This is a genomic window from Halorussus litoreus (assembly GCF_003382685.1).
GTDB lineage: Archaea > Halobacteriota > Halobacteria > Halobacteriales > Haladaptataceae > Halorussus > Halorussus litoreus.
The window spans coordinates 1-44395 of record NZ_QLVG01000050.1 but is presented as its reverse complement, the minus strand read 5'-3'; the positions used below and the strand labels follow the sequence as shown (position 1 = coordinate 44395).

The following is a 44395-nucleotide window of genomic DNA, read 5'->3' as shown; positions in this document are numbered from 1 at the left end:
GAGCGAACCGCCGCGGTCGACCGCGGCGGTTCGCTCGACGCCGTGGCTCTCCCGCTCCGGAGGTGCGGCCTCGCGCGTGCGCTCGGCGAGGTCCGGGTCGCCCGCGAGTCGTTCGGCCGCCATGCCCGGCGGCACGCGGCGGTCGGGGTGGGCGATTGCGTCGAGATCACCGTCGGCCGGGAGTTCGCGCAGTTCCACGTCGTACGGACCGGGCGCGGCGAGGTCCGCCAGCGCGTCGGGGCCGCCCGCACCGGTGGCTGCGTGGTAGGCGAACCGGGGGACGCCGTCCTCGAACGCGATCACGCTCGCGCCGTCGTCGTCGAGCAGGAGCGCGTCCTGGGACTCCAGCACGGCGTAGCCCGTGAGTTCGCGGTCGAGCGCGGCCGACAGCGGGGCGGCGGGGTCAGAGGTGACTCGCGAGCGCACGAGGGTTCCGTCGGGGAGGTCGGAATCGGGATTGGAACCGGATGCGCGTTCGCGGGTCATGGCGAGTCGGGGACCACCGCGCTCCGGAACCGGTCGGCGACCTCCTCGGAGTCGCCCGGCCGCACGTCGAGCGCGCCGGCGGCCTCGCGGTAGGCGCGCGCGGCATCGCTGTCGGGCGCGTGAGCGAGCAGTGGTTCGCCGGCGCGGCGGGCGGCGCGCGCGGCGTCCGAGTCGGGCACCGTCGCGAGCGTCGGGCCGTCGAAGTAGCGCTCGGTCTTCTCGGCGACGTCCCCGGCCTCGTCGGGATCGTGGACCTTGTTGAACAGGACGCCCGCGGTGTCGGTGCCGTACGAGTGGGCGTACTCCTGGACTTTGAGCCCGTCGCTCAGCGCCGGGATGGTGGGCTGGAGCACGACCACCACCCGGTCGGCGAGTACGACCGGCAGGACCGCGCTCTTCGAACCCAGCGCCGCGGGCGAGTCCAGCAGGAGCACGTCGGTGTCGGCGGCGAGTTCGGCGACCACGTCCCGGAGTCGCTCGGGGTCGGCCGCCTCGAACGCTGCGAGGCCGGTGCCGCAGGGGACCACGGACATCCCGAACCTCTCGTAGACCGCGTCCGAGACGGACGCGGTTTCGTCGGCCACGAGCAGGTCGTGGAGCGTGACGTCGGCGTCGGCCAGTCCGGTGTGGAACAGCAGGTTCGCCATGCCGGTGTCGGCGTCGACTATCGTCACGTCGTACTCGTCGGCCAGCGCCATCCCCAGCGCTACGGTCGTCGTCGTCTTCCCGGTGCCGCCCTTGCCGCTGGCGACTGCGAACGCCTCGACCATCACGCCGGGGTTGCGCCCGATGTGTTAAAAATCTACGGTCGTGAAAACAACCTCTGCGATGGAGGGGATTTGGTCAACCGTCGGAACGCGCTCGATTCGGGTACTGCACAGCGCGGGCTGACTTGCTCGTTTGTCCGGCGTGCGCTGGTTCGTCCTTCCAGATCAGCGCACGCTAACTGAACCTTTCGACCCGGCGCGTGCTGCGCGGCGTCTCGGCGAGTGCCGCGAGCCGAGGCTCGTGGGAGCTGTGCTCCCACGGCGTCTCGACGAGTGAAACGAGGCGAGGTTCGTCAGCGCGTGCGCTGACGGCGCTCTCGTGCGCCGCGCAAGGCGCGTGAGGGACGAGCATCGCAGCCGCGGAGCGTAGCGGAGTCCTCGGGAGCGTAGCGACCGAGGGCTCGTCGGAGCTTGTTCCGACGGTGGGCGAGAAGCGCAGGAGGCTGGGGAGGCGTGAGGCCTGCGGTCGCGGTGCTGTGCTGTGCGGTCGCGGTGCAGTCGCGGTGCGGTTACTCCGATGGGCAAGCAGAAGCTAGCTTCTCGCCCAAAATCCGGTACGCAAGTAGCATCAAAATATCTCTCACTCCAATCCAGCCCGAACCTTCCCGTTCAGTTCCTCCAGTTTGTTGGCCCCGCCGCGTCCGAAGTCGTCGCCCGGGGAGGCGAGCCCCGGCTCGTCGCCCGGCTCCGGATCGCCGACGACCACGCTCCCGAGCATCCCAAGCGTCTCGTGGGGCGTGCAGTAGTAGTCGTAGACGCCCGCCTGCTCGAACGTGTGCGAGAAAGTCTTCCCGTTCTCCCGAATGACGCCGCTGTCCCACGATTCGGCGTCCGCCGGCACCCGGCGCGGCGCGTCGTTGTCCGGGTGGTAGGCCGTCGCGGAGTGGTTGCGCGAGACGTTGGTCCAGGTGACGGTGCCGCCGGTCTCGACGTGGACGATCTCGGGCTCGAACCGGTTCGAGGCGTCGGGACCCATGTCGACCTCGACGCTCGCGCTCGCCTCGGGGAGCGTGTAGTCCTCGTAGCTCTCCTCGTCGTCGCGGAGAACGCCGGCGCAGCCGGCGAGGGCGACTGTGGCGGTGGCCGTGGTCGTCGCGGTGGTGTGCCGGAGGAAGTCCCGGCGCGTCGAGTCGGTCATGCGTCGGGTTACTGAGCGGGGGCTTACCGTTCTTTTGCATCCGGAAAGTCACCCGAGATCGGTCACCGGTGCAGGTTACGCTCCGGAGCTCCGAAGCGCGCTGAAAAACGAGAGCTCGATACTCCCCATCGACCGACTACTCGACGCGAATCGTGTTCGACTCCAGATCGCGCGGGAAGTAGGTCAGCATGTCCGTCCCGTCCTCGGTGATCGCCACGGTGTCCGAGTGGCGGTAGCCGTACGTGTCGGTGTAGATGCCGGGCTCGATAGTATAGATGTGGCCGGGCTCCATCTCGGCGTCGCCCTCCTCGCGGCCGTCCTGTTCTTCACAGTGGGCGGTCCAGCCGTGGTCGATGTACGGCGGTTCGTGTGCGCCGAGGCCGATGTTGTGTCCCACGTGGTGCTGTGCGAGGTCGGCGACGCCCTGCTCTTCGAAGTAGTCGGTCACCTGCTCGTCGACGTGGGCGAGCGGGACGCCCGGCCCGAGCGCCTCGATGGCGATGGTCTGGGCCTCCAGCATCAGCTCGAAGTAGTGAGCCTGCTCGTCGGTCGGCTCGCCGACGAACATCGTGCGCTCGAGTTCCGAGCGGTAGCCGTCCACGTCCGCACTCGCGCCCGTGACCAGCAGGTCGCCCTCCTCCAGCCGCCGATTCGCGGTGTGGCCGTGAGGCAGGCCGGTCTGCTCGCCGGAGATGAATCCCGCGTGCGCCGGCCCGTCAGCGCGAGTCCGCGGGACGTACTCGTCGCCGAGGGTGTCGAGCATCGCTCGCGAGGCCTCCAGCGACGCGCGCTGGCTCACGGTCGCGGGATGCTCGCCGACCTCGGTGAAGTCGGCGAGGTAGCGGTGCGCGAGGTTGCCCCAGCGCGCGGACTCGCGGACCAGTTCGACCTCCACGTCGGACTTGGCCCACCGCATCCGGTCGATCCAGCTCTGGCTCTCCACGTCGACGAACGCCGAGAGTGCCGGCCCCTCGTAGCCCATCACGCCCGGCGCGCCGTCGGCGTCGGCGACGACCGACTCGACGCCGAGGTCCGACAGCATCCCGGCAGCGACCTCGATGGGCTTCCCGCCGGGGTAGTCGAAGTAATGGTGGACCGCGTCGATGCGGGAGTTGGGTTCGACGCGCTCGACCTCCAATCGGGGCACGGTCACTTCGACCCGGTCGTCGGTCACCGCGAGCACGACCGGGCGCTCGGTCTGGATGTGGTCGAAGCCGGTCAGGTACTCGATACTGGTCGCGCCGAACCAGACGCCTGCGTCGGCGTCGGTGCCGGCGAGTCGGTCGCGGACGGCGGCGAGTCTGTCTCGAAACTCGGCGTCGGGTACGCGCGTCGGCATATAGCTGGTTCCACGCAACCCGCCCGGTTAAGCGTTGACGTGTGGGCAAGCCAGCAGAACGACGTGTGGGCAAGCCATCAGAACGACGTGTGGGCAAGCCAGCAGAACGACGTGTGGGCAAGGTATCATAACCTCGCCCGTAGAAGGAGTCAGCCGTCCGACTTGAGCGTCCCGCGGAGTTCGTCGGCGAACGCCGTGGCGTCGTTGACGTTCCGGATCACGATCTCGAGTCCGGCACCGCCGCCGCTCGCGACGCGGATGTTCCCGACGCCGACCAGCGACTCGATGGGCGACTTGCTCTCGCGGACCGCCCGGATCTTCTCCATCGGGACCTCCTTGCGCACCAGCGACAGCAGCCGGAACGAGTTGATGACTCGCTCGGTGGTAATGTAGTAGGTCGTGAGCGAGTTGGTCCAGTACGTCAGGATGCCCGTCGAGAGCAGGTAGAGGCCGACGACGAACGCGCCCATCGGGTAGACGTACGGCTGGGTCGTGAAGAACATGAGAAAGCCGGCCGCGAACAGGAACGGGAGGCTCAGTCCGACCTTCGCGAGCGGAGCCTTCTGCGTGGGGTGGCGCGTGTCGATGATCTCCTCCTCGTCACGAAGCCTCGGCTCGGGCGGAGCCGCGACGAGGTGGACGTACCACCCCATCGCGACGACGAACGCGCCGAACACGAGCAGCGGCGCGCCCAACAGCTCCGGGGACGGCGTGTCCCCGAAGTAGATGATTGCGCCGCTCGCCAGGAATGGGATGCTCAGTACCGTGCTCCAGACGCCGGGAAGTCCTCGTGCCATTGTCTCCTCTCGAATCAGGTTTGCTCGCCGATCAGTTGCATCACGATGCCCACGATCGAGACCGCGATTCCGGCCCACGTCAGCGTCACGGGATCGTCGAGGAACGACAGTTCGGAGTCGGGGTCGTTCGTCAGGAACCCGCGATTGGTCTCCTCACCGTCCCCGGTCTCGGTTGCGTCAGAACCTCCACCGTCTTCCGTGCCGCCAGTCGACACGCCGCTGCTCGGCCCGATGACGTAGCAGCGCTCGGTCGAGCCGACGACGACGTGTTCGTCCCCGGCGGTCAGCGACCGGACGGGCGCGTCGGTCTCGAACTCCCACAGTACCTCGCCGTCGTCGAGCGAGTAGGCGTACACCGCGTCGTCGTCCGTGCCGAAGAACATCGTGCGCCCGAGGACGACCGGCGCGCCGCGCACTCGCTCGCCGATTCCGGCTTGGGCGAACTGGTCGCCGGACTCGCGGTCGATGCCGTACAGTCGGCCGTCGTCGTTGCCCGCCAGCACCGCGTTGTCGGTGACGGCGACCGCGGCGTTGAATCCGCCTTTGCCGGTGAACGTCCACTGCTCGTCGCCGGTCTCGGCGTCGTAGGCCGCCAGCGTGCCGTCGGCTCGGGGCCAGTAGACCTGTCCATCGGCGACCGCGACCGGCCTGACGCCGACGCCGTCGTGGGTGACCTCCCAAACCACGGAGCCGTCCGACCGGTCGATTGCGTACAGCCGCCCGGAGGCGTCCATCTCGTTCGGGGATTCGAGATTCACGTCCTCGGGTGCGACGCCCGCGACCGTCGCGACGTAGATGCGGTCGCCGTCGACGGCCGGCCGGAAGCCGATGCCCTCGATGTCGGCGGTCCAGCGAAACTCCTCGGCGGTCGCCCGTCCGGCGACTACCCGTCCGTCGACCGTCGGAGCGAACCACTCTGCGCCCCCGGCGTAGCCGAGGTGAAAGCCTCGCGGGGTCGCCAACTCGGCCGTGACCTCGCCGGTGTCGCGGTTCAGGACGTACGTCGGCCCGTCGACCGACCGGCAGACCAGCAGGTCGGTTTCGACTAACTCCGGGACGACCTGCTGGTCGGCGATCTCGTTCGTCCACAGCGAATCGCCGGTCACGAGGTCGATGGCGATCACGCTCCCCTCGTCGGCGTCGTAGACGTACGCCGTGCCGTCGGCCAGCAGGTAATCGTTGCCGAACCCGGCCGGGGCGGTCATCGCCGTGCGAACCGTCGCGTCGCTCTTCAGCGCGGTGCCGTCGGGGTCGTACGCCGTGTTCCCGGGATCGAAGCGCTGCATCGGCCAGCTGTCCTCTCCGACGGCCGAGGCCGGCCGGACTGCCGTTCCGCCAAGCGCGAGACTACCCCCGGTGAGGACGGCTCCCGAGCGGAGCATCCTCCGGCGGCTGAGCACGGCCGAACCATCCGGTGGGTCGGACGACAGGGATGTCACGTTGGTTCCGCGTACTCACATATCCGTAATCAGGGTTTTCATAATCGGTCTAATATATACTTCGACACGTCCTCGCCGTCGGACGGTGATTCGCGGCCCGGCGGCGGGGACGTGTCGAAGTTGCCCATCGGAAGACGTGCCGGGTTTGTACGCCGGACGAACGCTTAACTATCGGGCCGCCCAACTCTCGGGCGTGCCAGTCACGGTTCACTCGACCCGAAGCGGTCGAGCGCGCGGACACGTCCGCGCGCTCGGCCGTTCGACAGCATCCGCCCGCGCTATGCGTATGCGCTCGCGGAGCAACGCGTAACGTCGGGAGGACCCGCCGGACCGTGACACGCGGACGGCTTCTCGCGGTGGCGAAACTCGACTCGACGGTCGAATCTCGGCGGTCGAACCGCTCGACAACTGTATCGAATCGACACCCAGTGACGATGCCCGAACACGGAAATCGGCGGGTTTTACACCCGCGAAGGAGGATTGGATAGTATGAGCCACGACGACTTCCCCACGGAGAATCCGGCGGTGGTGACGTGTGGACTGCCGTACGCCAACGGCGACCTCCACATCGGCCACCTCCGGACGTACGTCAGCGGCGACGCGTACGCCCGCGCGCTGGAGACGCTCGGACAGGACACCGCGTTCGTCTCGGGGTCGGACATGCACGGGACCCCGGTCGCGGTCAACGCCACGAAGGCCGGCGTCTCGCCCGAGGAGTTCGCGCTCGACCACCACGAGAAGTACGAGGAGACGTTCCCGAAGTTCGACGTCGACTTCGACAACTACGGGCACACCCACGACGAGACCAACACCGAACTCACGACCGACATCGTCCGGACGCTCGACGAGAAGGGGTACGTCTACGAGAAGGAGATCCAGGTCGCGTACGACCCCGAGGACGACCAGTGGCTCCCGGACCGATACGTCGAGGGGACCTGCCCCTACTGCGGCGAGAAGGCCCGCGGCGACGAGTGCGACGAGGGCTGTGGCCGCCACCTCGAACCCGGCGAGATCGAAGAGCCCGTCTCCACCATCTCGGGCAACCCCGCGGAGTACCGCGAGCGCACCCACAAGTTCTTCCGCGTCTCGGAGTTCGCCGACTACCTCACCGACTTTCTCGACCGGCTCGAAGGGACGAGCAACGCGAAGAACCAGCCCCGCGAGTGGATCGAGAGCGGCCTGCAGGACTGGTGTATCACTCGCGACATGGACTGGGGCATCGACTACCCCGGAGATGAAGAGGGGGAGACGCCGTCGGACCTCGTCCTCTACGTCTGGGTCGACGCACCGATCGAGTACATCTCCTCGACCAAGCAGTACAGCGAGCGCGTCGGGCCGGACGTCTTCGACTGGGCCGAGCCGTGGCGCGACGGCGAGGGCGAACTGATCCACGTCATCGGCCGGGACATCATCCAACACCACACCATCTTCTGGCCGTCGATGCTGCGCGGCGCGGGCTACAACGAGCCCCGCGCGGTGATGGCCAGCGGGTTCGTGAACCTCGACGGCGACGCGTTCTCGACCAGTCGGAATCGTGCGGTGTGGGCCGACGACTATCTCGACGAGGACCTTGCCCCCGACCTCGTCCGGTACTACCTCACCACCACGGGCGGCTTCCAGCACGACGTGGACTTCTCGTGGGAGAAGTTCCAGGACCGTGTCAACGGCGAACTGGTCGGCACGCTCGGCAACTTCGTCTACCGGAGCCTCCTCTTTGCGGCCCGGAACTACGACGGCGCGCCCGACGCCGAGACCTCCGCGGAGGTCGAGTCACGCATCGAAGCGGCCGTCGACGACTTCGCGGCGGCCATCAACGACTACTCGCTCAAGGAAGCTGGCGACGCCGCGGTCGCGCTGGCCGGCTTCGGCAACGAGTACATCCAGCGCAACGAGCCGTGGCACCTCACCGACGACGATCCGGACCGCGCCGAGCAGGTCATCTACGACTGCGTCCAGATCGCCAAGGCGGTCGCGGTCCTCTCGGCTCCCATCCTATCCGAGAAGGCCCAGACCCTCTGGGAGCAGCTCGGCGAGGACGGGTCGGTCCACGACGCGACCCTCGACGCCTGTCTCGAATCCCCGCCGGGCGAGTTCGGCGAACCCGACGAGCTGTTCGAGAAGATCGAGGACGACCGCGTCGCGGAACTCAACGAGAAGCTCGAAGAGCGGGTCGCGGCCGCGACCGAAGCAACTGAGGACGACGCGGACGAATCCGACGAAAGCGAGGAGAACGAATCCATGACCGACGACACCGACATCGAACCCATCGCGGACGAGCGCATCAGCTTCGAGGAGTTCCAGGACCTCGACGTCCGAGTCGGTCGAATCGAGAGCGCCGAGGGCATCGAGGGCGCGGACGACCTCGCGCGCCTCGAAGTCGATATCGGCGTCGAGACGCGCCAGATCGTCGCGGGCATCAAGCAGCTCCACGACCTCGACGCGCTACCTGGCACGAAGGTCGTCGTCGTAGCGAACCTCGAAAAGGCCGAACTGTTCGGCGTCGAGAGCAACGGGATGGTGCTCGCGGCCGGCGAGGACGCCGACCTGCTGACGACTCACGGCGACAGCGAACCCGGGACGAAGGTGCGGTAGCGGGTTCCGCGGGTCTTCTCCCATTTGCAGTTCCGTCGACTGCATCCGTCACTCACGATTCTTGCGCGCACCGGCACACCCATACCGTCGGATATTCACCGTCCTGTATGAACTCCGACGGCGGGCAGGACGCCGGACGCGACGCCAAGCGCGAGGCGATGTCGTCGTTCGACGAGGCCGCCGACGCCTACCTCGCGAGCGACGTGCATCGCGCGGGCGAGGACCTGAACACCTTGGCAGAGTGGTCGGCCGACGCCTCGCGGGCGCTCGACGTGGCCTGCGGCGCGGGCCATACCGCGAACGCGCTCGTCGAGGCGGGCGTCCCCAGCGTGGTCGCGGCCGACGCGACCCCGAAGATGGTCCGAACCGCGACCGCGAACTTTCCCGTCGCGGGCGCGGTGGCCGACGCCGAGCGGCTGCCGTTCCGCACCGGGAGCTTCGACGCCGCGACCTGCCGAGTCGCTGCTCATCACTTCCCCGACCCCGAAGCGTTCGTGCGAGAAGTCTATCGAGTGCTCGCGCCCGGCGGGACGTTCGCGTTCGAGGACGTGGCCGCGCCCGAGGATTCGGAGCTCGCGGACTTCACCGACCGGTTCGAGACCCTGCGGGACGGCTCGCACGTGAAGGCCCATCCCCAGTCACAGTGGGCGGCGTGGCTCCGCGACGGGGGGTTCGAAATCGAGGTGTCGACGGTCGGCCGCATCGACCTCGACTTCGCGGACTGGGTCGACCGGACCGACCCGCTGGCGGCCGACCGCGAGCGACTGGACGAACTGGTCCGGACGCCGGAGGCCGCCGACGCCTACGAGGTCGAAGTCGAGGACGACGAGGTGGTCGAGTTCAGCAACGTGAAGGTGTTGATGCGGGCGCGCAAGCCGGCGTAGCGGATTCTGGCTGCCGTCACGTGGGGCTCCGACCTGCCGTCGTCGAGGCCGTCTGTGGTCGACGGCCGTCGACCGCAGACGGCCTCGACGACTTCAAACGTCCTCGACGACCTGCGCGAGCTGCTCGGTCGGGAGGATCTCCATCGTCTGGGCGTCGAGGCCGTGACGTTCCAGCGCGATGCCGGCCTGATACGCGGCGTCGCGCTCCGGAGCGTCCATGATGACGAGGAAGTCGTACTCGCCGAGCACGGCGTACGTGTCGGTCAGGTCGGCGTCGAACTCTTCGAGGTCGGCGCGGATGTCGCCCCAGATCGAGGTGAGTTCCTGGGGGTTCTGGAAGTCCTTGCGCACGTCGACCAGCGAGGCGTACTTCGGCATATCTGTCGCCTTCGGGGCGATGGAATAAGGCGATTGCGGCTAGCTAAACAATCTAGTCGCGAGTAAATCCGGACGAATCACCGGGGGTTTTTGCCACGGACGGGCGTACGCCGACCCATGAGAAGCGCGAAGATCGTGTGTACGCTGGGACCGTCCTCCGACTCCCGGCGAACCATCCGAGGGCTCGCCGAGGCCGGGATGTCGGTCGCGCGGCTGAACGCGAGCCACGGCAGTCGCGAGGACCGTGCCGAAATCGTCGACCGCGTGCGCGACGTGGACTCCTCGACCACCGACCCGCTCGCGGTGATGCTCGACCTCCAGGGACCCGAGATCCGGACCGCCGAGGTCAACGACCCGATCCACCTCGAAACCGACTCGACCGTCCGCTTCGTGGCGGGCGACACCGCCACGCCCGAGGAGGTCGGGCTGAGCTACTCCGTCACCAACGTCGAACCGGGTGACAGCATCCTGCTCGACGACGGGCGAATCGAGACGACTGTCCAGGAGGTCCAGGGCGAGGATTCGGTCGTCGCCCGCGTCGAGTCCGGGGGCGACCTCGGGAGCCGGAAGGGGGTCAACGTCCCGGGCGTGGAGCTCGACCTCGACGTGGTGACCGAGAAGGACCGCCGGGACCTCGAACTCGCCGCCGAGAAGGACGTCGACTTCGTGGCCGCGAGCTTCGTCCGGAGCGGCGCGGACGTGCTGGAGGTTAGCGAGGTGCTCGAGGACCTCGGCGCGGACCTGCCCATCGTCGCCAAGATCGAGCGCCGCGGCGCGGTCGAGAACCTGAACGATATCATCGACGCCGCGTACGGTGTGATGGTCGCGCGCGGGGACCTCGGCGTGGAGTGCCCGCTGGAGGACGTGCCGATGATCCAGAAGCGCATCATCCGGCAGTGCCAGCGCGCCGGCACGCCGGTCATCACCGCGACCGAGATGCTAGATTCGATGGTCCACGCACGCAGGCCCACGCGCGCTGAGGCCTCGGACGTGGCGAACGCAGTGCTCGACGGCACCGACGCCGTGATGCTGTCGGGCGAGACTGCCATCGGCGACCACCCGGTGCGGGTCGTGGAGACGATGGACCGCATCGTCCGGGACGTCGAGGAGAGCGCGGAGTACGACGAGATTCGCGAGCAGCGCGTCCCGCCCGCCGACGACGCCCGGACCGACGCCCTCGCGCGGTCGGCGCGCTACCTCGCCCGCGACATCGGCGCGTCGGCGGTCGTGGCCGCCAGCGAGTCGGGCTACACCGCGCTCAAGGTCGCGAAGTTCCGGCCCGCGGTCCCCGTGGTCGCGGCCACGCCGAACGATGGGGTCCGCCGGGAACTCGCGCTCTCGTGGGGCGTCGACGCGCGCTACACGCCGCTCTCGTCTGGCGTCGACAACGTCATCGACGAGGCGGTGCAGGCCGCCCTCGACGCGGGCGCGGCCGACAGCGGCGACACCGTGGTCGTACTCTCGGGCATGATGTCGGAACTGGAGGGCACCAGCGCGACCAACATGCTGAAGGTCCACGTCGCGGCCGAGACCATCGCCACGGGCCGGAGCGTGGTCCGCGGCCGGATCGCCGGCCCGGTCGCCCGCACGGAGACCGGCGACCTCTCGGACGTGGCCGACGGGTCGATCCTCGCCATCGAGCCGGAGTTCGACGGCGAGTTCGACGGCGATCCCGGCAAACTCGTCGGCATCGTGGACGCTCGGGCGGGGATGACGGGCTACCCCGCGATGATCGCGCGGGAGCTCGACGTACCGATGGTCAGCGGCGCGCCGCTCGACCCGGCCATCCACGACGGCGACACCGTCACGCTGGACGCCGAGCGCGGCGTGGTGTACGAGGGCGACGTGACCCACGCCGACCGGCCGTAACCGACAGCAAGCGTAGTCTTCGACGCGACCCGCTCCGACCTAACCGTCTGACTCGCCCCGACCTGACCGTTCGACTTTTCGCCCTCGGTGATACTAACTACGGGGACGCGCTCGGTGACACTAACTACGGGGACGCGCTCGGTGACACTAACTACCGGGTGGGACTGAAAGGGCCGCGCACTCGCGCGGGCTTTCTACCGGTTGTTTGCTCCGACTTTCGCAGCCACAGGACAGCCCACTTGCAATCGCACCCCGTAGCCAATCCTTTTGACGTTCGACCTGCTACCCCAAGCCATGTCGGAGTGGAAGTACGACATCGACGAGGTCGGCGAGGACGCGGAGGGCGACGACCCCGACGAGGAACCCGACCGCCGCGAACGGGGACCCATCGAACCCGGCTCCCCGACGGCCGAGAACGTCCTGTTCGTGACGCTCGGCATCGCGACGATGCTGTTCGTCTTCGCTCGCCTGGTTCTGGTCGTCGCGGGATGACTGGGGGTCGGTCGTCGCCCGGCCGTCCGGGATGACTGCGACCACCATCGCGCTCGACCCCGACACTGTTCTCCGGAGGATTGCAAACTGACTGCAAAACGTTAACCGCGCCGACTACCAAGACGTGGATATGGCACCGCTGCTGGAATCGCTCCCGCTGTTGCTCCTCGTCGCAGGCGTCGGGCTGTCCATCGCCGAGGCGCTGATTCCGGGTGCGCACTTCATCGTGCTCGGGGTGGCGCTCACGTTCGCGGGGCTGGTCGGACTATTGCTCGGGCCGCTGGCGTCGCCGCTGCTGTTGGCCGCGCTCGTCTTGGCCTTCGGGGCGGTGGCGCTGTACGGCTACCGGGAGCTCGACCTCTACGGCGGCAAGGGGGTCGCGCGCACGAGCGACTCCGACTCGCTGAAGGGCAAGACCGGCCGCGTCACCGAGCGCGTCACGCCCCAGGATGGCCAGATCAAGCTCCTCGAAGGCGGGTTCAACCCCTACTACGCCGCCCGGAGCGTCCGCGACGAGATTCCGGAGGGGACCGAGGTGATGGTGGTCGACCCCGGCGGCGGCAACGTCGTCACGGTCGAGTCGCTGGAGGCCATCGAGGACCCCATCGACCGCGAACTCCGGGAGGGCCGGAACGCCGCGGAGACCGAACCCGAACCGGAGCGCGAGACCGACACCGAAGGTGTGTGACGCGCTGCTCCTGCATCGAAAGCACGTGCGAGACCTGCGTCCGCAAGCTTGCGCCCCGCTTCCGGCCGGCGGCGAGGGGAACGCTTAACACTACATCTTTCTAACAGTCGAGTATGTTCGTTCCACTACAGACGGGTGCGCTCGAGGGCTTCACGGTCGTCGCGTTGCTGGTCCTCGTGCTGGCCGTCATCACCATCTGGCAGTCGGTCGAGATCGTCGACGCCACCGAGAAACGCGCGCTGACGGTGTTCGGCGAGTACCGGAAGCTGCTCGAACCGGGTATCAACTTCGTGCCGCCGTTCGTGAGCGCGACCCACCGCTTCGATATGCGGACCCAGACGCTCGACGTGCCCCGACAGGAGGCCATCACCCGCGACAACTCGCCGGTGACCGCCGACGCCGTCGTCTACATCAAGGTCATGGACGCCAAGAAGGCGTTCCTCGAAGTCGAAGACTACAAGCGCGCCGTCTCGAACCTCGCCCAGACCACGCTGCGTGCGGTGCTGGGCGACATGGAACTCGACGACACGCTCAACAAGCGCCAGCAGATCAACGCCAAGATCCGCCAGGAGCTCGACGAGCCGACCGACGAGTGGGGGATCCGCGTCGAGAGCGTCGAGGTCCGGGAGGTCAACCCGAGCAAGGACGTCCAGCAGGCGATGGAGCAACAGACCTCCGCGGAGCGCAAACGGCGCGCCATGATTCTGGAAGCACAGGGTGAGCGCCGGAGCGCCATCGAGCAGGCGGAGGGTGACAAGCAGTCCAACATCATCCGGGCGCAGGGTGAGAAGCAGAGCCAGATCCTCGAAGCGCAGGGTGACGCGGTGTCGACCGTGCTGCGCGCGAAGTCCGCCGAGTCGATGGGCGAGCGCGCGGTCATCGACAAGGGCATGGAGACGCTCGAATCCATCGGGCAGGGCGAGTCCACGACGTTCGTGCTCCCGCAGGAGCTGTCCTCGCTGGTCGGTCGGTACGGCAAGCACCTGACCGGCAGCGACGTGGAGACGGACGGCGACCAGCTCGACAGCCTCGACTTCGACGAGGAGACGCGCGAACTCATCGGCCTCGACAACATCGAGGAGATCCTCGGCCAGATCGACGAGGAAGCCGAGATGGACGTCGAAGCGATGGAGCAGGAGGCCGAGGCCATCAAGCAGGGCGAGGACCCGGCCGACATCAAGAGCCCCGACGAGGTCATCCAAGAGATGGACGAGGAGAACCCCGACATGGAAGACGTGCAGGCCGAACTCGACGCCGAGATGGAGAAAGAAGTCGAGTAATCCGGCGTTTCTTCTCGTTTTCCGCAGCCGTCCGCTGCCCGTTTCCCGACTGCCACCAGCCGTTCGTTTTCCGACCCTATTTGAATCCAGTAGTTACTGGCGTTCGAAAGGACTCGAGAACAACTCGACCCGAACCCGCCACTCGACGCCTGTCGTCGGCGATTCGGACCTCTCGGCCGTGTGACCGACTCCCGAGCCGAAGACGTTTTAGTGCTCCACGCCGATTCTCCTTTTGTAGATGGTTGAGCGCTCCGAAGTGGATGAAAATAAGCGGGCGACGCTCCGTCGGTTCGCGGTCCTCGGGGCCGCGACGCCGCTGGCGTCGTTCGGTGCCGAGGCCGACAGCGGCGAGAGCGAGGCCCGTGACGCCATCGCGGGCTACGTGGCGACCACGCCGGGCGCGCATTTCTCGAAGGTCCGCGACGACCTCAAGCTCGGGACCGGCGAGACCCAGCACCACCTCCGCCAGCTGGTCGACGCCGAAGCGGTCGAAAGCCGCCGGGACGGCGACTATCGGCGCTTCTATCCCGCCGGCCAGTTCTCCTCCTTCGAGCAGGTCGCGCTGGGCTACCTCCGGCGGGAGACGCCCCGCGGGATGCTCGTCGAGTTGCTGCGCGACCCCGACGCCACCGGCAGCGACGTGGCCGACGTCCTCGACGTGTCGCGACCGACCGTGAGCAAGTACGCCACCGACCTCGAAGAGGCAGGCCTGCTCGACCGCGAGGACGGCTATGCGGTCCGCCGCCCCGAGACGGTCATCACTCTGCTCGTCAGGTACGCCGACTCGTTCGGCGAGCGCGCCGCGACGTTCGCCGCGCAGGCAGACAGTTTCATCTCGTTCGATCCGTAGCCCGTCGCTCACCTCGCAGTTCTCTTGGAGAGGTAGACGCCGCGATAGTCTCGGTTGGAAACTGTTAGGTAGCGCTCTCCAAAGTACAGAAGCCTCCGATTGTGGCTATTGGACCGTCGATCTGAGCCGAGCGGCCGGGCGAGCGTGCGACTGCACGCTCGCACGCTCGCCCGGCCGCGGCGAATCGAAGGGAAGGGAGCGGCGTGAGGAAACGGAACCGTCGTGAACGGGGCGATTGGAGGGCGGACGGCGGGGACCTGCGGGCGGACGAGGGACCTGCGAGCGGCCCGACCGCAGAGCGTACCAGTAGTCCACCTGATCGCGGTTCGGTGCGTGACGACGGATTCGATATCGAGCGCGTTCAGGCCGTGACCTTCCACGTCGTCGACGACGAGTAGCCCCACTTCTCGACGTCCACGTCGAACTCGCCCTCGGCGATGGCGGTCATGTTCGCGCCGACCTCCTTGGCGGTCATCCCGAGCTCGTCGCCGATGAGTCGGGACTTGAAGTAGGTCTTCATCTGGCCCTTCTTGCGGAGGTACTGCAGGATTCGCTGCTGCTTGTCGGTCAGGGTGGTCGCGCTGGCGGTCGCGGTGGTGCTCATGACGTACTTCCAGCTTGGACGGAGTCCGCCTTAGTGGATTTGGTACGTGGAGTTAACCCGGCGCACTCATGCTCTTTTACCGAAAAGAACTGTGAACGAAACCACCCCGGACGGGGGTGTTGGTACGGCTGGTTAATCGGGAGTTTCGGTACGGCCATCGAGCGTCTGTCCGAGGGCAGGTCCGAAATCTCCGCCCGGGGAACAGTGTCTCCGTCGGGTGAACAACGGGCCACCGAGCGCGTTCTATCGTCGCGAAAGCTCCCATTTCTGCGAGTAACGGGCCCACGACTTCGGTCCACGTCGGGTTTCTCGACAGTCGAAATCCGACCGGAGAGCAAAGGCCGACCTACCGGCTCGAAGACGCTGGAACGGAGCAGAAGGTACTTAGGCGGCGGGACTGAGTCACTCGATAATGAGCGGTCGCGCAGTCGAAGTGAGCGTCGTCCTCCCGGCGTACAACGAGGAGGCGACCATCGAGAACACCGTGGAGACGACGCTCGACACGTTAGCCGGCTTTCTACCCGCGGGGACGTTCGAGGTCATCGTGGCCGAGGACGGCTGCGACGACCGGACCCCAGAGATCGCCGACCGGATGGCTGCCGAGGACGACCGGATTCGACATTTCCACAGTGACGAGCGACTGGGACGCGGCGGTGCCCTGAACCGGGCGTTCGAGGCCGCCGACGGCGAGACGCTGGTGTACTTCGACACCGACCTCGCCACGGACATGAAGCATCTGGAGCACCTGGTCGAGAGCGTCCGGTCGGGCGAGTACGACTTCGCGACCGGGTCGCGGTGGATGCCGGGCGACGAGGCCGACCGCCCCGCCAAGCGCGACGTGGCGAGCCGTGGGTTCAACGGCCTGACCAGATTGTTCCTCAGCTCGGAGATGCGCGACCACCAGTGCGGCTTCAAGGCGTTCGACCGGACCGCGCTGTTCGACGTGCTCGACGACGTGGAGGACGAACACTGGTTCTGGGACACCGAGGTCCTGGTGCGGGCCCAGCGCCGTGGGTACGCGGTCGAGGAGTTCGCGGTCGACTGGATGCCGAAGGGCGACTCGAAGGTCGACATCGTGCGCGACGTGTTCGGGATGGGGAGCCAGATCATGCGCTGCTGGTGGGAGTTCGCGGTCCAGCCCCGCATCACCCGCCGGGTGTCGATTCTGGCCGGCATCTTCCTCACCATCGTCGCCGTCGCGCTGATGGGTCAGTACCTCCCGCTCGGCGAGGTGCTCGACCAGATGAGCGCGGCCGACCCGGCGCTCGTCGGCGCGGCCGCACTGGTCTACCTGCTGTCGTGGCCCCTCCGGGGGACCCGGTATCGGGACATCCTCGAAGAACTGGGCTACACCGAGGACGCGGGCTTCCTGACGGGTGCCATCTTCGTGAGCCAGACCGGCAACCTCGTGTTCCCGGCGCGGGCCGGCGACGCGGTGCGGGCCTACGTCGTGAAGGCCCGCCGGTCGATTCCGTACCCCACGGGCTTCGCCTCGCTGGCGGTCGAGCGCGTGTTCGACCTGCTGACCATCACGATGCTCGCGGGCGTCGTCCTGATGGGCCTCGCGCTCACGGGCGCGACCGGAGGGCTCGAATCGGCGCTGTTCGGCTCGGGAGCAGCAGGGAGCGAAGTGGGCGACAGCGGCCAGACCGCGGTGTACGTCGCGGGTGGCGTCGGACTGGCGGCCATCCTCGCTGTCGTGGTCATCGTCGCCAGCGCACGCTCGGATCGCAACTACGTCCGGGCGGCCGTCTCCCGGTTCAGCAGCGACTCGTACGCCGACTACGTGGCGGGCATCATCGAGCGGTTCACGGGCGACGTCCAGACCGTCGCGGGCAATCGGCGGGCGTTCCTCTCGGTCGGCGCGTCGAGCCTCGTCATCTGGTCGCTCGACGTGCTGACCGCGCTGCTCGTGCTGGCCGCGTTCCCGGCGGTGTCGCTGTCGCTCCCGATGCTGGTCACCGTCTGTTTCTTCGCGGTCAGCGTGGGCAACCTCGCCAAGGTCCTGCCGCTCTCGCCCGGCGGCATCGGCCTCTACGAGGGCGCGTTCACCCTGCTCGTGATCGGGCTGACTCCGATCCCCAGCGCGGTCGCGCTCGGCGCAGCAATCCTCGACCACGCGGTGAAGAACGTCGTCACGCTGATCGGCGGAGTCGCTTCGATGCTCTGGCTGAACGTCTCGCTGACCACCGCGGTCGAGGAGAGCGCAGACGTCCGGACAGGGACCGAGCCCACGGAACCGGCCAACGACTGACGGCTGTGAGAAACGACTGACGGTGGGGGACGCCTTCACCGCGAGCACCCAGCCGACCCACGTGTCGATGGACTGCGAAATAATTATTGTCCAGCCTCGGGTACCGACTGACATGGCCGACGATCTCACGGGCGCGCTCACCGCAATCGTCGCAGTCGCGACGCTGCCGCTCGGCACGCTCGCGCTGCTGTTCGTGGGCTGGGAGATCGGGATACTCGTGTTCGTCGTGGGCTGGTTCCTGCTCACGCCGCTCATCCCCATCGTCGGTGAGGAGCTCCTGCCGGCGCTCGGCGGCTCGTCCGCCGACGCCGCGTCGGACGCCGATGCCGACGCCGACGACGCGTTGACCCAGCTCAGGAACCGCTACGCCCGCGGCGAGATCGGCGACGCGGAGTTCGAGCGGCAGGTCGAGAAGCTGATCGAGACCGAGGACGTGGACGTCGACCGCAGTGGGACTTTCGACCCCGACGAACTGCGCCCCGACCGCGACGAACGGAACCCCGATTTCGAACGCGGACGATGACGACTTTCGCTACTCGTAAAATTCCGTTACGAACGGGCCGAACGCCCCGGCGACTGCCTGCTCCAGCGCGCTCTCGCGGTCGATGATGCCGCCGGTGAGCGCGCCCGCCGCGCCCTGCTTCTCGGCCACGCCGTCCATCCCGAGCACGTCGTCCATCACCGGGCCGAGCTCCTCGCCGTCGCGGACTCGGGTCGCGATGGCGTCGGGAAGTCGGAGTCGGGGACCAGCGCCCAATCCCGTCCGCTTGCCGTCGGTCACGGCGGCCCACATGAGTAGGAAGAGGCCGTCCGCGCCATCGACTTCGGCGACGCCGCCCTCCAGCCCGACGCCGAGGTCGTAGTCGCCGGCGTCGAGGATGTTGTGCGCCCGATTCTCCGCCCCACGGACCGTCTCGGGCTCGCCGACCGGCTGTTCGCTCACGCCCGACGCGACCGCGACGGACTCGACCGACGCGCCTGGGAGGTCCCCGAGCGCCGACTCGGTCGCGCTGCGCTTGACGGGGTTCGTGCTGCCGACGCCGACTCGCATGGAGAGAGCCAGACGCCCGGTCGACTTGGCGGTTTCGCTCCCCGCGCACTTCCCGATTAGTGGCCTCGTCGCACCCACCTTTTTCACCGCGAACTGCCATCTCCTGCCATGGACGCGGGAACCGGATTCGCGGTCGCTCTCATGGGAGCAACGGGCCTCGCCTGCGTCGTCGTAGCTGCGCTCTCGCTGCGCGCCGACAGTCGATTCCGCGAGTCGTACGGCGTCGATGCGGCCGACGACGCGGCAGTTCGCTCGAACGCGGCCGTCCTCGGAGTCTGCGGGGCCGGACTGCTCGCGCTGGCCGCTGCCATCGCGCTCGACGTTTCGGGTCGTGTTCTCGGAACCGCCACGGTCGTCCTCGCGGCCGGCGCGTGCGTGGCGCTCGGGTGGCTGGTCCGGTACCGCGACCGCCGGGACCTCCTCACGACGCCGGGCGTCGACCGCGAGACGGGCGCACGCCTCGGCGCGGCAGCGATGCTTTCGGGACTTCTCGTCGCGCCGCTCGCCCCGGCCATCTGGGTCGGCGCGAGCGGGACCGTCGTCACCGGGCTCGCGCTCGGCGGGACTGCCGGCGGGCTCCTCGCGGTCGCGGTCGCCTACCGGTAAGCGTACAGCCGCAATCGCTGGAGAACAGCGTTCAGCCGTCGACAGCATCGGGGTGGAACAGCGACGCGAGCGTCTCGATTCCCTCCACGAGGTGCGGACTCGGCTGGTTCAACAGCGAGTCGTCGACGACGTGGACGTTGCCGCGCTCTATCGCCGGCAGGGTCCAGTCGCGCTCGCTGATCGTCGTCGGGTCGGCCCCCGCGCCGTGGCCGCAGACGTGGAGCACGACGTGGTCCGGCGCGGCGGCCTCGACCTCCGCGACCGACACCTCGCGCGAGCGCTCGCCCGGGTCCACGAGCGGGTAGCGCCCGCCTGCAGCGGCGACCGCCTCCGGCACCCAGTTGCCCGCGGCCATCGGCGGTTCGGACCACTCCTCGCAGTAGGCGGTCGGCTGCTCGCTCTCGGCGTCGGGCGTGAGCCGCGCGACCCTGTCGAGTCGGTTCCGAGCGCGCTCGGCCAGCGCGGTTCCCTCGTCGGGCAGGCCGACCGCTGCTCCGAGGTCCGCGAACGAGTCGATCACCTCCGCGAGCGTCGCGGGCGCGGCGTGGAACACCTCGTGGCCGCGCTCGTCGAGTTCGGTCGCGACGTCGGCCTGCAGGTCGTCGGCGGTCAGCACGAGGTCGGGTTCGCGGTCGGCGACCGCCTCGTAGTCCGGGTTGAGCCAGCCGCCGACCGGCGGGCAGTCGGCGTCGCAGTGGAAGGTCCGCCCGACGAGGCGGTCGCCCGCGCCGAGCGCCTGCAAGGTCGCCGTGGCGCTCGGCGCGAGCGAGACGACGCGCTGGTTCTCGGCGTCCATCGGCGGGGCGTTCGCACCCCTGCGGGTTAAATCGTCCGTTCGACAGGTCCTCCCGGCGAACGACGCATACATCTTCGCTTACGTAAGGTGGGCCCGCTGGGACGCCCTCGCGTGTGACCTGTTCACGTGACTCGGGAAAACAAGTTCCGAAAACATTAAATACCTTTCGGAAGAACACAACTGTAAGAACTCAGTCCGGGGTTTTCCAGGTTCTCCCTGCCCGGTAGCGTTCGCCATCCCAGTCAACGAGGAACCCATCATGTCCAACGTACGAACGAGGATCGACCGAGGCGAAGAGGACGAAGTCGAACGAGAGGAGAGCGACGAGCAGACGGCCTGTCCGGAGTGCAGCGGGAACCTGATCTCGGACACCGAACACGGCGAGACTGTCTGTGCGGAGTGTGGCCTCGTCGTCGACGAGGATCAGGTCGACCGCGGGCCGGAGTGGCGCGCATTCGACTCGAAGGAGAAAAACGAGAAGTCCCGCGTGGGCGCGCCGACGACGAACACGATGCACGACAAGGGGCTGTCGACCAACATCGACTGGCGCGACAAGGACGCGTACGGCAACTCGCTGGGCGCGCGCCAGCGCGAGAAGATGCAGCGCCTGCGCAAGTGGAACGAGCGCTTCAGGACGCGCGACTCGAAAGAACGCAACCTCAAGCAGGCGCTCGGCGAGATCGACCGGATGGCCTCCGCGCTCGGTCTCCCGGACAACGTCCGCGAGACCGCATCGGTCATCTACCGGCGCGCGCTCGACGAGGACCTCCTGCCGGGTCGGTCCATCGAGGGCGTCTCGACCGCGTGCGTCTACGCCGCGGCGCGACAGGCCGGCGTTCCGCGGAGCCTCGACGAGATCGGCGACGTGAGCCGGGTCGAGAAGAGCGAGGTCGCCCGGACGTACCGCTACGTGGTCCGCGAACTCAATCTGGAGGTCAAGCCCGCCGACCCCGAGAGCTACGTCCCGCGGTTCGCCTCGGGGCTGGACCTCTCGGACGAGGCCGAGCACCGCGCCCGGGAACTGCTCCAGACCGCCAAGGAGAAGGGCGTCCACAGCGGCAAGTCGCCGGTCGGTCTCGCCGCCGCCGCCGTCTACGCCGCCGCGCTGCTCACCAACGAGAAGACCACGCAGGCGGAGGTCAGCGAGGTCGCCGACATCAGCGAGGTCACCATCCGGAATCGGTACCACGAACTGCTGGAGGCCGAAGAGGCCCCCGCGATGGTCTGAACTCGGACATCGTTCCGGGTGCCGCTCCGCGGTAGAGTCGGCGATTCGATAACTGCACAGCTTTTCTAGTTACGTTCCGAAACGGAAAAGAATTTTGTCGGTCCCGAGAGAGGTCGACACAGCGGATGGAAACCGAACACCGGATCCACGTCGGAGACGCCCGCGAGATGGACGCGCTCGACGACCACTCGGTTGAACTCGTCGTGACCTCGCCGCCGTATCCGATGATCGAGATGTGGGACGACCTGTTCGCGAGACTCGACGCCGGCGTCGCGGACTCGCTGGCGGCCGGCGACGGCGAGGCCGCCTTCGACGCGATGCACGCCGCGCTCGACCCTGTGTGGGACGAACTCGCGCGGGTCCTCGTCGAGGGCGGCATCGCCGCGGTCAACGTGGGCGACGCGACCCGGAGCGTCGGCGACGGCTTCCAACTGTACCCCAACCACGCCGAGCTGATCGACCGCTTTCGGGCGCGGGGGTTCGACCTCCTGCCGGACGTGCTCTGGCGCAAGCCGGTCAACAGCCACGCCAAGTTCATGGGCTCGGGAATGGTGCCGCCGAACGCCTACCCCACGCTCGAACACGAGTACGTCCTCCTCTTCCGGAACGGCGCGGCCTCGCGGGAGTTCGCCACCGGAGCCGACCGCCGGTACGGCGCGGCGTACTTCTGGGAGGAGCGCAACGACTGGTTCTCGGACCTCTGGACCGACGTGCAGGGCGAGGCCCAGACACTGGGCCACGACGATCTCCGCGAGCGCTCGGCCGCGTTCCCCTTCGAGCTTCCCTACCGACTCGTCAACATGTACTCGGTGTACGGCGACACCGTGCTCGACCCCTTCTGGGGGACGGGCACGACCAGCCTCGCCGCGATGGTCGCCGGGCGGCACTCGACCGGCTACGAACTCAGTCGGGAGTTCCGCGAGGTGTTCGACGACCGGCTCGACGCCGTCGCGTCCTTCGCGGACGGCGTGGTCGGCGACCGACTCGCGGCGCATCGGGAGTTCGCAGCCGAGGCCGACGCCGACCTCAAGTACGAGGCCGAGAACTACGACTTCCGCGTGAAGACCAAGCAGGAGCGAGAGATTCAGCTGTACACGGTGGACGGCGTTCGGCGCGACGGGGACCGGTACGTGGTCGACCATCGGGCGTTCGATGGCGGATAGCCCGTCAGGAATCGGTCCGAAATTCAACAAACAGGCTTTTCGTGGCCCGAACCGCACACCACTACATGAATTTCGAGGAGTTCGTTCTCGCCGCCAGTCTCTCGGACCTCGGCGAGGAACCCCGCGCCCGCGAGCACGCCGACGCCGTGGAGTTCCGGATGGACCTCGCCGCCGAGCGCGGGGTCGACCCACTCGCCGCGCTCGACGACTACGACGGCGAGCTTCCCATCATCGCAACCAACCGCGCGACGTGGGAGGGCGGCGAAGCCGACAACGACGCGGCCCGACTGTCGGAACTCGCCGAGGCCGCCGAGTTGGCTTGCGTCTGCGCGGTCGACGTGGAACTCACGTCACTCGCGCGGGGCGAGGGGGAGACCGAAGGCGAGGTGGGTGCTGACCGCGTGGCCGATGCCGACCGCGTGGTCGAGCGCGCGCGGCGGTCCGACACCGCCGTCATCGCGTCGGTCCACGATTTCGAGCGCACGCCGCCGCGAGACGACCTGCGGGGACTTCTGGACGAGGCGACCGAGCGCGCGGACGTGGGCAAACTCGCCGTCACGGCCCGCGACGCCGACGACGTGCTCGACCTGTTGGCGGTCACCCGCGAGTTCGCGTCGGCGGGCGAACGCGTGGCGACGATGGCGATGGGCGCGGCGGGTCGTCACTCGCGGGCGGTCGCGCCCATCTACGGCTCGCGGATCGGCTACGCGCCGGTCGACCCCGCCGAGGCCACCGCGCCGGGCCAGTACGACCTCGCGACGCTCGCCCGACTCGTCGACGAGCTACGGTGACCGCCCGAGTTTATTTTCGAGAAATTGAGGTAAGCGTACCGCCGAGAACCGCCGGAAAGCGCCCCTCGGGGACAGCATTTATAAAGATAGGTCGGCTACGCGCCAGTAGTGACCGAAACGAACTCCGGAAAGCGTCCGTGGCTGGGCGCGCTGCTGTCGTTCTTCCTGCCCGGACTCGGCCACGTCTACCTACGCAAGTGGCTCCGCTCGGCGATGTGGCTGGCGTTCGCCGTGAGCGCCGTCCTGCTGTTCGTCCCGCTCCCCGACGCCGCGGCCGCCGGTGCCGAGAGCATCGGCGCGGCGTTCGACAGCGCGATGCAGGCGACCCAGGACCTCCCGCTGGAGGCGCTGTTACCGGTCTGGGTCGTTCGCATCTTCAGCGCCATCGACGCCTACTGGATCGCGCTCCAGCACGAACCGGAGACCGAGGAGGGCGAGCGGTGTCCCGCCTGCGGCAAGCCGGTCGACGAGGACCTGGACTTCTGCCAGTGGTGTACGACGCCGCTGCCGGAGCGCGACGGGCCGAACGGGCCGACCGAGAGCAACGCGCTTTCGCGGTAGCGTTGTCCGATCGAACGCGCGATCTCCGTGTTTTTCGCTCCCGTGCGTAACCGTGATGCTTCGATGCTGCTTGGACGATATTGACGTCTCATCTTCGGCGCGCGCCGACGTTCAAAAGATAGCTTCGCGCTTCTGTCTCGTCAGTTCGACCGTCCGCTAAACTCCGCTCTCGGTGACTACTTCTCGATGATGTTCTCCTCGACGGCCTCGCCGAAGTGGCGCGCGCCGCCCTCGCGGAACACCTTGACCTCGTCGCCGACTTCGAGGTCGGTCACCGCTTTCCGCCCCTCGCCCGTCGGCACCTTGATGGTCTCGGCGTTCTGAAGCAGCGTCTCGACTCGATCACCATCTTCGAACTTCGCCTCGACGCGGAACATCGGGCGCTTCTCGATCTTCACCCGTCCCACGGTCGCCTCGCGGGTCTTGCCGTCGAGGTCCACGACCTGCACCTCGTCGCCCGATTTGAGCTCCGAGAGGTACTTCGTGCCGCCGTCCGGCGTCCGGACGTAGGCGTGGACCGCGCCGGCGTTCACCCGGAACGGTCGGGAGGCGACGTACGGCGACTCGGCGGTCTCGGCGTGGACGAAGAAGAGGCCACGCGACATCGACCCGACCAGCATCCCCTCGTCGTGCTCCAGCAGGTTCCCGGTGTCGACGCAGACCCGGTCGGCGCTTCCGGTGCGCTCGACCGTCGTGATTTCCGCCCAGTCGAGGTCGAGCGTCTCGCGGTCGGCCTCGTCGCGCACCTCGACCGTCTCGCGGATCTCGTCGGGGTCGTCGGTGTCGAGCAGCACCGCGTCGCTACCGATCTCCAGCGTCTCGAACGCGGTGCGGGCCTCCTCGGCGGTGGTCACGCCCGCGACGAGTTCGGTCTCCTCGCCGATGCGCGCGATGAGGTTCTCCAGCGGGATGATGGTCCAGTCTTCGCCGACGACGATGGTGTAGTCGGCTTCGCCCGCCGCGGCCTCGGCGAACCCCTCGTACTCCTCGTCGAAGATGCGGACGTACGCGCCGTCGGCCCGGCCGTCGCCCCGCCGGAGCGTCGAGAGGTCCGCGGAGCCAGACAGTTCCGAGGGGAGGTCGACCGTCCCGTCGCCCTCGCCGTGCTTGCCCACGACGAACGCGTCGGGCTCCGAGCCCGCTTCGGCCTCGTCTATCAGTTCGGCGTCGCCGTCTGTGAACGCCGCGACGTTCACGTCGCCGAGTTCCCGCACTCGTCCCACGTCGTCGGCGTCGACCAGCACCCAGTCGACGCCTGCTTCGAGCCCCGCCGTAATGCGTTTCCGGCGGGCGTCCCAGTCGCCGACCGCGTCGTCGGCCTTGAGCCACACGGAGCGTGTCATACTCGGACGCTTGCGGTCGGAGGGCTTGAACGTGGCGGATGCGGCGATGGATAGTGTTCCCGTCCCCGTCCGTTCGCGGTTGCTGTGCGGGCCTGACCACTCACGGTCGCTGTACGGATGGCCGCGCGCAGAACTGCGCGCGGCCGCCCGTACAAGCGACGATTGTACGTTCGGTGCGAAGTCGCCGGGAGGTCGGTTACACTGCGCGGAATCGATGCGGTTTGTCCGTCGTCGCGGTTGTCGCGGTGGTCGCGGTGGTCGCGGTCGTTGCGGTTGTCGCGGTGGTCGCGCTGGTCGCGGGGGTCGCGGTCGTCGCGGTTGTCGCAGTCGTCGCGGTGGACGCGTTCCCAGCGGTCCGGTTCGGCGGGGTCGCGGCCTCGACCCACTCGGGCTGGACCACCGAGGTGGCTCCGAGGTCGGTCACCGAGAACTCGTAGTGGATGCGCGTCTCGTCGACGCCCGCCGCGGTCGCGGTCAGCGACGCCGAGTGGACCAGGCCCGTCCCGTCCACGACGAGGGTGGCGTTCAGGTCGGTGTAGTTGGCGGCCGCGACCGGCTCGTCGGCCCGGAGCGTCGCGAGCAGTCGGCCGTCCCGGCGCTCGGTCCCAGCCAGCCGGTAGTCGCCGACCGCCAGCGCGAGTTCCACCAGCCACGACTGGGTGACCTGCGATTCGAGGTCGGCCCGCGGCAGGTGGGCCCACGTCTCGTCGTACGCGCCGACTCCCCCGCCGTTACCGCCGGTGCGGTTCGACTGCCGGAGTTCGGTGCTGTCCTCCCCGCGGTACTTGACCACCACCGCGGTCTCGTTGGCCCAGAGGTCGGTCCCCACTCGCGTGGCGTCGTCCTCGAAGCGCCGGAGGCTCGTCGAGTGGACGACCAGCGGGCCGAGCCCCCGTTCGACCTGTCCCCACTGGTTGGTCCACTGGACCGCGGGGCCGACCGAGACGTTCGCCCCGAAGCGGAACGCGAAACTGGTGTCGTTCAGCGCAGTCCGGTGGGCGGCAACCAGCGCCTCGGCGTCCTCGACGCCGGACTCGTTCACGCCCGGTGGGTGCGTGGCGTTCGCCTCCGGAGTCGTCGCATTTACCGCCTGCGTCGTCGTCTCGCTGCTTGCGTTTGTCCCTCCGCTTGCGGTCCCGGTCGTGTTCGCAGAAGAAGCGTTCCCGGCCACATTCTCGGTCGGCGGCGTCTCGCCCGGCGACGTGGTCGCGGCCGTTTCGTCCGGCGACCGGTCGGCGTTCGGCGGCGAGACGCCAGCGCCGACGCAGCCGGCGAGGACGACGAGCAGGGCGACCGCCATCGGGGCTCGGCGCGGGGACATCCTCGTCTACTCCGGCGCGCTCGCCAATAAACGGCCGCGACCGTACCGTGACGTTTTCCGGGGTTAGCGCCGGATTGTCAGGGCTAAGTTGAGCTTACTCGGGAGGAGCGTGTTCGCGAAAATCAGTTTCGCTGTCGAAGGGCGGTCAGCGCACCGAGTCGAGCACTAGCTGCTGTTCGACGCGCTTGACCTCGTGCTGGACGTCCCTGACCGCGTCGATGTTGGCCGAGATGGAGGAGATGCCAGCCTCGACGAGATGGCGGACCATCCGTGGTTTCGAGCCGGCCTGCCCGCAGATGGAGGTGTCCACGTCGTGCTCGCGGCACGTCTCGATGGTGCGGCTGACGAGTTCGAGCACGGCGGGGTGGAGTTCGTCGAAGCGGTCGGCGACGTTCTCGTTGTTCCGGTCGACCGCGAGCGTGTACTGGGTGAGGTCGTTCGTGCCGAACGAGGCGAAGTCGATGCCCTGCTCGGCCATCCCCTCGACGCCGAGCGCCGACGCGGGCGTCTCGATCATCACGCCCCACGTCCGCTTCTCGGGGTCGATGCCCGCCTGCTCCAGCAGGTTGCGTGCCCGGATTACGTCCTCGGCGTCGTTGACCAGCGGGAACATGATCTCGACGTTGTCGTAGCCCATCTCGTACAGTCGGGCGAACGCCTCCAGTTCGTGGGCGAACACGTCCGGCCGGTCGAGGCTCCGCCGGATGCCCCGGTAGCCCAGCATCGGGTTGTGCTCGGCGGGTTCGTCCTCGCCGCCCTGTAGCTGGCGGAACTCGTCGGTCGGCGCGTCGAGGGTGCGCACCCGGACCGACCGCGGGTAGAACTCGTCGGCGACCCCGCGGATGCCCTCGACGATCTCGTCGACGTACGCGTCTTCGCCGTGATCCTCGAGGTACTTCGCGGGCGTCTTGTCCGTCGAGAGGATCATGTGCTCCATCCGGAGCAGGCCGACGCCGTCGGCACCCGTCGCGGCCGCGCGCTCGGCGGCCTCCGGGATGGAGACGTTGACCTTCACCTCGGTCGCGGTCATCGGCTTGACCGGCGTCGTGGGGCGGACCTCCTCGGTGGGGTCGCGCTCCTCGCCAGCGTCCTTGCTCCCCTCGATGACGGTACCCTTGTCGCCGTCGATGGTGATCTGCTGGTCGTCGGACAGCGTGGTCGTCGCGTCGCCGGCACCGACCACGGCCGGGACGCCGAGTTCGCGCGAGACGATGGCGGCGTGGCTGGTCATGCCGCCCTCGTCGGTCACGATGCCCGCCGCGCGCTTCATCGCCGGCACCATGTCCGGGGTGGTCATCTCGGTCACGATAACGTCACCCTCGGCCACCTTGTCGAGCTGGTCGAGCTTCCCGACGATGCGGACTGCGCCCGAGGCGATGCCCGGGCTCGCGCCGAGGCCGGAGACGAGCTGTTTGCCGCCCGCGTTTCCGGCGTCGTTCCCGCTTCCCGCGCCGCCCGCGCTTCCGCCACTCGCCCCGCTTCCCGCGCTCTGGACCGCGCCGCTCCCGTCGGCGATGCCCGCCGACGAGCTACCGCCAGCGTTCGCGTTCTCGTCGGCCGAAATCTCGCCGTCGTCGATGGTGGTGATGGGTCTGGACTGAAGCATGAACACCTCGCCATCGACGATGGCCCACTCGACGTCCTGTGGTGCGTCGTAGTGGTCCTCGACGCGCTCGCCGAGTTCGACGAGCCGCTCGATGTCGCGCTCGTCGAGGACCTGCGCCTCGCGGCGGTCGTCCGAGACCGCGCGCTCGACGGTCTCGCCCGTCTCCTCGTCTTTCTCCATCATCGTCTTCTTGTCGGCGACGGTGACCTGCTCGACCGTGCCGGTCTCGCGGTCGACGACGTAGTTGTCGGGCGACACCGAGCCCGAGACCACTGCCTCGCCGAGCCCCCACGCGGCCTCGATGATGATGCGGGGCTCGCCGGTGGAGGGGTGGCTGGTGAACATCACGCCGGACTTCTCGGCGTCGACCATGCGCTGGACGACCACGGCGATGTCGACCACGTCGTGGGCGAACCCCTGCTCCTGTCGGTAGTAGATGGCCCGCTGGGTGAACAGCGACGCCCAGCACTGCTTGACCCGCTCGACGAGGTCCTCGCGGGTGACGTTGAGGAACGTCTCCTGCTGTCCGGCGAAGCTGGCGTCGGGCAGGTCCTCGGCGGTCGCCGACGACCGGACCGCCACGAACGCTTCGCCGCCGCCAAGGTCGTCGTAGGAGTCGTAGATCTCCTGTCGGATGTGGGTGGGCATCTCCGTGTCGAGGATGAGTTCCTCGGCGTGGGACTGGGCCTCCGCGAGCGCCGCCGAGTCGTCGGCGTCAACGTCGACGGCCTCGAAGAGTTCGTCCTCGATACCCGTGTCTTCTATGAACGAGCGGTAGGTGCCGGCCGAGACCACGAACCCCGGCGGAACCGGCAGGCCCGCGCCGGTGAGCTCCCCCAGCGACGCGCCCTTCCCGCCGACCAGTTCGAGGTCGTCCGCGGTGATTTCGTCCAGCCAGAGTACAGCCATTGTGCGTGTTCAATGGAACAAGAGAGCCGATAAAGAACCTTCCGACCCGCACGTGGGCTAAAAACTAACTCGAAGTCGGGTTCCTGTTGTCGTCGTTCAGTAGAACGCGAGCGAGTTTCGGCCGAGAGGAGACCCGTTTCGAATCGAACAGGAATCGGGTGTGTTTATAACCTATCGGCCGCGTCACTCCCGCATGGACGCCAAACGTTCGCTTCGCTGGGCAGTGTACTACGTCGTCCTCGCAGGGGTCACCACCCTCGTCGCGGGCGCGCTCGTGGCCGCGGGCTGGGTCGTCGGGCTCGGAAGCGCCTACGACCAGCTTGCAGACGGCGCGACCCTCTCGTCGGTCGCGGGCACGGCCGCGCCGGGGCTCGCACTCGCGCTGGTCGGCGTGGTCCTCTGGGCGGTCGGCACCGTCGCGGCGTTCGTCCGGGTGTTCACCGCCGCGGTCGAGGAGCAGATGCGCGAGCGCTTCGACAGCGAGAAGGTCAAGAGCGAGATCCTGTCGGTGCTCGACGACCGGCTCTCGGACGTGGAACACGACATGAGCGAGACGCGCCGCAAGATCGACGAACTCAAGCGCGAGGACGTGGCCGAGGAGTTCGAGTTCGGCCAGCAGAACTGACCGTTCGAGAGCGCAGAGCCGACCGTTCGACGGGGAAGAACCGACCGTCCGGAAGCATCGACCGACCCTCGGCAATTCAAAAATACCCTCGAATTTATAAATCCTACGCCCCCACTATGGGTATGAGTGTCGTTGGCGACTTCAGTATCCCCGCCGAGGCGTTCGCGCTGGAATCGGCCCTCTCGGCGGTCCCGGAGATGACCGTCGAGGCCGACCGGTTGGCGTCCCACAGCCCGGAGGAGGTGTTCCCGTTCCTGTGGACTCGCGGCGGCGACTTCGACCGCTTTCACCGCGCGCTGGAGGACGACCCGACGGTCGAGACGGCCGACGCTGTCGAGCACGCCGACGACGAAGTGCTGTACCGACTCGAGTGGACCGACGACTTCCACGACCTCGTCCACGAGATGATCGACCACCACGCCGCCATCGTGGAGGCGGTGGCCCAAGACGACCGCTGGAACCTCAGGCTTCGGTTCGCCGAGGAGGGCGACGTGTCGTCGTTCCAGAGCCACTTCGAAGAGGAGGGCTACTCCCTCGAGGTCAACCACCTCTCGCACCCGACCGAACCGCGCCAGCGCGAGTTCGGCCTGACGGCCGAGCAGCACGAGGCGCTCGTCGCGGCGGTCAGGGAGGGGTACTTCGCCATCCCGCGGACCGCTTCCGCCGAGGAGATCGGCGAGACGCTGGGCATCTCTGCCAACGCCGTCTCCCAGCGCATCCGGCGCGGCTCCGGGGTGTTGATCCGCTCCGCGCTGAGGATTCCCGACGACGTCGAGTGAGCCGGGAACTTGAACGCCGTGACGAGTGAAGCCGTCTGCTGATTCGCGCGGGCGGCGTCCGAGTAATGGATGACAACACCCGAGACGCATCGACTGGACAACTCTGCTTTCGCGCCATTAGCCGACTCCGACGCGCCCCTCGACTCCCTCTTCGACGCGCTGTCGAACGAACGTCGCCGCGCCGTCGTCTCGTTCCTCAAATCGTCGGACGACGACGCGGTGGCACTGTCCGAACTGGTCGAGCACGTCGTCTCCCACGACGAGCAGATACTCTCGGATAACGAACAGACGACGGCTTGCGGGGCCGACGACGGGAGCGACGATCGGGAGACGGTCGCGACCGCGTTGCATCACGTCCACTTGCCGAAACTGGCCGATGCAGGACTGCTCGACTACGACGCCGGGAGCAACACCGTCCGCTTCGACCGTCATCCGGATCGCGAGCATCGGGTCGCGCTCGCGGTCGAACTGCTGGGTCGACTCCCGTGAGAGTGGACTGGCCGGCGTCGACCGATTCCACCGGCCGACCGGACTACTCCTCCTCGATGGTGTCGACGACGCGCTGGGAGAGGTCTACGTCCGAGAGGTCACCGCTGGCGTGGCCGACCAGCCACTCGCGGTCGGCCCGCCACGTCCCGCGGTCGTCGCCGTCGAGGTCCGTCACCACGCCTCTCACGTCGGTCGGCTCCCAGCCGTCCGACTGGGCTTCCAGTAAGCGATTCAGTACTCGGCCGACCTCCTGCTGGGGGACGCCGGTGCCGGGCGAGGCCGTCTCGTACGCGATGCGGAGTCGGCCCTCCTCGGAGTCCAACTCCGTGACGTAGACGCCGTGGCTCATCAGTCGGGCTTCCAGTCGCTCGCGAAGGTCCGCGTCGTCCATGCCCGGGCCTACGGCGTCGGGGGCCTAAACTGTCCGCTATCGGAACTCGTGGGAGTCCCGCGGCGCGACGCAGGCGCAGGTGACGGTCGGGTCGAGCACGTCGTCGACCGGGAGTGATTCTCCGCATTCGGTGCAGACGACCGCCGGACGGTCCGCGTCGCGGTAGTGACGAACGACTCGGGTTCCGATGACCGCTCCGGCGGCGACGCCCACCACTCCGGCGAGCGCCTTGTCCAGCAGCGCGATCTCGCGTGCCATGCGCCCTCAAGCCCGTCCCAGTTACTTAAACCCACTGACGCGGGGAAACCAACAGAATGCAGACGTGTTTCGGGGTCCCTCCGCGCGCCGACGTTCCAACTCTTTTAGTCGAGCATCGCGATACTCCCCACATGACCGATCCGGCGGACCCGTCCGACGAGAGCGCGCTGGTGAAGCTCACCGCACTGCTCGTTCTCGGGTTGGGACTGACCACGCTGTTCCTCGGCTACGGCTGGTTCTGGATGGTGTTCGCGGTCGGCTTCGCGGTGGCCGTCCCGCTCGTGAAGCTCGCGACCGACGAACTCGGACTTGCGGGGGCTTCGACCCCGCGCTCGGAAGGCTCGCCCGATTCGATGGCAAACCGCCACGCCGATTCGCGCTCGGATGCGCGAGCCGACCATCGCAGAGCGGACGCTCCTCGGTCCAAGCAGGACGCGCTCGACGCCCTCCGGACGCGGTATGCTCAGGGCGAACTCGACGAAATGGAGTTCGAGCGCAAGGTCGAGAAGCTGCTCGAAACCGAGACGCTCGAAGGGGCGCGCGATCGCGTCGCGGAGCGGCGCGACGGCGACTCGCCCCGCCGGGAGTCCGCTACGGCCGAGGCGGCCGCAAGGGAACGCGACGGCGACCCCGCGACCGAACGCTAACCCGCCGTTACGCCCGACTCTGGGTCCGTTACCGTGTCGGACCGACTCGGTACCACCCACATATAAAAGTCCGCTCGGACCAAATACACCTACATGGCACTGCTCGACCTCCTCATCGGATTCGTGGTGGCCCTCCTCATCGGCGCGTTCGGCATCTACGTCGGCGCGCGCGTCATCGTCGACCGGAACGACTACGAGTACGCGATCCTGACCGCGCTCGTGGGCGCGCTCGTCTGGTGGGTGATCACCGGGCTGTTCGGGCTGATCACGTGGATACCCATCCTCGGCGACATCGCGTCGGTCGTCGCGTCGTTGCTCGCCCTGCTCGCGTGGGTGTACGTCATCAACGCGCGGTACCCCGGCGGCTGGGGCAAGGCCATCGGCATCGGCGTGGTGGCGTGGCTCTCGGTGTGGATCGTACTCGTCGTGCTCGAAGCGCTCCAGATCGTGGACGCGGGCGCGATCGGCATCCCCGGGCTCTGAGGACGAACCGTCGAGTTCCGCGACCGAATCGTCGCTACTCCTTCTCGGGGTGCAATTCCTCGCTCACCAGTTCCGCCGCGTTGCGCACCGCGCCGACCGACGAGAGGTAGCCCGCACCGACGGTCGTCTTCAGCGCCTTCGCGGCCCGCCCCCGGAGTACGGTCGGCCCGACCTGCGCGACCGCGCCGTCGCCGACCGACACCAGCCACCCCGGCGAGTCGAAGGCGAAGGGGTCGAGCCGGGGCTCGAACAGCCCGTCGCCCGCCCGGTCGTGCTCGACCAGCTTGGTGATGTTCTCCGCGACCGCGCGCGCTTCGCGCACGGCCGACTGCGCGCTTGCGGGCACGGGCTCGCCGTCGGCGTCGACCACGCGCGCTGCGTCGCCGACGACGAAGGTCGAATCGTCGAGTCGGAGGGTGTTCTTGACCGCGGGGCGCTCGCCGGCGAGCGCGTTCGGCCCGCGGATGCCGCCGGTCCAGACGAACTGGTCGTAGTCGAGTCGCTCGCCGGATTCGAGTTCGATGGCCTCGTCGGTCGCCTCCGCCACGGTCGCGCCCGTCCGGACCGTCACGTCGCGGGCTTCCAGCTCCTCGCGCACCGCGGTCTGGAAGTTCTCGGGGAACGAGGGCGCGACGCTGTCGAACTGTTCGAGCAGCGTGACGGTCACGCCGTCGTTCCCACGCTCGTCGGCCAGCGCGGCCAATTCCCCCGCGACCTGCACGCCAGACAGCCCCGCGCCGCCGACGACGACGCGACCGGTCGCGTCGTCGTCGGCGGCGCGATCAGTATCGTTGGTGGTGGAGCCGTCAGTGTCGTCGGTGGTGGAGCCGTCAGCGGCGGCGGTGTGAGCGGCGTTCAGCACGTCGAGGAAGTCGCCCCGGATCTCCTCGGCGTGGCCGAGCGTCTTGAGCGGCGTGGCGTGGTCCTCGACGCCCGGCAGGTCGTAGAACGCCGTCTCGGCTCCGAGACAGACCGCGCCGTAGTCGTACTCGACGGTCTCGCCGGAGGCCAACGTCGCGACGCCGGCGGCGGAATCCACGTCCACGACCTCGGCCTGTCGGACGGTCGCGCGGTCGAGCACTTCGTCGAGGTCGACCGCGATGTCGTCGGCCAGCGAGGGCCGGCGGATCACCCGGTGGAGTTCGTGCTGGACGAGGTGGCTGCCCGTCCGCTCGACGACCAGTAGCTCCACGTCGTCGGGGAGAGTTCTCTCCAGCTTCCGTGCGAGGGTCAGTCCGGCGTAGCCCGCGCCGAAGACGGCTATTCGCATTCGTCCCGACGTTGGGACTGCCGACAGTTAAAACAGCGCCTCGCTCTCGGGCAGAATCTCGGCCGGGCCGCCGACCTCCCAGACCATGGTCTCGACGCCGCACTCGGCGACGGTCTCCTCGACGCGGTCGACGTGCTCGGCGGTCGTGTTGACGTAGACGCTCGCTCCGGTGTCCGTCGAGAAGTAGACGGGAACGCCCTCCTCGCGCAGGTCCCGGACCGCGTTGAAGATCTCGATGGTGTCCGGCTTCCAGTACACCCAGCCCGCGGGCCCGGTCATGGTGGTCGCGGCGAGCGACAGCGAGTCGTGCTCGGCGGTCTCGAACACTCGGTTGAAGTCGCCCTCGCGGAGCGCGTCGCGCATCTCGGCGAGCTGGTCGTGGAGGTGCGCGAGCCGCGCCTCGAACATGTGGCTGTCGGCGGCCTCGCGGTGGGCGTGCTCGGTCTCCTTGTACGCCGGGACGAGCCCGGCGACGATGCGGAGGTCGTCTTCGAGCGGCGAGTCGAGGCGCTCGGAGCGACAGTCCTCGTCGTTGAGCCCCGCGTGGAGGTCCGAGAAGCCGCCGGTGACCGCTCGCGCGGCCGACGACGACCCGCGGCGCGCGATGGTCGAGATCTCCGGGCGCGTGAGGTCGAGGTTCGCGGCCTCCGCGAGCGCCATCGCGGCCGCGGCGAAACCCGACGACGACGAGCCGAGGCCGACGTTCGACGGGAAGGAGTTCTCGCTCTCCAGTCGGACGGGGTGCTCGGCGTGGTCAGCTGCGCCGGTGCTCGCGCCCGCGAGTTCGCGCACGTGCGAGACGACGCTCGTGACTCGGTCGGCCTCGTGGGCCGCGAGTTCCTCGCCGTCGACGACGAAGGTGTCGCCGTCGAGGTCGGGGTCGAACTCGACGGTAGTCTTGGTGTGGCTCGGCGCGGTGCAGACGCTGATGGAGTCGTGGTACGGGAGTCGGAGTTCCTCGTCGCGCATCCCGTGGTACTTGACGAGGCCCTGGATCGGGTGGGCCTTCGCGGTCGCCTTCATAGGTGGACGCGCGTGGGTCGCGGGGTTAAAACTCTCGGAACGCCGATAGCGATACTCGGGGCTGGATGCTGCTCGGGAACGGATTCTGCTTGGCGGGTTCTGCTCGGGAATGGGCTCCTCGGAGGATTTCGTGACGACGAAGCTAGCTACTGCCGAGGCACGTGGGTACCCGCCCCGCCACCGCACGCGGTGCGGTGCCGTGCGGTTGCGGTCGCGGTGCGGGGCGGAGCGGTTGCGGTCACGCCGTGGCTCAAGCAAGGGGTAGCGTCCCGCCGAACACCCAGTCTCCAGAGCGAAGCCGTTTCGCGTCTTCCACCACGACCCTCACGTCTTCCACCGCGGAATAACGAACAAGATTCAAATCCGGGCCACCCGACCACAGCCACATGGGAGAGCCACTCGACACGCCGAAGGCCCAGGCCGAGGAAGTCATCGACCGCCTGTACGAGGAGTACCCCGACGCGACCATTTCGCTGAACTTCTCGAACCGGCTGGAACTGCTCGTCGCGGTCGTGCTCTCGGCCCAATGTACCGACGAGCGCGTGAACGAGGAGACCGAGCACCTGTTCGAGAAGTACCAGTCGGTCGAGGACTACGCGAACGCGGACGTGGACGAACTCTCCGAGGACATCGGCTCCATTACCTACCACAACAGCAAGGCCGACTACCTCGTATCGTCGGCACAGACCATGATCGACGAGCACGACGGCGAGGTGCCCGACACGATGGACGAGCTGACCGAACTCAAGGGCGTCGGGCGGAAGACCGCGAACGTCGTGCTCCAGCACGGCCACGACGTGGTGGAGGGAATCGTCGTGGACACTCACGTCCAGCGCCTCTCGCGCAGGCTCGCGATTACGGAGGAAAAAACCCCTGAGAACATCGAAGAGGACCTGTTCGACGTCGTTCCCGACGAGGACTGGCAGCAGTACACCCACCTGCTCATCAGCCACGGTCGGGCGACCTGCACCGCGCGAAATCCCGACTGCAGCGACTGCGTGCTCGAGGATCTGTGTCCCTCCTCGAAGCTCGACCACGACGTGGACCTCGCCAGCGGCGAGGCGTGGGACTGACTCCGATTCTGAACTCGACCGTCAGTCGGCCATCGTGTTCGCGGTCGTCGTCGAAGTTTCGCTCGCTCTGACGCCGATCTCGACGCCGACCAGCGCTGCGGCCGTGCCGACGCCGAGGACGAGAAACCAGAGAGCGACGGTGAGATCGTGTCCGATTGGAAGGTCCATGTGGACGCCGAACTGTGCCCCGCCGATCACGAGCGCGACCAGGAGGGCGGTCCACCACGTGCTCTGGCGAACGTTCTCTCGGTGGCGGGCTCCGAGCCAACCGGTGACGGTGAACGACGCCCAGACGAAGACGGCCAGTTGCGGGTCCCAGTACCCATCGAGGTAGAGGACTCCGGTCGGAAGCAGCCCGACGATCAGACCGGCCGCGAAACTACTCCGGCGCATTACGTCTGCGTTCGTAGCTACGCTGACAAAAACGTTCGTCTGTCGCTCACCCGTACAGCACGTACTTGTTGAGATACCGAACCACCCCGACGAGCCACGCCAGCAGCCAGAACACCACGTAGCCCGCGACGCCGATGCGGAGCCGGCCCCGCCACGCGCCCATGTTCTCGTGGAGTTCGTCGATGTCCACGTCGCGCTCGGTCGCGTCCTGCTCGTACAGGTCGTGGCCGCGCTTGACCTGAAAGATGCGAACGATGCCCGTGAGCGCGAGGATGAGCATCGCGTACGCCTGCAGCCCGAGGAACACGTGGAGCGCCGAGAGGCCGCCGATCTGGTCGAGGAAACGCGGGGCCATCCACGTCAGCATCGGACCCGTGGTCAGGACGAGTCCGACGGCGATGAACTTGAGGTGGTGGATGAGTACGTCCCACGTCACCACCTCCTGATCGAGAATGTACCACGCCCCGTAGAGGTAGAACGGGAAGCTCGCGGTGACGAGGAGGGCCACAACCGTCGCAACCAGGGCGTCGCTGACCATGCGCGGCGGTTGGGAGCGGGCCGGGTTAAGGCGTGCGAAAGCGGTCGCACGACCAATCCGGCCGCTATCGCCATTGTTAGACGGATTACATATGCCAAATTTAATCCCGGGCGGGCGCTACCTTCCGCTAAGTGACCGAGATGTCGAACCCCAGCGTCCTCTACGTCGACCGAGAGCGGCCCTCCCGCGCGGCCGCGCTGGAGCGCGTCCGTGAGCACGCCCGGAGCGGGGAGCGTGCAGGGGGCGAGGAGCACGCGCGGGACGTGACCTTCCTCACGGCCGAGTCGGTGGCCGACGCGACCGAGACGCTGGCCGACTGCGACGTGGACTGCGTGGTGACCGAGTACGACCTCCCCGACGGCAACGGGCTGGAGGTCGCCGAGCGCGTCCGGGACCTGCAGCCGGACGCGGGCTGCGTCCTCTACACGGAGACGGACCGCACCGAGATCGAGACCGACGAGGCGGGCGGGACCGTCGCCGAGTTCGTGCCCAAGGGGTTCCCCGACGACGTCGAGGAGCTGTGGCGCGTGGTGGAGTTCACCGTCGAGTCGGCCGCCCAGACCGCGTACCCGCTCCCGCAGGACGAGGCCGAGCGCCTCGACGCGCTCGAAGCCTACGAACTCGACTCGGAGACGCTCCAACCCGACGTACAGCGAATCACCGATATCGCAGCCCAGCACTTCGACGCGCCACAGGCTTCGGTGAACCTCATCAAGGAGCACAGCCAGCAGTTTCTGGCCTGTCACAGCACGGACTGGACCCCGACCTCTCGGGAAGACTCCATCTGCACCTACACCATCCTCGACGAGGACGAGGTCACCGTCATCGGCGACGTGAAGGCCGACCCCCGGTTCGAGGACAACGAGAGCCTCGACGAATTGGGGATTCGTTCGTACGCGGGCGCGAACCTGACCACCGACGAGGGGCTCTCCATCGGCACGCTGTGCGTGTACGACGACGAGCCGCGAACGTTCTCGGCCGACCACAGGGAGTTTCTCAGCACGCTCGCGGACGTGGCGATGAGCGTGATCGACCTTCGCCACGAGGTCTCGGAACTGGAGGAGGCCACGGCTCTCGCACAAGGAGGTGACCGTTCGTGAGCCAGCGAGCGCGCCGAAAGTACCGGTTCGGCGACGACCTCCCCATCGACGGCGTCGACCCCGGCACGAACCTACTGGTCGCCGGTCCCGCGATGAGCGGTGCGCGGCGGCTCGCGATCCGGCTGGTCACCGACGGCAACGACCGCGACGAGGGGATGGTGTTCGTCACGACGAACAAGAGCGGCGAGCGGCTCCTGAGCCAGTGCGACGAGCTCTGTGGTGGCGTGAACGGCTCACAATACGGCGTCGTGGACTGCGTGAGCAGACAGCAGGGCCGCGACCAGTCCGACGACCACGTGGCGCTGGTGTCGAGCCCGAGCGACCTGACCGGCATCGGCATCGAGTTCTCGGGGCTGTACCGTGACGTCCACGCCAACGGTTGTGAGCGAGTGCGCGCGGGCCTGTACTCGCTGTCGACCCTGCTGATGTACGCGGAGTTCCGGACCATCTCGCGGTTCGTCCACACAATCGGCGGCCGCATCGACGCAGCCGACGGGCTCGGGGTGTTCCTCATCGACCCGACCACGCAGGACGAGCGCGTGATCAGCACCATCGCCCAGTTCTGCGACGCGCGGGTCGACGTTCGGGACGACGACGGGGCGCGGGAGCTCCGGGTCCGTGGGCTGGACAGCCAGTCCAGAGAGTGGAACGCGTTCTGAGCCCAGCACGGATATCGCGCCCGGCGCTCGTCTTCCTCGACCGAATTCCCCTTCTGTCGGCCGAGTGTCGGGGCGCTTATGCGGCTTCAGGTGTGAGTTTCGGACGATGACCGACGCCTCGGACGACCCCGCGGGCGAACCACCCGGCGAGCCCTCGGACTCGGCCGACTCGGTGGACGACTCTGGCCCCGCCGACGCTCCCGACTCGGTGGACGCTTCCGGCAGCCGTGGCGCGGGGAGTGCCGACGGAGACGGGGACCGACTCAGCCGCGGGGACATCGAGGAGCGGTACGACTTCGAGGACTTCGGCCCGCGGGACATGGCGGAGATGAGCTACGAGGAGTGGGAGGCCGCGTTCGACCCCGACTCGTGGATCACCGGTCCGCGGCTGCTCGACAGGGTTGAGGCAGACCTCCAGAACCGGGTGGCGAACCGCGACGTGTTCGCGGTGCTCGAACGCATCGAGCGAGACGGCGAGCCACAGCTGCTCGCGTACTCCGACGAGGGGTACGCCGTGGTGTACCCCGACGGTTCGGTCGAGGGCAGCGGTACCGTCCTCAGGGACGTCAAACCGTCGGTCGCGCTCGCGTCGATGGACAGCTACGAGGTGCCCGACCCGCCGGAGGGCGACGCACTCCCCGACCCTGCTGAGGTTCCCGAGGGGTCGGGCGAACTCGGCAATCGGCTGATGCAGATCATCGGGGCGGTCCACCTCCTCGCGGGAGTCGCGCTGCTCGTCGCGTGGGTCGCGCTCGCGCTCCCGCTCGTGGCCGCCGTGGCCGCGGTCGGCTTCCTCCTGTTCGGCGTGTTCGTCTTCCTGCTGGTCGCGAACGCCCGGCTCTCGGATCGGTTCCGCGCCGAGGAGTACCGGAATCGACTCCGCGCGGTCGGCATCGACGACGAGGAGCGCCCGGAGTTCCTTCCCGACGGTGAGGACGGCCCAGAATCCGACGAGGACGACGATTTCCCGGACGAGGACGACGATTTAGCGTCCGATGACAGCAAGCGGCCCAGCGAGGGGCCGACGGACGCGGTCTCCACGCCGTCCGAGCGGGGCGAGTAATCGGTCCCGGCGAATCCGCGTCGAAACCCGGCTACGGCGGCATCGGTGGCTTTAAGCAATTCCTGTCCTGAGTTTTGGCTGTATGAAGAGGCGGGACTTCCTGATGGCAGCCTCAGGTGTCGCTGGCGGCGCGGGAGCGGGTGCAACCGCCGCTGCGGCGCAGGACACGACCACCACGTCGTCCGGCAACACCACTGCCACCGGAAACGAAACCACGACCGCCGTCAACGGGACCGCGACCGAGAGCGGAGCCGGTGGCGGCGGTGGCGGTCCGACGGAAGAAGTGACGGTCGGTCCCGGAGGGAGTCTATCGTACGACCCTGCGGAACTCACCATCGCACCCGGCACGACGGTGCGATGGGTCTGGGACTCGGACAACCACAACGTCCAGCCCTCCAGCCAGCCCGACGGCGCGGACTGGAGCGGCACCGAGGGCGGCGACGACCAGACGTACAACACCGGCCACGAGTACAGCTACACCTTCGAGACGACTGGCACGTACGAGTACTACTGCACGCCCCACCGCCAAGCCGGGATGACGGCTACCATCACCGTTCAGGAGGGCGGTGGTGGCGGCGGTGGCGGCGGTGCCGCCGAACAGGACCCCGAACACATGGGCGTGGCGTTCCAGGCCCACTTCGTCGGGCTGGCGACCCTGCTGATGATGGTCGTCTCGCTCATTTACACGTTCTTCCTCCTGAAGTACGGCGAATCGCCACACACCAGCGGAGGTAACTGACATGTCATCCACAGGCTCAACCTACGGCGACATCCACCGCTACGAGCCGGCGCGAGAGAGTACCGCTGCGGCCATCGCCATCGTCCTGCTGACGGTGGTCGAGGTCGTGTTCGTCGGGCTGTTCACGTACGGACTCATCGGCGGCTGGGGGTACACCGCGGTCGGAAACATGTACCTCGGCTCCGTTCTCGCGGTCATCTTCATCGATCTGGCGTTCATCCTGTTGCTGTACCGCAAGGAGTTCCTGCCCGACGTGATGATCGTCAAGAAGCGCCGCCGGAAGTGGGAGGACCTGTACGTCCGACAGGACCAGCAGGACGGCGTCGACTCGCTCGGTAACGCGTGGGACCAGTTCAAGCGCGCAGTGTACCCGTACTACAAGAAATAACCATGCCAGCAGATGACGACAAGTATCCGGCAAGCACAGGTCGCCGACGCTTCGTGAAGGGCGTCGTGGGTAGCGCGTCGCTCGCGGGAATCGGTACCGCGACCGCGGCAGCCGTCAACTCCACGACCAACCCCGTCGGCGGTGGCGGCGGTATCGTGGACTTCTACGGCGTCGAGAACACGGGAGGTCCCGCTCCGCGGGCGATGCCCCAGATTCCCCTCGAGATCGACTCGGAGGGGTATCTCAAGGGCATCTTCCCGGAGCCCGAGACGCGAACACTGGAGAGCGGAGCCGAAATCACCGTCGCCGAGATGGAACTCGGCGGCATCACGTACGGCCCCAAGTGGTTCCAGTACTGCGGCGTCCAGACGTTCAAGGGCGTCCGTCCCGAAGCCGATCAGGACAACTACTTCCGGTACATCGGCAACTCGAAGTTCGACTGGCAGAACGAGAACGTCGAGGATGGCCAGAAGATGCACGTCGACGACTTCGACGACTACGGCTCGTGGGGCAACGGAATCGGACAGAGCGGCCTCGGAAAGCCCGCACAGGGCAAGTGGCGCTCGCAGGACGTTTCCGGCGGCGAGACGCTCCCCATCGAGGTTATCCGGAGCGAGCGCATCGAAGAGCAAGCCCAGGGCAACGAGTGGCTCTCGGCGAGCACGGAAGAAGGGTTCCTCGCGCACCTGAACAAGTGCACGCACTTCTGCTGCGTTCCCACGTTCAAGGGGCTGGCGGGCTCTGCGGCGGCCGGTGGGGCGGACCAGATTTACTGTCAGTGCCACCAGTCGACGTACGACCCGTTCAGCATCGTGGAGAAGTCGTTCGTCTCGCTACCGAGGCCGGAGGAATAACGAATGAGCATCGAACGCAAAGACGACTACGACCACGGCGAGTGGATGCGTGAGAAGAACCTCACGCCGGTAGAGACGACGTTCCTGACCGCGCTCATCTGGATGGACAAGCGGTTCCGAATCGTCGACTACCTGGAGATTCTAGAGACCCTCTACTACCGGGTCAACCTCCAGATGCCCAAGAGCCACACAGAGCAGTACAACCTCGACAACAAGTTCTGGTACTGGTACCCGCTGTACGCGCTCGGAAGCTTCTCGACCATCGCGTACGTGGTCGCGGCCGTGAGCGGGGCGTTGCTCGGGTTCTACTACGCGCCAGCGACGACCGGCGACCCGTCGTCGGCGTACAACCAGTTGGCGTTCATCATGACGGATCTGAACTTCGGGTTCATGCTCCGGTCGCTCCATCGCTGGTCGGCACAGGTGATGGTCGCGGCGGTGTTCCTCCACATGCTCCGGGTGTACTTCACCGGAGCGTACAAGGAGCCACGCGAGCTAAACTGGATCATCGGCATCATCCTCATCAGCCTCACGATGGTGTTCGGGTACACGGGCTACCTGCTCCCGTGGGACCAGCTGGCGTTCTGGGCCGGACAGATCGGCGTGGAGATGAGCCTCTCGATCCCGCTGGCAGGCGAGTGGGTCGCACAACTCGTCTTCGGCGGGTTCAGTCTGGGGCAGGCGACGCTCCAGCGGATGTACATCCTCCACGTGTTCTTCCTCCCGTTCGTCGTGACCACCATCATCGGCGTCCACATCGCCATCGTGTGGATCCAGGGGATCGCGGAACCGCACTAACGAATCATGACTGATAACGAACAAACCGACAACACCGGCGAGGCACAGGCAGACGGCGGTTCGGACTCCGCGGAATCCGGGCCTCGTCAGGACCCACGTCCTGACGGCGGCGGCACCGGAATCGTCCCGCCGGACGACGAGACGCCGACGTGGAGCGAGCGCAAGCAGCGCACGCAGGGGCTCTCGCGGCTCACCTACGAGTACTTCGAGCGGGCCCGCAGCGAGGACCAGGACCTCCGGCAGGAGTCCAGCTACGTCGAGCGCGACGTGCTGGCGTTCCCGACGTGGCCCCACGAGATGATCCGCAACCTCTCGCTGACGAGCTTCTTCGTCGGCATGATCATCTTCCTGGCGGCGACGCTCCCACCGCACCTCGGCCCGCCGGCCGACCCGAGTTCCACCCCGGCTGTCATCCTGCCCGACTGGTATCTCTACTGGTCGTTCGGCCTGCTGAAGCTCGGCCCGCTCAACCCCGAGCTGGCCATCCTCGGCGGCGAGAAGCTGCTGGCCGACCGGACGTACGGCGTGATGGCCAACGTCGTCATCGTCGGCATCATCGCCATCGTCCCGTTCCTCAACAAGGGGAGCGCGCGCCGGCCGGTCGAGCAGCCGTTCTGGGCGGCGTTCGGGATGGCGGGGCTCGCGTTCGCGTGGACCATCAGCGCGCTGTCGATCAAGAACCTCGTCCCCATCGACGCGCACCTGCTGTTCGACCTGACGTTCCTGCTCCCGGTCGTCGTAGGAACCATCACGTACGCGGTGCTGAAGTCGATGCGCGAGGGGTACATGTTCGACCTCAACCGGCGGTACTACCGGCTCCGGCCACCGAAGTAACGCGGTAGCGGTTCCGTCTCATCGTTTTTCATGGCTCCAGATACCGACGACGCGACCGATTCCGAGGGGGAGACTCGCGCCCGAGAGGTCGAGGTACCGTTGCGGCTGTACAAGGTCGTGACCGTCTTCTCGACGATGTTCGCGGTGGCGTTCGTCGTCGGCGGGTTCATCGTCCTCGACACCGCGACACAGCGCGCGAGCCTGTCGCTGTCGGAGCTCGACCTCCCACTGGCAGTGCTCGGCGTCGGGATGATCGCGGCGGGGGCGTTCGTCTACGCGTTCTCTACCCGGTTCCGTGCCGAGGGAATGGGAAAACCTAAAGACGACGCCGACGAACATTCAGACAATGGCTGACGAATTCGCGAAAGGACTCGCCGTCCTCACGGGTGGCGGGCTCGTCTGGATGGTGCTGTCGGGCTGGTACACCACGCCGGGCTTCGAGGACGCCCAGCTCTGGGGTGCGATTCCGGAGGGTCTCGACACGTACGGACAGGCCGCCATCGCGCTCCGCGAGGTGACCGCGTGGTTCATCATCTTCGGCGTGCTGGCGTTCTGGGTCGTCATCCCGGCGGTCCAGCAACTGCGCGAATCCCGATCGTAGAACCGCTCGCGATCCGTCTCGGTTTCTTCTCCCGCCGTCGACCTTCCCGACGAGCGTCGCGTCCCTCGGCTTCGAGTAGCCTCGTCGGCTGCGTGCCGGTCGCTCTCGTCCATTATCCCCGTCGTCCCGCGTGCGGCCGCGGCCGTCCCGCCGGCGGG

The 44395-nt window shown here is 67.7% G+C and carries 49 protein-coding genes; 30 read left to right on the top strand and 19 right to left on the bottom strand.

Translation table 11 applies throughout. The features are described from left to right. The 6 genes from DPQ64_RS15035 to DPQ64_RS15010 form a co-directional block, all read right to left on the bottom strand. Positions 1-486, bottom strand: a 486-nt coding sequence (locus DPQ64_RS15035; protein WP_115865133.1) for a hypothetical protein, incomplete at its 3' end; no start/stop codon positions are given. Continuing rightward, on the bottom strand, positions 483-1256 hold the full coding sequence (locus tag DPQ64_RS15030; protein ID WP_115865132.1) for a nucleotide-binding protein: 774 nt from the start codon (positions 1254-1256) through the stop codon (positions 483-485). The genes DPQ64_RS15035 and DPQ64_RS15030, both read right to left, overlap by 4 nt. Positions 1257-1833: 577 nt before the next feature. Then, entirely contained in the window at positions 1834-2391 is a 558-nt protein-coding gene (locus tag DPQ64_RS15025; RefSeq protein WP_115865131.1) for a plastocyanin/azurin family copper-binding protein, read from the bottom strand. Positions 2392-2527: 136 nt separating this feature from the next. Next, the gene (locus DPQ64_RS15020; RefSeq protein WP_115865130.1) at positions 2528-3730 is read right to left on the bottom strand and encodes a M24 family metallopeptidase; all 1203 of its coding nucleotides are present in this window, start codon (positions 3728-3730) and stop codon (positions 2528-2530) included. A 149-nt stretch (positions 3731-3879) separates the two neighbouring features. Beyond that, the gene (locus DPQ64_RS15015) at positions 3880-4527 is read right to left on the bottom strand and encodes a PH domain-containing protein (RefSeq protein ID WP_115865129.1); all 648 of its coding nucleotides are present in this window, start codon (positions 4525-4527) and stop codon (positions 3880-3882) included. Between the two features lie 14 nt (positions 4528-4541). Next, positions 4542-5966, bottom strand: coding sequence for an outer membrane protein assembly factor BamB family protein (locus tag DPQ64_RS15010; RefSeq protein WP_157971739.1), 1425 nt, complete (start codon positions 5964-5966; stop codon positions 4542-4544). Positions 5967-6455: 489 nt separating this feature from the next. On the opposite strand from DPQ64_RS15010, the gene metG reads away from it, so the two are divergent. After that, positions 6456-8558, top strand: a complete 2103-nt coding sequence (gene metG / locus DPQ64_RS15005; RefSeq protein WP_115865127.1) for a methionine--tRNA ligase — start codon at positions 6456-6458, stop codon at positions 8556-8558. Between the two features lie 107 nt (positions 8559-8665). Continuing rightward, positions 8666-9442: a class I SAM-dependent methyltransferase gene (locus DPQ64_RS15000; RefSeq protein ID WP_232820596.1), complete on the top strand. Its 777-nt coding sequence runs from the start codon at positions 8666-8668 to the stop codon at positions 9440-9442. 93 nt (positions 9443-9535) lie between these two features. On the opposite strand, the gene DPQ64_RS14995 is transcribed toward DPQ64_RS15000, so the two are convergent. Further along, entirely contained in the window at positions 9536-9820 is a 285-nt protein-coding gene (locus DPQ64_RS14995; protein WP_115865126.1) for a GYD domain-containing protein, read from the bottom strand. 117 nt (positions 9821-9937) lie between these two features. Between DPQ64_RS14995 and pyk the strand changes: the two genes are divergently transcribed. The 5 genes from pyk to DPQ64_RS14970 all read left to right on the top strand — a co-directional run bounded on the left by pyk (position 9938) and on the right by DPQ64_RS14970 (position 14999). Further along, positions 9938-11689 carry a pyruvate kinase gene (gene pyk, locus DPQ64_RS14990; RefSeq protein ID WP_115865125.1) on the top strand — a complete coding sequence of 584 codons (1752 nt, stop codon included), beginning with the start codon at positions 9938-9940 and terminating at the stop codon, positions 11687-11689. Between the two features lie 294 nt (positions 11690-11983). Next, a complete protein-coding gene (locus DPQ64_RS14985) occupies positions 11984-12181 on the top strand; it encodes a DUF7312 domain-containing protein (RefSeq protein WP_115865124.1) in 198 nt (65 codons plus the stop codon). A gap of 130 nt (positions 12182-12311) precedes the next feature. Then, complete coding sequence (locus DPQ64_RS14980) at positions 12312-12869, top strand: NfeD family protein (protein WP_115865123.1); 558 nt, start codon at positions 12312-12314, stop codon at positions 12867-12869. 113 nt (positions 12870-12982) lie between these two features. Then, positions 12983-14149, top strand: a complete 1167-nt coding sequence (locus tag DPQ64_RS14975; RefSeq protein WP_115865122.1) for an SPFH domain-containing protein — start codon at positions 12983-12985, stop codon at positions 14147-14149. Positions 14150-14387: 238 nt separating this feature from the next. Continuing rightward, positions 14388-14999, top strand: coding sequence for a winged helix-turn-helix transcriptional regulator (locus tag DPQ64_RS14970; protein ID WP_115865121.1), 612 nt, complete (start codon positions 14388-14390; stop codon positions 14997-14999). A gap of 361 nt (positions 15000-15360) precedes the next feature. Here the strand turns inward: DPQ64_RS14970 and DPQ64_RS14965 are convergent, their stop codons facing one another. Further along, a complete protein-coding gene (locus DPQ64_RS14965) occupies positions 15361-15603 on the bottom strand; it encodes a DUF7123 family protein (RefSeq protein ID WP_115865120.1) in 243 nt (80 codons plus the stop codon). A gap of 412 nt (positions 15604-16015) precedes the next feature. Here DPQ64_RS14965 and DPQ64_RS14960 point away from each other — a divergent pair, with 412 nt between their 5' ends. After that, positions 16016-17857 (top strand): flippase-like domain-containing protein, encoded by a 1842-nt coding sequence (locus DPQ64_RS14960; protein ID WP_115865119.1) that lies wholly within the window; start codon positions 16016-16018, stop codon positions 17855-17857. A gap of 112 nt (positions 17858-17969) precedes the next feature. Then, positions 17970-18380: an SHOCT domain-containing protein gene (locus DPQ64_RS14955; RefSeq protein ID WP_157971738.1), complete on the top strand. Its 411-nt coding sequence runs from the start codon at positions 17970-17972 to the stop codon at positions 18378-18380. A gap of 9 nt (positions 18381-18389) precedes the next feature. Here DPQ64_RS14955 and yjjX read toward each other — a convergent pair whose 3' ends face one another. Continuing rightward, on the bottom strand, positions 18390-18908 hold the full coding sequence (gene yjjX / locus DPQ64_RS14950; RefSeq protein WP_115865117.1) for an inosine/xanthosine triphosphatase: 519 nt from the start codon (positions 18906-18908) through the stop codon (positions 18390-18392). Between the two features lie 108 nt (positions 18909-19016). Between yjjX and DPQ64_RS14945 the strand changes: the two genes are divergently transcribed. Beyond that, positions 19017-19514, top strand: coding sequence for a hypothetical protein (locus DPQ64_RS14945; RefSeq protein WP_115865116.1), 498 nt, complete (start codon positions 19017-19019; stop codon positions 19512-19514). A gap of 31 nt (positions 19515-19545) precedes the next feature. On the opposite strand, the gene DPQ64_RS14940 is transcribed toward DPQ64_RS14945, so the two are convergent. Continuing rightward, positions 19546-20310, bottom strand: a complete 765-nt coding sequence (locus DPQ64_RS14940; RefSeq protein ID WP_115865115.1) for a cobalamin-binding protein — start codon at positions 20308-20310, stop codon at positions 19546-19548. A gap of 259 nt (positions 20311-20569) precedes the next feature. Between DPQ64_RS14940 and DPQ64_RS14935 the strand changes: the two genes are divergently transcribed. The 4 genes from DPQ64_RS14935 to DPQ64_RS14920 all read left to right on the top strand — a co-directional run bounded on the left by DPQ64_RS14935 (position 20570) and on the right by DPQ64_RS14920 (position 24053). Further along, entirely contained in the window at positions 20570-21538 is a 969-nt protein-coding gene (locus DPQ64_RS14935; protein WP_115865114.1) for a transcription initiation factor IIB, read from the top strand. Positions 21539-21663: 125 nt separating this feature from the next. Then, positions 21664-22701 carry a DNA-methyltransferase gene (locus DPQ64_RS14930; protein ID WP_115865113.1) on the top strand — a complete coding sequence of 346 codons (1038 nt, stop codon included), beginning with the start codon at positions 21664-21666 and terminating at the stop codon, positions 22699-22701. Positions 22702-22766: 65 nt separating this feature from the next. Next, positions 22767-23492 (top strand): type I 3-dehydroquinate dehydratase, encoded by a 726-nt coding sequence (locus DPQ64_RS14925; RefSeq protein ID WP_115865112.1) that lies wholly within the window; start codon positions 22767-22769, stop codon positions 23490-23492. 108 nt (positions 23493-23600) lie between these two features. Next, a complete protein-coding gene (locus DPQ64_RS14920; protein ID WP_115865111.1) occupies positions 23601-24053 on the top strand; it encodes a zinc ribbon domain-containing protein in 453 nt (150 codons plus the stop codon). A 176-nt stretch (positions 24054-24229) separates the two neighbouring features. Here DPQ64_RS14920 and DPQ64_RS14915 read toward each other — a convergent pair whose 3' ends face one another. The 3 genes from DPQ64_RS14915 to ppsA form a co-directional block, all read right to left on the bottom strand. Further along, complete coding sequence (locus tag DPQ64_RS14915) at positions 24230-25396, bottom strand: 3-dehydroquinate synthase II (RefSeq protein ID WP_115865110.1); 1167 nt, start codon at positions 25394-25396, stop codon at positions 24230-24232. A 196-nt stretch (positions 25397-25592) separates the two neighbouring features. Further along, positions 25593-26717 (bottom strand): hypothetical protein, encoded by a 1125-nt coding sequence (locus DPQ64_RS14910; RefSeq protein ID WP_157971737.1) that lies wholly within the window; start codon positions 26715-26717, stop codon positions 25593-25595. Between the two features lie 145 nt (positions 26718-26862). Next, positions 26863-29232 (bottom strand): phosphoenolpyruvate synthase, encoded by a 2370-nt coding sequence (ppsA, locus tag DPQ64_RS14905; RefSeq protein WP_115865108.1) that lies wholly within the window; start codon positions 29230-29232, stop codon positions 26863-26865. 193 nt (positions 29233-29425) lie between these two features. On the opposite strand from ppsA, the gene DPQ64_RS14900 reads away from it, so the two are divergent. From DPQ64_RS14900 to DPQ64_RS14890, 3 genes are all read left to right on the top strand, one after another. Beyond that, positions 29426-29857 carry a hypothetical protein gene (locus DPQ64_RS14900; protein ID WP_115865107.1) on the top strand — a complete coding sequence of 144 codons (432 nt, stop codon included), beginning with the start codon at positions 29426-29428 and terminating at the stop codon, positions 29855-29857. Between the two features lie 122 nt (positions 29858-29979). Beyond that, complete coding sequence (locus DPQ64_RS14895; RefSeq protein ID WP_198662151.1) at positions 29980-30636, top strand: helix-turn-helix domain-containing protein; 657 nt, start codon at positions 29980-29982, stop codon at positions 30634-30636. A 69-nt stretch (positions 30637-30705) separates the two neighbouring features. Beyond that, positions 30706-31125, top strand: a complete 420-nt coding sequence (locus tag DPQ64_RS14890; protein ID WP_115865105.1) for a DUF7344 domain-containing protein — start codon at positions 30706-30708, stop codon at positions 31123-31125. 43 nt (positions 31126-31168) lie between these two features. On the opposite strand, the gene DPQ64_RS14885 is transcribed toward DPQ64_RS14890, so the two are convergent. Together DPQ64_RS14885 and DPQ64_RS14880 are read right to left on the bottom strand one after the other, a co-directional pair. After that, entirely contained in the window at positions 31169-31516 is a 348-nt protein-coding gene (locus DPQ64_RS14885; protein WP_115865104.1) for a hypothetical protein, read from the bottom strand. A gap of 36 nt (positions 31517-31552) precedes the next feature. Next, positions 31553-31774: a hypothetical protein gene (locus tag DPQ64_RS14880; protein ID WP_115865103.1), complete on the bottom strand. Its 222-nt coding sequence runs from the start codon at positions 31772-31774 to the stop codon at positions 31553-31555. A 131-nt stretch (positions 31775-31905) separates the two neighbouring features. Between DPQ64_RS14880 and DPQ64_RS14875 the strand changes: the two genes are divergently transcribed. Then, the gene (locus DPQ64_RS14875; RefSeq protein WP_198662150.1) at positions 31906-32421 is read left to right on the top strand and encodes an SHOCT domain-containing protein; all 516 of its coding nucleotides are present in this window, start codon (positions 31906-31908) and stop codon (positions 32419-32421) included. Positions 32422-32520: 99 nt separating this feature from the next. Continuing rightward, the gene (locus DPQ64_RS14870) at positions 32521-32904 is read left to right on the top strand and encodes a hypothetical protein (protein WP_368276127.1); all 384 of its coding nucleotides are present in this window, start codon (positions 32521-32523) and stop codon (positions 32902-32904) included. A gap of 34 nt (positions 32905-32938) precedes the next feature. Here the strand turns inward: DPQ64_RS14870 and DPQ64_RS14865 are convergent, their stop codons facing one another. Together DPQ64_RS14865 and mvaD are read right to left on the bottom strand one after the other, a co-directional pair. Next, complete coding sequence (locus DPQ64_RS14865; RefSeq protein WP_115865101.1) at positions 32939-34174, bottom strand: NAD(P)/FAD-dependent oxidoreductase; 1236 nt, start codon at positions 34172-34174, stop codon at positions 32939-32941. A gap of 27 nt (positions 34175-34201) precedes the next feature. Then, positions 34202-35197 (bottom strand): phosphomevalonate decarboxylase MvaD, encoded by a 996-nt coding sequence (gene mvaD, locus DPQ64_RS14860; RefSeq protein WP_115865100.1) that lies wholly within the window; start codon positions 35195-35197, stop codon positions 34202-34204. Between the two features lie 386 nt (positions 35198-35583). On the opposite strand from mvaD, the gene nth reads away from it, so the two are divergent. After that, positions 35584-36270, top strand: coding sequence for an endonuclease III (nth, locus tag DPQ64_RS14855; protein WP_115865099.1), 687 nt, complete (start codon positions 35584-35586; stop codon positions 36268-36270). A 21-nt stretch (positions 36271-36291) separates the two neighbouring features. Here nth and DPQ64_RS14850 read toward each other — a convergent pair whose 3' ends face one another. Both DPQ64_RS14850 and DPQ64_RS14845 read right to left on the bottom strand, forming a co-directional pair. Then, a complete protein-coding gene (locus DPQ64_RS14850) occupies positions 36292-36663 on the bottom strand; it encodes a hypothetical protein (RefSeq protein ID WP_115865098.1) in 372 nt (123 codons plus the stop codon). 46 nt (positions 36664-36709) lie between these two features. Then, entirely contained in the window at positions 36710-37201 is a 492-nt protein-coding gene (locus tag DPQ64_RS14845) for a DUF7321 family protein (protein WP_115865097.1), read from the bottom strand. Between the two features lie 140 nt (positions 37202-37341). Here DPQ64_RS14845 and DPQ64_RS14840 point away from each other — a divergent pair, with 140 nt between their 5' ends. From DPQ64_RS14840 to DPQ64_RS14795, 10 genes are all read left to right on the top strand, one after another. Continuing rightward, positions 37342-38301 (top strand): GAF domain-containing protein, encoded by a 960-nt coding sequence (locus DPQ64_RS14840; RefSeq protein WP_115865134.1) that lies wholly within the window; start codon positions 37342-37344, stop codon positions 38299-38301. Further along, complete coding sequence (locus tag DPQ64_RS14835; protein WP_115865096.1) at positions 38298-38960, top strand: DUF7504 family protein; 663 nt, start codon at positions 38298-38300, stop codon at positions 38958-38960. The genes DPQ64_RS14840 and DPQ64_RS14835 overlap by 4 nt, the downstream gene beginning before the upstream one ends. A gap of 106 nt (positions 38961-39066) precedes the next feature. Continuing rightward, a complete protein-coding gene (locus DPQ64_RS14830; protein WP_232820595.1) occupies positions 39067-40023 on the top strand; it encodes a DUF7319 domain-containing protein in 957 nt (318 codons plus the stop codon). Between the two features lie 82 nt (positions 40024-40105). Next, positions 40106-40762, top strand: coding sequence for a plastocyanin/azurin family copper-binding protein (locus DPQ64_RS14825; protein ID WP_115865095.1), 657 nt, complete (start codon positions 40106-40108; stop codon positions 40760-40762). A gap of 1 nt (position 40763) precedes the next feature. Next, positions 40764-41150 carry a DUF7318 family protein gene (locus DPQ64_RS14820; protein WP_115865094.1) on the top strand — a complete coding sequence of 129 codons (387 nt, stop codon included), beginning with the start codon at positions 40764-40766 and terminating at the stop codon, positions 41148-41150. 2 nt (positions 41151-41152) lie between these two features. After that, positions 41153-42004, top strand: a complete 852-nt coding sequence (locus tag DPQ64_RS14815) for a ubiquinol-cytochrome c reductase iron-sulfur subunit (protein WP_115865093.1) — start codon at positions 41153-41155, stop codon at positions 42002-42004. 3 nt (positions 42005-42007) lie between these two features. Continuing rightward, positions 42008-42802 carry a cytochrome b gene (locus tag DPQ64_RS14810; protein WP_115865092.1) on the top strand — a complete coding sequence of 265 codons (795 nt, stop codon included), beginning with the start codon at positions 42008-42010 and terminating at the stop codon, positions 42800-42802. Positions 42803-42808: 6 nt separating this feature from the next. Next, on the top strand, positions 42809-43636 hold the full coding sequence (locus DPQ64_RS14805; RefSeq protein ID WP_115865091.1) for a cytochrome b family protein: 828 nt from the start codon (positions 42809-42811) through the stop codon (positions 43634-43636). Positions 43637-43666: 30 nt separating this feature from the next. After that, positions 43667-43990 carry a DUF7315 family membrane protein gene (locus DPQ64_RS14800; protein ID WP_115865090.1) on the top strand — a complete coding sequence of 108 codons (324 nt, stop codon included), beginning with the start codon at positions 43667-43669 and terminating at the stop codon, positions 43988-43990. Next, the gene (locus tag DPQ64_RS14795) at positions 43983-44237 is read left to right on the top strand and encodes a DUF7314 family protein (RefSeq protein WP_115865089.1); all 255 of its coding nucleotides are present in this window, start codon (positions 43983-43985) and stop codon (positions 44235-44237) included. Before DPQ64_RS14800 ends, DPQ64_RS14795 begins: the two co-directional genes overlap by 8 nt. Positions 44238-44395 lie beyond the last annotated feature (158 nt).

Excerpts from the sequence above, each read along its gene's own strand:
- DPQ64_RS15030 (WP_115865132.1), bottom strand. The coding sequence starts at position 1,256 with ATGGTCGAGGCGTTCGCAGTCGCCAGCGGCAAGGGCGGCACCGGGAAG.
- DPQ64_RS15025 (WP_115865131.1), bottom strand. The coding sequence starts at position 2,391 with ATGACCGACTCGACGCGCCGGGACTTCCTCCGGCACACCACCGCGACG.
- DPQ64_RS15020 (WP_115865130.1), bottom strand. The coding sequence starts at position 3,730 with ATGCCGACGCGCGTACCCGACGCCGAGTTTCGAGACAGACTCGCCGCC.
- DPQ64_RS15015 (WP_115865129.1), bottom strand. The coding sequence starts at position 4,527 with ATGGCACGAGGACTTCCCGGCGTCTGGAGCACGGTACTGAGCATCCCA.
- metG (WP_115865127.1), top strand. The coding sequence starts at position 6,456 with ATGAGCCACGACGACTTCCCCACGGAGAATCCGGCGGTGGTGACGTGT.
- DPQ64_RS15000 (WP_232820596.1), top strand. The coding sequence starts at position 8,666 with ATGAACTCCGACGGCGGGCAGGACGCCGGACGCGACGCCAAGCGCGAG.
- DPQ64_RS14995 (WP_115865126.1), bottom strand. The coding sequence starts at position 9,820 with ATGCCGAAGTACGCCTCGCTGGTCGACGTGCGCAAGGACTTCCAGAAC.
- pyk (WP_115865125.1), top strand. The coding sequence starts at position 9,938 with ATGAGAAGCGCGAAGATCGTGTGTACGCTGGGACCGTCCTCCGACTCC.
- DPQ64_RS14985 (WP_115865124.1), top strand. The coding sequence starts at position 11,984 with ATGTCGGAGTGGAAGTACGACATCGACGAGGTCGGCGAGGACGCGGAG.
- DPQ64_RS14980 (WP_115865123.1), top strand. The coding sequence starts at position 12,312 with ATGGCACCGCTGCTGGAATCGCTCCCGCTGTTGCTCCTCGTCGCAGGC.
- DPQ64_RS14975 (WP_115865122.1), top strand. The coding sequence starts at position 12,983 with ATGTTCGTTCCACTACAGACGGGTGCGCTCGAGGGCTTCACGGTCGTC.
- DPQ64_RS14970 (WP_115865121.1), top strand. The coding sequence starts at position 14,388 with ATGGTTGAGCGCTCCGAAGTGGATGAAAATAAGCGGGCGACGCTCCGT.
- DPQ64_RS14965 (WP_115865120.1), bottom strand. The coding sequence starts at position 15,603 with ATGAGCACCACCGCGACCGCCAGCGCGACCACCCTGACCGACAAGCAG.
- DPQ64_RS14960 (WP_115865119.1), top strand. The coding sequence starts at position 16,016 with ATGAGCGGTCGCGCAGTCGAAGTGAGCGTCGTCCTCCCGGCGTACAAC.
- DPQ64_RS14955 (WP_157971738.1), top strand. The coding sequence starts at position 17,970 with ATGGCCGACGATCTCACGGGCGCGCTCACCGCAATCGTCGCAGTCGCG.
- yjjX (WP_115865117.1), bottom strand. The coding sequence starts at position 18,908 with ATGCGAGTCGGCGTCGGCAGCACGAACCCCGTCAAGCGCAGCGCGACC.
- DPQ64_RS14945 (WP_115865116.1), top strand. The coding sequence starts at position 19,017 with ATGGACGCGGGAACCGGATTCGCGGTCGCTCTCATGGGAGCAACGGGC.
- DPQ64_RS14940 (WP_115865115.1), bottom strand. The coding sequence starts at position 20,310 with ATGGACGCCGAGAACCAGCGCGTCGTCTCGCTCGCGCCGAGCGCCACG.
- DPQ64_RS14935 (WP_115865114.1), top strand. The coding sequence starts at position 20,570 with ATGTCCAACGTACGAACGAGGATCGACCGAGGCGAAGAGGACGAAGTC.
- DPQ64_RS14930 (WP_115865113.1), top strand. The coding sequence starts at position 21,664 with ATGGAAACCGAACACCGGATCCACGTCGGAGACGCCCGCGAGATGGAC.
- DPQ64_RS14925 (WP_115865112.1), top strand. The coding sequence starts at position 22,767 with ATGAATTTCGAGGAGTTCGTTCTCGCCGCCAGTCTCTCGGACCTCGGC.
- DPQ64_RS14915 (WP_115865110.1), bottom strand. The coding sequence starts at position 25,396 with ATGACACGCTCCGTGTGGCTCAAGGCCGACGACGCGGTCGGCGACTGG.
- DPQ64_RS14910 (WP_157971737.1), bottom strand. The coding sequence starts at position 26,717 with ATGTCCCCGCGCCGAGCCCCGATGGCGGTCGCCCTGCTCGTCGTCCTC.
- ppsA (WP_115865108.1), bottom strand. The coding sequence starts at position 29,232 with ATGGCTGTACTCTGGCTGGACGAAATCACCGCGGACGACCTCGAACTG.
- DPQ64_RS14900 (WP_115865107.1), top strand. The coding sequence starts at position 29,426 with ATGGACGCCAAACGTTCGCTTCGCTGGGCAGTGTACTACGTCGTCCTC.
- DPQ64_RS14895 (WP_198662151.1), top strand. The coding sequence starts at position 29,980 with ATGAGTGTCGTTGGCGACTTCAGTATCCCCGCCGAGGCGTTCGCGCTG.
- DPQ64_RS14890 (WP_115865105.1), top strand. The coding sequence starts at position 30,706 with ATGACAACACCCGAGACGCATCGACTGGACAACTCTGCTTTCGCGCCA.
- DPQ64_RS14885 (WP_115865104.1), bottom strand. The coding sequence starts at position 31,516 with ATGGACGACGCGGACCTTCGCGAGCGACTGGAAGCCCGACTGATGAGC.
- DPQ64_RS14880 (WP_115865103.1), bottom strand. The coding sequence starts at position 31,774 with ATGGCACGCGAGATCGCGCTGCTGGACAAGGCGCTCGCCGGAGTGGTG.
- DPQ64_RS14875 (WP_198662150.1), top strand. The coding sequence starts at position 31,906 with ATGACCGATCCGGCGGACCCGTCCGACGAGAGCGCGCTGGTGAAGCTC.
- DPQ64_RS14865 (WP_115865101.1), bottom strand. The coding sequence starts at position 34,174 with ATGCGAATAGCCGTCTTCGGCGCGGGCTACGCCGGACTGACCCTCGCA.
- mvaD (WP_115865100.1), bottom strand. The coding sequence starts at position 35,197 with ATGAAGGCGACCGCGAAGGCCCACCCGATCCAGGGCCTCGTCAAGTAC.
- nth (WP_115865099.1), top strand. The coding sequence starts at position 35,584 with ATGGGAGAGCCACTCGACACGCCGAAGGCCCAGGCCGAGGAAGTCATC.
- DPQ64_RS14850 (WP_115865098.1), bottom strand. The coding sequence starts at position 36,663 with ATGCGCCGGAGTAGTTTCGCGGCCGGTCTGATCGTCGGGCTGCTTCCG.
- DPQ64_RS14845 (WP_115865097.1), bottom strand. The coding sequence starts at position 37,201 with ATGGTCAGCGACGCCCTGGTTGCGACGGTTGTGGCCCTCCTCGTCACC.
- DPQ64_RS14840 (WP_115865134.1), top strand. The coding sequence starts at position 37,342 with ATGTCGAACCCCAGCGTCCTCTACGTCGACCGAGAGCGGCCCTCCCGC.
- DPQ64_RS14830 (WP_232820595.1), top strand. The coding sequence starts at position 39,067 with ATGACCGACGCCTCGGACGACCCCGCGGGCGAACCACCCGGCGAGCCC.
- DPQ64_RS14825 (WP_115865095.1), top strand. The coding sequence starts at position 40,106 with ATGAAGAGGCGGGACTTCCTGATGGCAGCCTCAGGTGTCGCTGGCGGC.
- DPQ64_RS14820 (WP_115865094.1), top strand. The coding sequence starts at position 40,764 with ATGTCATCCACAGGCTCAACCTACGGCGACATCCACCGCTACGAGCCG.
- DPQ64_RS14815 (WP_115865093.1), top strand. The coding sequence starts at position 41,153 with ATGCCAGCAGATGACGACAAGTATCCGGCAAGCACAGGTCGCCGACGC.
- DPQ64_RS14810 (WP_115865092.1), top strand. The coding sequence starts at position 42,008 with ATGAGCATCGAACGCAAAGACGACTACGACCACGGCGAGTGGATGCGT.
- DPQ64_RS14805 (WP_115865091.1), top strand. The coding sequence starts at position 42,809 with ATGACTGATAACGAACAAACCGACAACACCGGCGAGGCACAGGCAGAC.
- DPQ64_RS14800 (WP_115865090.1), top strand. The coding sequence starts at position 43,667 with ATGGCTCCAGATACCGACGACGCGACCGATTCCGAGGGGGAGACTCGC.
- DPQ64_RS14795 (WP_115865089.1), top strand. The coding sequence starts at position 43,983 with ATGGCTGACGAATTCGCGAAAGGACTCGCCGTCCTCACGGGTGGCGGG.